The organism is Methylotenera sp., from assembly GCF_030684185.1.
GTDB lineage: Bacteria > Pseudomonadota > Gammaproteobacteria > Burkholderiales > Methylophilaceae > Methylotenera.
This window is the reverse complement of record NZ_JAUXOY010000022.1, coordinates 1-51,268: the sequence shown is the minus strand read 5'-3', so window position 1 is coordinate 51,268 and position 51,268 is coordinate 1. Positions and strand designations below refer to the sequence as shown.

Below are 51,268 nucleotides of genomic sequence, written 5' to 3'. Positions count from 1 at the left end.
TGGCCAAAAAACAGGTGCTGATGCTGCCAGGTTATTTCAGGTACATCCGTCAACGGTTGTGCGTTTGTTAGCAAAAACCCGATAAAGTGTGATGAATTTAGCTTAACGTACAATTTTTTCCGTTTTCTGCGTTCACCCCTAATAGATCATTGGGGTTGTCAGCTAATGCCTGATTTGTAGCTGTGAGTTCTTGTTTTTGCGCTTCAACTGGTAAGTTAGAATATAAATCAGCGAAATTTAAGAACTCATTGGCATCATTACTTCTTGTAAAGGTTTTTATTACTTCGCCTATATTTCCAGTTGAATTTCTACTTGCAGTTTGTTTTACCGCAGAGTTCACACATGCAACAGAAGTTAAGCAAAGAAAAAAAGTGATAAATAAGTTAAATGTTTTCATATAGACCAAAGCAATAGGGTTATGCGGCAGGATGCTGTAATGGTAAGCGTAAAATAAAATGTGCACCAATTTGCGATGGTGCTAGCTTAATTTCACCTTTAAGTGCATCAACTGCTTCTTTTGCTATAAATAAGCCCAAACCACTACCTGCTACCAGGCTGCTATTAGGTTGTTCACCGCGATAAAAAGGTTCGAAAATTCCGATTAAATTGGCCTGGCTAATACCTTGTCCCGTATCTTTAACCTCAATGATAAGCATAGATTTCGATTGACTGGCATCAATCATAATTTCGCCATTATTAGGCGTAAATTTAACAGCATTTGAAATTAAGTTATCTAATATTGTGCGTAATTTTTCAATATCCACATGCATGATAATGTCATCAGTTGAGTTAATTACAGTAATATTTTTTTGTGAAATTGTCAGCTCGTAGGCATGTAAGATTTCGCTTACTAGCGCACTTAGTGATTGTTGTATTAGTTTTGGTTCTGATGAGCTAGATTGGTATTCTGAAGAATTAAACTGAATTTCTGTATAGTACAGCAGGTTCTCAATCATTTTTTGAAGTCGTAAGCTGTTTTCCCGTAATATGTGTACAACTTCACTTTGTGTTTGATTGAGCTTTCCGGCGATGCCATCATTCAGCAGCTCGCTAGCTTCGCGAATGGCGGTTAGCGGTGTTTTAAGTTCATGTGAGGCTTGTTGCAAGAATCGCTGCTTTTGCTGATGCAAGTCTTTTAACGCGAGACGTAACCAGTTGAGTCTTGCACCAAGCTGGCGCAAATCACCAGGCCCGTTAATTTCTATTTCATGTTCATAGTCACCCCTGCCAAGCTGGTGTATGGCTGCGTCCATGCGGCGTATGGGTCTTGCAATCATCCATGTAATCAAGCCAGCTATTAGCACCGCTAACGGTATTAGTGTAAGTGTCTGCCAAAACAGTAATTGTTGAGTGTGTACAACTTTGGTTTTAAACAGGGCCGATTCTTGGTCAATCAAGCGGTTATTTTGTTCGGTTATTTTATAACCTTGGTTGGTTAAATTGGTGAAAGCATTAACCATACTTTGGTCGAAGCTTGAATTTTTATCATCATTTATTGAATTGAATAGATTATTTTCTTGCTTAGCTAACGCAAGCAATTGAGGCTGCAGTGATTTTGAGATTGGAAGCGATAATAACGTGTTGATGGCGTAACTGAATCTATCATGTGCATTTACATAATTTTCAAATAATAACTTATCATGCAGCACAAAATACTGGCGCGCACTGCGTTCCATCACCGCAAGTTCTTCAAGCAGAATTCGGCTTGAACGTGTTGTTTCAACTGCTTGTGACATGTTAAACAAACTTTGCTTGGTCAGCTTGCCAAAGTAAATGTTTGCATTCACAAAGACTACCAATAATGGCAACATTGCCAGCGCAAAGCCAATCAGCAGCAGTTTTAAAAATGATTTTGGATAAGTGATTTGCAAGTGGATATAGTGATGTTTTTAAGTAAATACAATTAGCTAAGTTACCAGAGGTTAAAATATTTGGCTGTTAAAACTATTGGACAAGCCTAGTATAATACTCCAATGAAAGCACTTTCACTTATTGTAGCGATTGCTAAAAACAACGTGATTGGTATTAACAATACCCTACCTTGGCACCTGCCAGAAGACCTCAAGCGCTTCCGTGCGCTTACTATGGGTCATCATATTATTATGGGGCGTAAAACCTATGAGTCGCTGGGGCGTTTGTTGCCTGGGCGCACCACCGTTATTGTGACACGTAATAAACATTACAAGCTTGAAGGTGCGCTGATAGCGCATTCGCTGGAAGACGCTTTAGTATTATGCCAAAACGATGATGAAGCTTTTGTGATTGGTGGTGCTGAGTTGTATCAAGATGGGTTAAAACTTGCGGATAAACTATATGTTACTGAGGTAGATTTGACCGTTGATGGGGATGCATTTTTCCCTGTAGTTGATTTAAAGCATTGGCAAGAAACCTCGCGCGAAACACATATTTCAGCGCAAGGGTTGCCATTTAGTTATATTACTTATACCCACATATAAGTATTATTTAACCTGTGCAAAACTTAGTGAGACCTTTGCAAAAGTATTTATTGCGGCAAATTACTGCGTTGCGCGGTACTCGCAACCTCGCTGTACACAGCGTACTATCTCGGCTTCTGTGTTCCGTGCGCCTTGTACTTTATCCACACTAAACACTTTTGCAAAGGTCTCATAGTGATTTACTTTGTTACTGCTCAACACAATCTACATAATAAATAGCTTTGCCATCCACTATCTGCTTCACTAAACCGTGGTTGTCAGTCTCAAATCCAGGGAATTTTTCATTAAATTCACGCGCAAATTTTAAATAATTCACAATGACTTTGTTGAACTGTTCCCCGGGAATAAGAAGCGGAATACCTGGTGGGTAGGGCGTTAACAGCACGGCAGTAATGCGGCCTTCTAATTCATCGATGGGCACACGATCTATTTTTCGATGCGCCATTTTAGCAAAAGCATCGGTTGGCTTCATGGCGGGCACCATGTTAGATAAATACATTTCAGTGGTTAAGCGTGCAACGTCATTTGCTTTATATACTGCGTGAATTTGTTCACATAAATCACGCAAGCCGACTTTTTCATACCTGGGTTGTTTTTGGATGAAGTCAGGCAAGACTTTCCATAGCGGCTGGTTCTTGTCGTAGTCATCTTTAAATTGCTGTAATGCCGCTACCATTGTGTTCCAGCGGCCTTTGGTTATGCCGATAGTGAACATGATGAAGAATGAATATAGGCCTGTTTTTTCAACAATCACGCCATGTTCAGCCAAGTATTTGGTGACGATTGCGGCAGGAATCCCAAATTTATCCGAGAAATTGCCTTTAATATCCAAGCCCGGCGTGATGATGGTGGCTTTAATTGGGTCTAGCATATTAAAACCAGGTGCTAGGTCGCCAAAATCGTGCCAATCATCGTTGGCATGCAGCATCCACGCCTCGCGTGCTTCTAAACCTTCTTCACTTAAGTCATTTGGCCCCCAAACTTTAAACCACCAGTCTGCGCCCCATTCCTCGTCTACTTTGCGCATGGCACGGCGGAAGTCTAAAGCTTCCATCAAGCTCTCTTCAACTAAAGCCGTGCCGCCAGGCGCTTCCATCATGGCGGCGGCTACGTCAATACTTGCCACAATCGAATATTGCGGGCTAGTTGAGGTGTGCATTAAGTATGCTTCGTTGAAAATATCGCGGTCCAACTTATTATTTTCTGCATCCTGCACCAAAATTTGGCTCGCTTGGCTTAAGCCTGCTAATAATTTATGAGTTGATTGCGTTGAGAACACCATACTTTCTTTACAGCGCGGGCGGCCTTCGCCAATGGCGTGATAATCTCCATAAAAATCATGAAATGTGGCATGTGGTAACCAAGCTTCGTCAAAATGCAAGGTATCGATTTTACCGTCCAGCATGTCTTTAATTTCTTCTACGTTATACAGTACGCCATCATAAGTGGATTGCGTAATTGTCAGCACGCGAGGTTTGGCGGTTTTGTCGGAAATAAACGGGTTGCGGTCAATTTTCTTTTGAATGTTTTCCCACTCAAATTCACTTTTTGGAATCGGTCCGATAATGCCAAAATGATTGCGCGTTGGCATTAAAAATACAGGAATCGCACCTGTCATAATAATGGCGTGCAAAATGGATTTATGGCAGTTACGGTCTACTACCACTACATCTCCTGGCGCAACAGTTGAATTCCACACCATTTTATTGCTGGTAGAAGTGCCATTGGTTACAAAATATAAATGGTCACAATTATAAATGCGCGCCGCATTGCGCTCAGAAGCCGCTACAGGCCCTGTGTGGTCTAGCAATTGACCTAGTTCTTCCACCGCGTTGCACACGTCAGCACGTAACATATTCTCGCCAAAAAACTGGTGAAACATTTGCCCAACGGGTGATTTCAAAAATGCCACGCCACCAGAATGACCAGGGCAATGCCATGAGTAAGAGCCATCCGCCGCATAATGTGTAAGCGCTTTAAAGAAAGGTGGAGGCAGGCTTTCCAGATAGGCTTTAGCCTCGCGTATAATCAGGCGCGCGATAAATTCTGGTGTATCTTCATTCATATGAATAAAGCCGTGCAGTTCGCGCAAAACATCATTAGGAATATGGCGCGAGGTGCGCGTTTCACCGTATAAGAAAATGGGAATTTCCTCGTTCCGGTGACGAATTTCTTCAACAAAACTACGCAAACCTCTTAGGGCATCAGGGTTTTCTTCAATAAATTCATTATCGTCTATTGATAGAATAAATGCCGAGGCGCGGCTTTGCTGTTGAGCAAAAGAAGTCAGGTCGCCATAACTGGTTGCACCTAGCACCTCAAAGCCCTCGTCTTCTATAGCTTTGGCAAGTACGCGAATGCCTAAACCTGAGGAGTTTTCTGAGCGAAAATCTTCGTCAATAATGACAACGGGGAAACGAAACTTCATTAAATGGATTTCCTCAATTAAATCTTAGGTAAGGTGACGCCAACTTGGCCTTGATACTTGCCGCCACGGTCTTTATAGCTGGTTTCACAAACATCATCTGCATCTGCTTCAAAAAACAGCACTTGCGCGCAGCCTTCATTGGCGTAGATTTTGGCAGGTAACGGTGTGGTATTGCTGAACTCTAGCGTCACATAACCTTCCCATTCCGGCTCGAATGGCGTGACATTGACAATGATGCCGCAACGCGCGTAAGTGGATTTACCCAAGCATATCGTCAACACATTGCGTGGAATGCGGAAGTACTCAACTGTACGCGCTAAGGCAAATGAATTAGGGGGAATGATGCAGTAATCTGCATTGACCTCTACAAATGAATTCGGGTCAAAGTTTTTTGGGTCAACAATGGTGCTGTTAATGTTAGTAAACAGCTTGAATTCTTTACTACAGCGAATATCATAGCCGTAGCTTGATGTGCCGTAAGATACCATGCGCTCGCCATTGGCATTCTGCTTGACTTGATTAGGCTCAAACGGCTCTATCATGCCGTGTTGCTCTGCCATTTTACGTATCCACTTGTCTGATTTTATGCTCATAATCTTGCTCAAAAAAATAAAAAATGCCCAACAGTTTCAGTTGGGCATTATAAAGTGCAAAGATGAATTATGTATTAAAAAATTACAGAATTCATCAGTGTTTATCGCCACCCAATTCAATAGAGTAACGCCAAAACTGGTCACTGGTTTCAAAAATGACGCTGGATTCTTCAGGGTCACGGTTACCTGCGCGATATTGATGTAGCGGCGTTTTGTCTGCGGCCCATGCTTTCACAATAGGATCAACCAAGCGCCATTGTGCCTCAACTTCGCTAATGTGTAAGTATTGAGATGGGTCGCCTTCCATTAGATTGAGCATTAAGGTTTCATAAGAGTCTATGGTTTCATCCTCTTTTTGACGTTGTGGAGCGTCGATGCTCAAGGTGCGTGTAGCAATGTCTAACCCTGGGATTTTTGATTCAATTTCCAGTTTGATGCACTCACGCGGTTGAATGTTAATGGTGAGCCAGTTTTGATGCTGACCATCCACCAATTCCATAGGTGCTTTTTTAAAGCGGATAGAAATTGCCGTGTTGCCTTCATGCATGCGTTTTGCAGTGCGCACGTAGAATGGCACGCCTTGCCAACGCGGATTATCAATAAAGAGTTTTACGGCGGCATAAGTTTCAGTTTGGCTTGATTCTACACCTTCACGTTTAAGCTCTTCCAAATAGCCATGTACGTTTTCGCCGTGTCCATCGCCTACACAAACTCGGCCAGCAGCATATTGCGCGCGGAAGACTTGTTTGTTGATGTTTTTTACATCTACAGGGCGAATGGATTGAAGTAACTTGATTTTCTCTGCACGGATGCTTTCCGGTTGCAAATCTTTTGGTTTCTCCATCGCTGTAACTGCCAGTGTTTGCAGTAGATGGCTTTGGAACATATCGCGTAATGCACCTGTTGCATCGTAGAAAGTAGTGCGATCACCTACGCCTAAAGTCTCGTTATTGGTGATTTGCACATGGTCAATGTGTTCTTTATTCCAAAGTGGCTCAAATATTGCATTGGCAAAACGTGTAAGCATAATGCCTTGTACAGCCGACTTACCTAAATAATGGTCTATACGGTAGATTTGACTTTCTTTTAAGTGCTTGGTGAGTCTTGCTTGTAGGTCTTGCGCACTTGGCAAGTCTGTACCAAATGGTTTTTCAATCAACACACGGCGCCAGTAATTGCTTTCGTCCAACAAACCAACTTCAGAAAGTTGTTCTACAACAGGTGCGAAATCGGTAGGGCGAACTGACAAGAAGTAGGCGAAGTTTTGTGGAAATATTTTCGTATCACTTAAAGTTACGCTCATTTTTTTGTATGCATCAGGGTCATCAGATGCATTCGCAAAGTAATGATTACGTGCGATAAAACGGTCAAAAACTTTTTGGTCGTAGCCGTTTTTGAATTTAGCATCGAGCATGCCTTTAATGTCAGCCAGCCACGCCTCACGTGCCACTGCACTGCGGCCGACCGACAAAATTGCCATGTTATCCGGTAGGCGACCTGCTGCATCCAGGCGAAATAAGCCTGGCATCAGTTTAACGCGAGATAAGTTACCGCTTGCGCCAAATAGCACAAGGGTGCAAGGATCGATTGTTTTTGCCATGATGTGATTAAACCTTAAGTTGATAAGTTTTAGTGGTAACGATTAGTGCAAATGCTGCTATAAAGTTATTTTATCGTCCGCCCTGAGTCTGTAGAAATATCTAGCACGAACGTATGTAAGCTTTTAGTGACGTGCTTCAGCTGTGCCACTGTCTTCCATATCCAAATCACCCCAGCCTAAACGGCGATTGAATAATTCTAACAATAAATCCCAGCTTAAGCGTGATAAGGCAGGGTCATAGCGATGACCTTCATCACGCATAAATGCATGTTGACCATTGAATTCATGCCAGGTGAAGCGTGTTCCCACTTCTTCCAAACGGGCTTTCACCATATTGCGGCCTTCTAAAGGCACGTGCGGGTCCTGGCGACCCCAAATGTGTAAAAGTTCACCTTTGATTTCGCTGGCGCGTTCTAATGAATTATCGTTTTTGCCTAAACCTAATGATTTTTTGTGTATATCTGTTGCATAGAAACATACCGCAGCAAGTACGTCAGGGTTCATAGCGGCACGGAAAGCAAGGTGACCACCCACACAGATGCCCATGGCGCCTAAGCGGCCCGTGCAATCATCACGTGATTTTAAATAATCTAACACAGCGCGTGCGTCGTTATCGTAATCTTCTACAGGTTTGGTGGTTTTAAGTTCATTGCCGCGCGAAGTGCCAGCTTCATTGTAAGATAGCACAGTGCCTAGCGGTTCAAATTCATGATAAATTTCTGGGCAAGCGACAATAAAACCATGTCCAGCTAGCATTGCTGCTGTACGGCGTATTGGCGCAGTGACTTGAAAAATCTCAGAAAACATCAAAATAGCAGGATATTTACCAGGAGCAGCAGGACGAAAAATATGAGCGCGCATTTTGCCTGTTGGGGTATTGAGGTCAACAATTTCACTGTCTTTTATTAGCATGCTGTATTCCTGTTAATTAAATGGGAGTCCTGTTAGGACGCATTTAGAATAGCCGTATATGATAAAGCAAGCAGACAAATTCATACAGTGGTTTGATACAAAAAGTATAAATAGCATGACAATTCTCTCGATTTCGTGTCCAATTCGGTCTAACTGATTTTTGATGTTGGATAGATAATGATGCAAGAAAATAAGGCGAGTCAAAGTACTAGGTGGAAACGTTTTGAAAGTATGGAGGCACTAAGGCATGGCGTTTGTGATGCAATAGTACAAAGTGCAAATGATGCGATTGCTAAACGTGGAAAATTTTCAATCGTGTTAGCAGGCGGTAATACACCCCGCACCGTTTATCGATTATTGCGTGATTTGCCTATGGATTGGGCAAAATGGCACATATACCACGGAGATGAGCGCTGCCTGCCACCCGACCATGAAGACCGCAATAGCTTGATGGCAGAGCAGGTCTGGCTCGATTATGTCAATATCCCTGCTAATCAGATTCATGATATTCCTGCGGAATTAGGCCCTGTAGCAGGAGCCAAAGCGTATGCTGAAGTCTTAAAGGATGTAGCTGCATTCGATCTGGTGCTTTTAGGTTTAGGAGAAGATGGTCACACAGCTTCGCTATTTCCTGATCATACAGTCGACAATAGCGCGGATGCTGTGCCAGTATTTAACGCCCCTAAGCCGCCGTCAGAACGTGTGACGATTAGTCAAAGTCGCTTAAATAACACGCACGAAGTGATATTTTTAGTGACAGGAGCAGGCAAACAAGAAGCTGTCGATAATTGGCGCAGTGGAGTGGATATTCCAGCGACTTTGATTAAGCCTGAAAATGGTGTGGATGTTTATTGTTATGAAGTGGAATTAAAATAGCTTTGTGTTTGAATGGACTAATGTCTCAAAAATAACCTTTTGCAAAATTATTGATAATTGCGAGTAGTTCTCGTAACACCCTTTAAGATAACATGCCCCACCAAACCCAGCGCTGGCTTGCGCTGCGGTGATTGGACAAAGTTATTTGTCTTGCCTTAATCCGCCAAGTAATGCAGCCACTGGTGTTTTGTTTGTATGGTTGGGCTTTGCACTAACATTTGTATTTTGTTGTGAAACCATAGCTTCGTAGGGTTTATCAAACCAAGGGTCACTACTTTTCTTTTTAGCAGGCATGCGTTTAGTAGCTGTAGCATCATGGATTGTAACGCGGCTAGATTTATGGCTGGATTCTTTACTGGAGATTGAGCGCGCTCTTGTGCTGGTTTTTTCAAGTGCGATTGTTTCTTTTGGAATTTGGCGCTTAATCAGCTTTTCAATTTCAACGATGTATTTATCTTCTTCAGGGCTGACGAAAGAAATCGCAATACCTGAAGCGCCTGCACGGCCAGTACGACCGATACGATGGACGTAGTCTTCCGGTGCGCTTGGAATTTCATAGTTAATCACCATGGGTAATTCGCTAATATCCAAGCCGCGGGCAGCAACGTCGGTTGCTACCAATACGGTGCAAGTACCGGCTTTAAATGCATCTAATGCTTTAATGCGTTCTTGCTGGGTTTTGTCGCCGTGAATTGCATCGGCGGCAATGCCTTCACGCTCTAAGCTACGACTTAGGCGGCTGGCGGTAATTTTGGTTTTGGTGAACACTATCACCTGTGTTGCATCAGCAGCTTTTAATAGCTGTGTCAGCAATGTTTCTTTGTCGCTTTGTGCAACTTCATACACTTTTTGCGTCACATTATCGTTAGTCGCGTTACTGCGCGCTACTTCGATTAACTTTGGTTTAGTTAAAAACTCATCTGCGAGTTTTTTAATCTCATTTGAAAATGTGGCTGAAAACATCAAAGTTTGGCGCTGCTTTGGTAGCAACGCCAAAATTCTTTTCAAATCAGGCATAAAGCCCATGTCTAACATGCGGTCGGCTTCATCTAGCACTAACATTTGTACTTGATTCAGCTGTAGCGTTTTTTGTTCAATATGATCCAACAAACGGCCAGGTGTTGCCACCAGGATTTCCACACCGGATTTAAGGTGCGGTGTCTGGGTTTTAATGTCGACACCGCCATACACAACCAGTGAGCGCAGCGGCGTATTTTTTGCATACGCTTTTACACTTTCTTCAACCTGTATCGCCAGTTCACGCGTGGGCGTTAAAATCAAAGCACGAATAGGATGTTTGGCTGGAGATGCACCATTGTTAGCCAGCGGTAGTAATTTTTGTAGCATTGGCAACGCAAATGCCGCAGTTTTACCTGTGCCAGTTTGTGCGCCAGCCATTAAATCACCCCCAGCCAATGCCACAGGAATAGCCTGTGCTTGTATTGGCGTGGGAGTGGTGTAACCAGACTCTGTTAATGCTTTAAGTAATTCAGGTGCTAGACCTAAATCTGTAAAAGCGAGACTGTCTAAAATTACTGTTTCTGTCATTTGTTGGGTACTATTCAATTAAAGTTTACGTCAAATAACTTAAGCAAAACTACGTGGGCGACGCGGTGCACCGCTACCACCTGCGTTTGCATTACCGAAGCTGCGTGAATCGCTACCGCTGCGTGCTGGGCGGCCGTCACGTGAAGGAGCTGCTGAACGGTCACCACGTGGTGCGTCTGCACGGCCTTCGTAACGTGCGCCTAATACACGGTTATCACCGCGATTTGCATCAGGGCGGTTACCACGACTGTCACGGTCACCACGATTACCTTCGCTACGTGGTGCACTTGCGCCATCACGTGAGAAAGGCTTTTTGCCGAAAGCAGCTGCATCACCGAAGCTACGGTTAGGCGCGCCAGCATTTGCACGATCGCCACTAGGACGCTCAGAACGGCTACGATCACCACTTGAATTACGGTCACCAAAACTACGTGGGCGGTCGCCAGACGGTCTTTCTGTGCGGGCTGCATAACCTGCTGAATTGCCATTGGCTTCACGCGGAGCTGAATCACGGTTGCCACGATTTTCATCACGGCTGCTACTGTCACGGCTGAAGCTAGCGCCGTCGCGCGGTTGAAAGCTATTGTTACGGTCGCCACGTGGCTCGCTGTTACGGTTATTAAAGCCACCACGGTCGCTAGAACCACGGTCATCACGTGGTTTAAAACCACCGCGACCACCTGGTTTGTGTGCGTCACGGCGAATATCACCACGATCACCGCGACCATTACCTGGACCGTCCATTTTCATGGCACGTTTTGGTTCAAAACCTTCAATAACGCCTGGTTCCATACGGTTGCCAGTGAATTGTTCGATTTTACGTAAAATATGGCGATCCATATTAGATGCGAAAGAAATTGCGATACCAGTGTTACCAGCACGGCCAGTACGGCCAATACGGTGCACATAGTCTTCTGCAAATTTTGGTAAATCGTAATTAATGACATGGCTAATACCTTGTACATCAATACCGCGAGCAGCTACATCAGTTGCCACTAACACTTTTACATCACCCTGACGTAATTTAGTTAGCGTGCGGTTACGCGCACCTTGTGTCATGTCGCCATGTAAAGCGGCAGTTTTGTGACCAGCAGCATATAAATCTTCAGCCAAAACATCTGCATGGCGTTTAGTGCTAGTGAAAATAATCACTTGATTCACTTCAGGTGCAATCAACAAATGCTCTAGCAATTTGTTTTTATGTGTCATGTCATCTACGTAGTGCAAGCGTTGCTCAATGTTGGCATGTTTTTCTTTTTGCGTAGCCACTTGGATTGTTTTTGGGTTTTTAAGAATTTGTTTAGCAATACGTGCGATGTCGCCATCAAGTGTTGCAGAGAACAATAGTGTTTGACGTTCAGCAGACAGTTGCTCACAAATACGCTCAACATCAGGTAAAAAGCCCATGTCCAACATACGGTCAGCTTCATCCAACACTAACATTTGCAAACGACTTAAATCAATACGGCCACGTTCCATGTGGTCTAATAAGCGACCAGGTGTTGCCACCAGAATATCTAGCGGTTGTGATAATAATTTGTTTTGTAACGGGTAAGGCATACCGCCCACAATACTGACAGTACGTGCTCGGATGAACTTGCCGTATTTACGCGCAGCTTCGTTAACTTGAGTTGCAAGTTCACGTGTAGGTACCAATACCAAAATGCGTGGGCCACGGCTTTTTAATTCGTGTGGCGTTGCGAGTAAGTTTAATGCTGGCAACATAAAGGCTGCAGTTTTACCTGTGCCGGTTTGGGCCGAAGCCATCAGGTCGTGGCCTGCAGTTACAACTGGAATAGCTTGTGACTGGATAGCGGTTGGTGTTGTGTAGCCAGATTCTTCAATAGCACGAAGGATGGCAGAGTCAAGATTTAATGATTCAAAAGACAAAGTAGTCCCTTTCTAGGTTACCGCTAATAAGTGATAACCAATAGTAAGTCAAACAAAAAGGGCGCTAAGTAAAAACGGACATATCATTTGAACATAAGCAATTAGTTAAGCTTATGAGCAAGGGCAATATAAACGCAGAAAATATTTGGTTTAGGTTGAGTTGAATTAAAAGAATAAGCTGAATTAACAACTTAAGTTTTTCAAACTCTATTTAAACTAGCTAATATAATCTTTACCAGCGCACGGGCACAGCCGCTAACCAGTAAAAATCAATAGTTCGATTTCTTGATAGTTGCTTCAAAATTTCACGAGCAACAGAAGGGTCAGGGCAATGATTCAAGCAACTTAAAATATGTATTTAAACATATCGCAAAAACGTTAAGTTGCGAATGAAGCGCGCAGTATAACCATTTAATTCAGAATGTCAAATTAATAATTGAACTTGTAAAATTAAATAGTCAATTAGTGTGTTAAAATCGCCGCCTTTCAATACTGGCTACACAATTATGTCACGCACCCCTGGTACTAGAAACCTCAGAAATGTCGCAATTATCGCCCACGTTGACCATGGTAAAACCACCATGGTGGATAAACTTTTACAGCAAGCTGGTACTTTTTCATCACACCACGCGGTGGTTGAGCGTGTGATGGATAGTGGCGATATTGAAAAAGAACGTGGTATTACCATTTTGGCTAAAAATACCGCTTTGGTTTATGAAGGTACGCACATTAACATCGTCGATACACCGGGCCATGCGGACTTTGGTGGCGAGGTTGAGCGCGTATTAGGTATGGTAGATGGCGTGGTATTGCTGGTAGATGCCGTTGAAGGCCCAATGCCTCAAACGCGTTTTGTGACTAAAAAAGCGTTGGCACTTGGCTTAAAGCCAATCGTAGTGATTAACAAGGTTGACCGTCCAGGTGCACGTACTGATTGGGTGATTAACCAAACGTTTGATCTTTTCGCCAATTTAGGCGCAACAGATGAGCAGTTAGATTTTCCTATCGTTTACGCGTCAGCGATTAACGGTTATGCAATGTTAGATATGAACGCACCTACCGATAATATGCGTGCTTTATTTGATACCATTTTGAGCCATGTTACCCCGCCAACTGGCGACAGCAACGCGCCCCTGCAATTGCAAATTTCAGCGTTAGATTATTCTACTTATACAGGCCGTTTAGGCATTGGTCGTATTACCAACGGTAAAATCAAACCTGGTCAAGCGGTTACCGTGATGAACGAAGATAAACAAATTGCCGTGGGTAAAATCAACCAAGTACTTGGTTTCCGTGGTCTAGAGCGTGTGCCAGTTGAAGAAGCTGAAGCCGGCGATATTGTGATTATTTCTGGTTTAGATGATATTGGTATCGGCTTTACCGTGTGTGACCGTGAAAACGCAAAAGGCTTGCCGCATTTAGGCGTGGATGAACCAACGCTGACGATGGACTTTATGGTAAACACTTCACCGTTAGCAGGAACTGAAGGTAAATTTGTGACTAGTCGCCAAATCCGTGACCGTTTAACAAAAGAACTTTTAGTGAACGTGGCGCTGCGTGTAGAAGATACTGAAGATAATGATGTTTTCCGTGTGTCTGGCCGTGGCGAGTTACACCTGACCATTTTGCTTGAAAACATGCGCCGTGAAGGCTTTGAAATGGCGGTTGGTAAGCCAAAAGTAGTGTTCCGTGAAATTAACGGTGAAAAATGTGAGCCGTATGAAATTTTAACGGTGGATTTAGAAGATGAGCACCAAGGTGCCGCAATGGAAGAATTAGGCCGCCGCCGTGGTGAAATGCAAAATATGGAATCAGACGGTAACGGCCGCACACGTTTAGAGTACAAAATTCCGGCGCGTGGATTGATTGGTTTTCAAGGTGAGTTTTTAACCATGACACGCGGTACAGGCTTAATGGGTCACGTGTTTGATGAATACGCACCAGTAAAAGCAGATATGCCTGGCCGTCGTAATGGCGTGTTAATTTCAGCTGAAAAGGGTGAGGCTGTAGCCTACGCGCTTTGGAAATTGCAAGACCGCGGTAAAATGTTTTCAGTACCGGGAGATAAATTGTACGAAGGTATGATTATCGGCATTCATAGCCGTGATAACGATTTAGTGGTAAACCCGATTAAAGGTAAGCAACTCACCAACGTGCGTTCATCAGGCACGGATGAAGCGGTGCGCCTGATTACACCGATTGCATTATCTTTAGAGTCAGCTGTTGAGTTTATTGATGATGATGAATTGGTGGAAATTACCCCTAAAACGATACGTATCCGTAAACGCTATTTAACAGAAAATGAGCGTAAACGTTCTGGTACAAATAAATCTTAGCGTTAAATATTTTTTTTGGTTTGATTTAAACCACGTCTTGATTTGAACCACGTATTGATTTGAACCCAGCTCTTGAGCTGGGTTTTTTGTTGGGTGTGATATTTGCAAGGCGGTTTCGTTATCACGCTAACCATTACCTTGCTCGCGGTTTATCTCTGGTTATTTATTGGTAGCGGAGTGCTTCAATCGGATTCATGCGGGCGGCCTTGCGCGCAGGGTAGAACCCGAAAAATATACCAACGCTGGCCGCAACAGCAAAGGCAATCATCACTGAGTTGCTTGAAATAACAACGGCGGCTTGTGTTATTTTATTGACCAGCATAGCGCCAGTGATGCCTAAAATCAGGCCTATCAAGCAACCGATGATTGAAATCACAATGGCTTCAAGTAAAAACTGTAAGAGAATATCGCGCTCGCGTGCACCAATTGCCATGCGAATGCCAATTTCACGCGTACGTTCCGTGACAGAAACCAGCATGATGTTCATAATACCGATGCCTCCGACTAACAATGAAACTGACGCGATAGCGCCTAATAACAATGACATCGTTCTTGTGGTTTCTGCCGCCGAGTTAGCTACGGCTGTGAGGTTGCGTACAAAAAAATCACTATCAGAACCTTCTCGAATATTGTGGCGTTGATTAAGTAGGCCATTAATGTTTTGTTCCACCATCGGCATGAGTTCTTGCGTATTGGCCTGCACCATAATTTGTCTAACACTGCCTGCAAATTGATTACCTAGAATCTTACGTTGTGCAGTTGTTAAGGGAATAATGATGGTGTCATCCTGATCGCGGCCATCCAAGCTTTGACCTTTACTTTTCAATACACCTAATACCACAAAAGGATTTTGTTTGATGCGGATGGTTTTACCAATAGGATTAGTATCACCAAATATATTCTCTACGACAGTTTTACCAACTAAAGCAACGCGTGTGGCGGAGCGTATGTCAGATTCTGAAAAGACATAACCATCTTCAAGTTCCCAAACACGAATATCTAAATAGGCTGGGGTAGTGCCGATAATGCTGGTACTCCAGTTATTATTACCATATACGACTTGTGCGTTGCCCATACTAATTGGAGCTACGTTGTTAACACCATCCAACTCACCTATCGCATTCGCATCGTTTACATTAAGTGAGCTGGAGTTACCGCTACCAGAGCGTGCACCACTTGCGGTGAAAGACCCAGAAAGTACAATAAATAGATTACTCCCCATGGCATTGATAGATTGCTTGACTGACTCTTGCGCACCTTGTCCAACGGCCATCATAAGTACCACTGAGCCCACGCCTATCATCATGCCTAACATCGTGAGAAATGTACGCAGGCGATTAGCTCCCATGGCGCGCCAAGCTTCCCCTAGCATTGCTGAAAACATCGGGGTGCCTCCATTAGCTAGTTTCCTCTGCTTGAGTCACAGGTGTCGTTGATTGGGTGCGTTCATCATGCACAATTCGACCATCCAAAAAGCGTATTTGCCGGCTGGCATGTGCGGCGATGTCGGATTCGTGCGTTACCAGAATAATTGAAATATCTTCAGCATTTAATTCTGAAAACAGCGCCATTATTTCTTCACTGGTAACACTATCCAAGTTACCCGTTGGTTCATCGGCAAGTATCAGCCTTGGACGATTCACCAATGCACGAGCAATGGCGACACGCTGTTGTTGTCCGCCAGAAATTTGGTTGGGGAGGGCGTGTATATGTTTGCCTAAACCTACTTTTTCCAGCAAGGTCTTAGCACGTGACTGGCGTTCGCTCTTACTCACCCCTGAATACACCAGCGGTAATGCAACGTTATCCAAAAGGGTAGTGCGTGATAGTAGATTGAAACCCTGAAATACAAATCCGATGGTCTGATTGCGAATTTGAGCCAGCTCGTTTCCATTCAACGCTGCAACGTGATGACGATCAAGTGTATATTGCCCGCTGGTAGGCTTGTCGAGGCAACCTAAAATATTCATGAAGGTTGATTTACCTGAACCAGAAGGTCCCATAATGGCGACAAAGTCACCTGCATCCATTGTGAAGTTAACTTGCTTTAGAACTGTGATTGCGCCTGCAGCAGTTTCATAATCTTTGTTCAAGTCTTGCACTAAAACTAGGCTCATTAGAACATCCTGAAGCGCATAGTGCTGGTCGAAGATGATATAGCGTCATTAGTTTGATTTTCTCCAACAATTACTTTGTCGTTTACTTTAAGTTCAGCGCTGCTTATCTCGGTAAATTTTCCATCAGAAATGCCTACATTAATGCGTAGTGGGGTTAGCTTTCCATTCTGAATCACATAAAGTTTGCCGCTAGAAGTATCTTCTTTTCCTGATTTTTTTCTGCCTGAATTTTGGCCGCGATTAGATGTGGTTTTGTCAGCTGAGTTGTCGTCTAATTTTGGTTTAAAACGAAGTGCCGCGTTGGGTGCGAGTAGAACATTTTCGTGTTTTGCGACCATAATATTCACATATGCAGTCATACCAGGCAACAGTACTTGTTCTGGATTATCTACTGACACCACAACATTATAAGTGACGACATTAGATGTAACAGTAGGATTTAGTCGAAGTTGCTTAACAACACCTTCAAAATTCCGGTTTGGAAATGCATCCACACTAAATTTAGCTTTTTGCCCAACTTTTATATTGCCAATATCTGCTTCAGCAAAGCTAGAGTCAATCTGCATTTTGGATAAATCCTGAGCGATTTTAATCAGCGTAGGCGTTTGAAAACTCGCGGCGACAGTTTGGCCAACATCCACGACTCTATCTATCACAACACCCGAAACTGGGGAGCGAATCACAGAATAGCTTTGGTTAGTTTGATCTCGCAGTAATTGCCCACGGGCAGTATCCAACTGGGCACGGGCAGATTTTAATGCTTGTACAGATTGGTCTAGCTCTTGTTTTGAAACGTATTCCTGAGCGTAGAGTGTACGCATTCTTGCTTCGTTGGCTTGTGCCAGTTCAACCGAGGCTTGCACATTTCGCACATTACCTTGCGATTGCGCAATCTGCGAAGCAAATAACGCATCGTCTAGCTCTAATAATATTTGGCCTTTTTCTACATGGTCGTTGAAGTCAACATATAGCTTGCTTACGCGCCCAGAAACCTGTGTACCAACGCTAATTAAAGTCACAGGATTGAGCGTGCCGTTGGCTGAAACGCTTTGCGCAACGTCACCTTGGGTAATTTCCTGTAATCGGTAGAGTTGGTCAGGCTGAATAGTGTTGTGCTTGGTATAGTAATAATAAGCACCAGCAACCACTGCCAAAAATATGAATGCGATGATTGCTTTTTTGATAAGTTTATTCATTGTTGCAATTCCAAATCAGTTTACTTTATTAGTTTGCATATTTCCACCGCCTAAAGGCAACGATTGAATCATGGCATTATCAAGGCCGCCTATTGACTGGGCAAGGGTTGCACGTGCAATGTTCCAGTTAAGATGTGCCTGAATTTGTTGTTGTCTGGCGTTCGCTAATGCGCTTTGTGCATTGATTGAATCGATTATATTGCCAACGCCTGCTTTGTAACGCCCCAGTGCTACGCGTGACGACTCTAAAGCACTGCTAACCAGAATAGATGCAGCGCGTATAGATTCGTTGGCTGTACGCAAACTTTGGTAGGCGCGCCAAACATCTAAAGAAATTTGTAAACGCAATTGGTCTCGTTGAGCTGTGCGTAAGTCTGCATTGGCTTCTGCTGAACGGATTTTATAACTTGGGCCATAGCCGCTAAAAATAGGGATAGAAACCGTGACACCTAAAGCTGAGTTGCTATTAAAAGCCGTACTGTTGCCATCCTGAATGTTATTTGAAACAGCAACTGATACGGAAGGCTTTGTTGCAGCGCGGCTTGCATCTACGCTTGCTTGGGCAGCTTTTAATTGCGCATCACTGGCAACTAAGTCAGGGCGACGAGTACGCGCTTGTTCAATTAAGGCATCGATATCCTGCTCAACATTTTGCAATGGTTGAATTGAATCGTTTGTTACCAATTTTAGGGGTTGATTCGCCGCTAGCCCCATTACATTAGCCAACGTGCCATAAGCTGTTTTTAGTGAACCTTCAGCGGTAATCCTAGAAAGGGTATTTTGTGCGAATAAAGTCTGAGCTTGCAACTTATCTGCCGGGGTTGATACGCCAGCTTTGTATCGGGCATCAGCTGCTTTGAAATTTTCTTCACTTGCACGCTCTGATTCTGCCGCTGCATCTAGTGCTGCAATGCCTGCTTGCACTTGATAAAATGCTTGAATCGCATTAAGTAATAGATTTTGCACAACACTGCTTTGTGTCGCACTGGCAGCTTGTAATAATTGGCGCGCATTTTCAAGGTGTGCATCGCGGTTGCCAAAATCATACAAAAGGTAAGAAGCAACGATATTGTTACTAAGATTACTGTAAGGGTTATTGCGTGATTGTTGTTCTGGCAAGGTTACATTCAAATTACCAGTAATGTTGTCATTGACTATAGGAAAGTAAGCGGACTTTGCGATACCAAGCTGTGCAGCTTGAACTCTTGCACTGGCATAGGCACCACGAGTTTGAGGATTATTGCATAGAGCTGCCTCGGCCACTTCAGCTAATGTCAGTGCATAATCATAGGTATTTGCCGCGCAAGCCGTACTTTCTAAATAACCTTCTGGAATTGCTGGAGGGGTTAGCGCCTCTATTTTTAGCGGGTCGTCAGTGCGATACCAAATTGAATCAGCTGAAATTGCTATATTCGACTGCCATAAAAATAAGCCACCCAGTAAAAATGTGAACACATTCGTCTTGGGTGTAAAGTAATTTCTATAGTTAGGCATGTGATATTTTTTTTGGCAAAACTGTTTATTAAGAGACATTATGCCTGATTGTTAGTTCGGAGTTTTAATCTTTACGTAGCGTTGCTTCTAGCGAATATTGGTAAGGACGTAGCTTGCTTGGTATTTTTAAGCTTTGCTATTTAGTGTATATGCGGGTATGTGAAATATTGATATCTCACTGAAATAGGCTGTGGGAATTGGAAGATTGATATAATGCAAAGCAAGCCACGCTTACCTAATAACAGGGAATTTTGAGCCAAACAAAACCCTTTAAGTTCGATACTTAAAGGGAATAGTAAGCTTAAAGTCCTGCTTTTTTGGCATCTTCAGCTATATGACGTTTGAAATAAACATAAAACCAAGCACTCATGAATATAACAAAGGCAATTACAGCTAAACTCATTAAACCATAGTCAGAAGAAAACAAATCAGTAAGCAATTTCATAATAAAAATCCTTTAGGCTAGAATTAACAGGGCAGTATCTTTGCGCCTGCATCGTTAATATGCGCCTTTCATCTTGCCGGCGTGTTGACGTAAATCAAACGGGCAACAGAATTTTCTTATACAGGGTATTGAGTATACTCATACCCCTAGTTCTTACTTAAATCGTATTTACATACGAATTATTTTTCGTCATCAATATATTAAATATATCACCCAATAAGCTCCTGATAAGTAGGTAATGACTATTAAATCACCGGTTTATGTGAGATCTACTGAAAAATGCGAAAAATAAAATGAAAACGTAGCAAATGTCTTAGAGTATTTGGTACGTTTTTAATGGTTCGTCTTATCTACTCAACACCCTGACTGGCTAAGTAATCTTCATAGTTACCAGTAAAGTCTACAATACCATCGGCCTTAATTTCAATAATACGCGTAGCGATGGAGCTCACAAATTCACGGTCATGGCTGACAAAGAATAAGGTACCTTTGTATTTATCCAAGGCGGTATTTAAGGCTTCAATAGACTCCATGTCCATGTGGTTGGTGGGTTCATCCATCAGCATGACATTGGTTCTGGCCAGCATCATTTTTCCATAGAGCATGCGGCCTTTTTCACCACCCGACAAAACCTTGACGGATTTTTTAATATCGTCACCACCAAATAGCAAACGACCTAGCATACTGCGTACGACTTGGTCGTCGTCGCCAGCCTGTCTAAAGCGTGACATCCATTCAAACAGATCTTCGCCTTGCTCAAACTCGTATTCATGATCTTGTGCAAAGTAACCGATATTGGCTTTTTCTGCCCATTTCACTTCGCCATGTTTAGGCTGTAAATCTCCGGCCAAACAGCGTAAGAATGTAGTTTTACCGATACCATTTTCACCAATAATCGCGACTTTTTCACCGGCTTCAAACATCATATCTACGTCGTTAAACAGGATTTTATCAAAGCCGTGGCTGAGTTTTTTCAGCTCAACGGCGTTGCGGTAAAGCTTATCGCGCTCATCATATTCAAAGCGAATAAACGGGTATTGGCGACTTGAAGGTTTGAATTCTTCAATTTTAATTTTATCTATTTTCTTAGCGCGGCTGGTGGCTTGCTTGGCTTTTGAGGCATTAGCAGAGAAACGGCGCACAAAGTCTTGCAACTCTGCTACCATCTGTTTGGCCTTGTCGTTATCTTTGGTAGCTTGCGCACGAGCGGCAGTACTGGCTTCCATGTAATCATCATAATTACCTGGGTACATGGCAATTTTGCCATAATCCATATCGCAGGTATGTGTACATACCTGGTTTAAAAAGTGGCGATCATGCGAAATAATAATCATCGTACAGTCACGGTTATTCAACACATCTTCTAACCAGCGGATGGTATTAATGTCCAGGTTATTGGTTGGTTCATCCAGCAACAAAATATCCGGATTAGAAAATAGCGCCTGTACTAATAGTACGCGTAGCTTCCAACCTGGTGCGACAGCGCTCATTAAACCATTGTGCTGTTCAATTGGTATGCCAACACCTAGGAGCAACTCGCCAGCACGGGCCTCGGCAGTGTAGCCGTCATATTCAGCAAATACGCCTTCTAACTCCGCTGCTCGCATGTAGTCATCTTCAGTCGCTTCCAGATTAGCGTAGATGGCATTTTTTTCGACATTGGCATTCCACATTTGCTCATGCCCCATCATCACCACATCCAACACGCGTTGGTCTTCATAAGCAAATTGGTCCTGTCGCAGAAACGCCATGCGTTCATGGCTATCTATTGAAATATTGCCAGCGCTTGGGGTTAATACGCCAGCCAGTACTTTCATGTAGGTTGATTTTCCGCAGCCATTTGCACCAATCAAACCATAGCGATTATTATCACCAAATTTAACGGAAACATTTTCAAAAAGCGGCTTTGCGCCAAATTGCACGGTAATATTGTTGCTAATTAACACAGTTACATCCTTAAGTTTATTGCTTTAAAATTACTACGGTTTTAATTTTATTTATTAATTTTTGATGAATTAAAATTTATCGTTGATAACGACTTCACTCATCGTTAATTGGCCGCCACGTGGCTGCGCATCTTTTAGGGCTTTGCCAACCACGACAAACATCGTAGGAGTATGGTCTGCGGGCAGGTTAAGCAGTTTTGCTACCGCATCAAAGTCAAAGCCATCCATTGGGCAGGTGTCATAGCCCATTTCCTTGGCAGCCAGCATAATTGTCATGGCAGCCATACCACAAGAACGCATCGCTTCATCGCGTTGCACTTGCTCATTATTTTCATAATAATGCCCAATAGCTGGCACTAGAATATCCGCCACGGCTTTAGGCACATTCTGCCAATAACGTTCGGGTTTTTTTGCCCATGCTTTTAAATCTGCAGTGAGCACAATGAGTAAAGAAGCTTCTTGGACTTGTGCTTGATTCCAGCTTACGGCGCGAATCTGGTGCCGCAACACTGGGTCTGTCACTAATACAAAACGCCAGTTTTGAATGTTAAACGCGGTTGGTGAAAGCATCGCCAATGACATGAGTGTAGATATTTCTTGCTCAGTCATTTTGTGCTGAGGATCGAACGCCTTAATTGAACGGCGTTCTTTTATGGCTTGGCTAACGTTCATGATGCGTAGTGAATATCCAGAATTTCTAAAGCTATGTCGCCAACAGGGCGATGCCAAGTAACAGTGTCACCTACTTTTTGGCCAATTAAGGATTTTGCTAACGGTGAGACCCAGCTAACTTTGTTAATACTCGCGTCCGCTTCATCTTCACCTACTATGTGGAATGCATGCTGCGCACCTTCACTGTCTTTTACTTCAACAGTGGCGCCAAATAATACTGTTCCATGACCTTGTGTTTTAGGGTCTACCAATATAGCGGAATCTAGCCGTGCGCGAACATAGCGTAAGTCGCGTTCAAGCTCAGCGATTTTGTCTTTTCCAAAGGTATCGTCAGTTGAGTTTTTTAACGCGTCAAGTTCCGCTAAAACTGATTCCTCTAGCGTTTGTAGCTCAAGCGCGCCTGTGGGTGTCACATAATTAGGATGTTGGCTAACCGGCCGTTCAACAAGCTCTTCACCACCGGCTTGCTCAAATCTTTCTTCATTTACAAATGCACGACTCATAGCGATGTTCCTCCATTTATTCCCATTCAATCGTTGCCGGCGGTTTGCCAGAAACGTCGTATACCACTCGGTTGATACCACGGACTTCATTGATAATGCGATTAGAAACGCGACCCAAAAGTGCGTATGGCAATTCTGCCCAATGTGCAGTCATAAAGTCACTGGTCACTACGGCACGCAACGCTACTACGTAGTCATAGGTTCGACCGTCACCCATTACGCCGACTGATTTCACTGGCAAGAATACAGTAAATGCTTGCGATGTTTTTTCGTACCAACCGCTGGCATGTAGTTCTTCAATAAAAATTGCATCTGCCCGGCGTAATAAATCAGCATATTCTTTTTTCACTTCACCCAAAATCCGTACGCCTAGGCCTGGCCCTGGAAAAGGATGACGATAGACCATACTATGCGGCAAGCCTAGCGCTACGCCTAGTTCGCGTACTTCATCTTTAAATAATTCACGAAGTGGCTCCAGTAATTTCAGTTTTAAGGTATCTGGCAATCCGCCTACGTTATGGTGACTCTTAATATTGTGCGCATTTTTGGTTTTAGCACCGGCTGATTCAATCACATCCGGGTAAATAGTGCCTTGTGCCAGCCATTTTGCCTGGGGTAATTTGGCGGATTCCTGCTGGAATACTTCAACAAATTCACGGCCAATGATTTTACGTTTGGCTTCAGGGTCAGTGACGCCCACCAAGTCTCCTAAGAACTTGGCGCTGGCATCCACGTGAATCACTTTAACGCCTAAATTTTTAGCAAAGGTTTCCATCACTTGCTCTGCTTCATTCAAGCGCAACAAGCCGTTGTCAACAAATACACAAGTAAGCTGATCTCCAATTGCGCGATGAATCAGCGCGGCAGCTACAGATGAATCCACGCCACCTGATAAACCTAGAATGACTTGGTCTGCACCCACTTCTGTGCGAATATGGTTGACTGCAGTCTCTACGTAATCTGGCATGTTCCAACTACGGTCACACCCACATATTTCGTGAACAAAGCGACTTAAAATGACCTTGCCTTGTATGGTATGTGTTACTTCCGGGTGAAACTGTACTGCATAAAATTTCCGTGACTCATCTGCCATGGCTGCAATCGGCGTTGATTCGTTACTGGCAATGATGCTGAAGCCAGTTGGCAGTTCAGTGACCTTGTCGCCGTGGCTCATCCAAACGTCCAGCAAGCCATGTCCTTGTTCATTGACGGTATCTTGAATATCTCTAAATAGAGCAGAGTGCCCGCGGGCGCGGATTTCAGCATAGCCGAATTCATGTTTAGCCGCATTTTCAACTTTGCCACCCAATTGCGATGCCATGGTCTGCATGCCATAGCAAATGCCCAATACTGGTATACCTAATTCAAAAACAGCTTGCGGCGCACGAGGTGTTTCTTCCTCATACACGGAGTTTGGTCCGCCAGAAAGTATGATTCCGGCAGGATTAAATTCACGAACAAACTCATCGCTTACTTCCCAAGTGTGAAGTTCGCAGTAAACATTGGCTTCGCGCACGCGGCGAGCAATCAACTGCGTATATTGAGAGCCGAAATCAAGAATAAGGATTTTTTGCATAGGTCTGAAAGCTATATTAAATGGATCAAAAAGTAAAAAACAAAACGTCTAAATGCCACATTTAGACGTTTTGTTAAATAATGAGTCAATGCTTATGAAATACGGTAATTTGGTGCTTCTTTGGTTATTTGCACATCATGCACGTGCGACTCACGCATACCTGCTGAGGTGATTTGTACAAATTCAGCACGCTCTCGCATTTCTGTAATATTGCTTGCGCCAACATAACCCATGGAGGCGCGCAGGCCACCCATCAGCTGATGAATCACAGCAAGCACACTACCTTTATATGGTACGCGACCCTCAATACCTTCTGGCACTAATTTATCTGAATTCCCATCTACATTATCTTGGAAGTAACGATCACTAGATCCTTTTTCCATAGCGCCAATAGAACCCATGCCGCGATAAGACTTATATGAACGGCCTTGGAATAATTCTATTTCACCAGGTGCTTCTTCAGTACCGGCAAACATACCGCCTAACATCACGCTGTAAGCGCCTGCGGCAATTGCCTTTGAAATGTCGCCTGAGAAACGAATGCCACCATCTGCAATAAACGGTATGCCAGTGCCTCTTAATGCTTCTTCAACATTGGCGATTGCACTGATTTGCGGTACACCTACTCCTGCCACAATTCGAGTTGTACAGATAGAGCCAGGCCCAATACCAATTTTTACACCATCAGCACCGGCATCGACTAACGCCAACGCAGCACTCGCTGTGGCAATATTGCCGCCAATCACTTCAATATGCGGGAAATGTTTCTTCACCCATGTGACACGATCCAACACGCCTTGAGAATGACCGTGTGCGGTATCAACGACAATTACATCGACACCTGCCTCAGACAAAGCGGCTACGCGCTCTTCAGTACCTTCGCCCACGCCAACCGCAGCGCCCACACGAAGTCTGCCCTGAGCATCTTTACATGCAAGCGGATGGTCCGTTGATTTTTGAATATCTTTGACAGTAATCAAGCCTTTAAGTGTATCTTCGGCATCAATGACCAATACCCGCTCTAAGCGATATTGATGTAATAAACGAATGACATCATCTTTTGCCGCACCTTCACGCACCGTAACTAATCTGTCACGCGGCGTCATGATGTTTTTAATTGGCTGGTCTAAATTGGTTTCAAAACGTAAATCCCGGTTGGTCACAATACCAACGATTTTGCCGTTATCCACCACAGGAATGCCAGAGATTTTATGCATGCGTGTGAGTTCAAGCACATCACGCACTTTCATGTGGCTCTGAATGGTAATAGGGTCATTCACTACACCAGACTCAAAGCGTTTAACACGTGCAACGTGAGCAGCTTGTTTCATTGCAGTCATGTTCTTGTGAATAAAGCCTAAACCACCTTCTTGCGCGAGCACAATGGCAAGTGGCGCTTCAGTCACGGTATCCATTGCCGCTGATAAAAGAGGAATATTTAATTGAATGTTTCGAGTGAGTTGTGTTGCGAGTGAAACCTCGCGTGGCAGCACGTTAGAGTAGGCTGGCACTAATAAAACATCATCAAAGGTGAGAGCTTGTTGCAATAAACGCATGCGAAAATCCTTGTACCCAAAACGAAATTATACAGAATTCAGCTTAAAGGCGCGAGTATTAGCTGTAAAAAACCCCTTACTGTAATAAATGTTAAATACTGTTAGCAGCATGCTGCTCAAGGTTGAATACTTGTATGATGATTTTTAACTATATTTAACGCGGTATTAAAGAAGCTAAGCCATGCAAGATCGCAGACAAAAGTTAACAGTCAGGCAAATGATAGATAAGCTAGCTGTTGATGATAAAACATCAGAGCCTTACTATAAGCAATTGATTCGGCATATTGAGCAAATGATAGAATTAGGTGAAATTGCGCACGGCTTAGGCTTGCCATCAGAACGTGACTTGGCGGAGGCGCTTAATCTAAGCAGAACTACTATTAAACGCTGCTATGATGAGCTAAGGCGATCTGGCCTTTTAAGTGTGCATGGCAGAGGCGGCACATCTGTTAATAAGCCAGCATTGGCAAGCGTGCCTTTGGATAGGCTAAAAACCTTTGCAGAAGAGATGCAAGCAATTGGTCGATTGGCTTCTACTCGGCTTGAAGGTCTCGAAATTTGCACGGACAGGACAATCGCTTCAGTTTTTCAGTTGCCATCTAACGCTTCATTTTTACGAATAGTACGTGTGCAGTTGGCTGATAGAATGCCTATAACTAGAGAAATTGCCTGGTATGACTTAAGTGCTGCGCCAAAACTAGAGGCTTGGAATGCCAGTGGTTCAATCTATGCTTTTTTACAAGAGTTTTGTCACGTAACATTAAGCTGGACAGAGCAATCAATAGAAGCCATGTTAAGTTCAGATGCCGAAACCAAAATATTTGGTTTTAATCAAAGTTCACCGTGTTTATTGATTAAGCGCCGCACATATTCAACTGAAAGTAAGCTGATTGAATATACTGAAAGTACCTGTAGAGGCGATGCTTATGCATATCAATCTAAATTGGGTATTTAAGTTGGATGCACAGTTTCATTATTAGCCATGTGCCTAGTAGGTCATAGCAGCATATAGCGGTTCGGTTTTTTAATTTAGTAGTTTAAAATTTAAAACCACTTTTGTATTATCGACTCTGACCAATTTAGCAATAATCTCTATAATAAAGCTTGCTTGAATATTTATCTGGCAATATGATTAATTCAATATTGTTTACATGTATTCTGATGTGTATTTAAGTGGTTAAGTAAACTTGTTAAAGGGCTATATATGTTGCGTATTTTATTGGTGAGTACAATTTTATTACCTACCTTATTATTATCTACTGCGGTCTTGGCTGAGATATACAAATGGAAAGATAAAAATGGTGTAGTGCGCTACAGTGATGTGCCGCCGCCATCAAATGTTAAGCTGGAAGACATGCATGGTAAAAAGTCACCTAAACCTACTGGCTTGGCGCCCTTAACTGCGGTAGAGGGTGATGGTACGGTCGAGATGAATAAAGCGAAGGCATCTGCGGCTAAATCTAAAGCGGATGCTGATAAAACGCCTTTGAGTAAAGATGAGGCTGCGGCCAAGCGAGCTAAAGATGCAGAGCAGCAAAAAAAAGCCGATGAAGCAAAGCAAGCTGAATTGAAAATCAAACAAGAAAACTGCACTGTAGCAAAGCAAAATTTGGCTACATTTACTAACGGCGGAAGAATCGCAAAAACCAACGAAAAAGGCGAGAAGCAGTATTTAGGCGACGCTGATATCAGTCAGGGTAAAGCGGATGCGCAAAGAGATGTCGAAAAATATTGCGATTAACTTTGGCTAAATTTGATTAAAGTCGGCGATTAAAAGTCAAATTAAATTCAAGCTTCAGGCGGTGCATCTCCACCGCCTTTTTTCATTACTTTTCCGTCTGCGGCACGTTGTTTTCGCACTTCCTTCGGGTCGGCAATCAATGGGCGGTATATCTCTACGCGGTCAAGGCGCCGCAAGGGAGCGTCTAATTTTGAGAGCTTGCCAAAAATACCAATTTTATTAACGGCCAAATCAATTTCCGGATATTTGCTCATTATTCCAGATGATTTAATCGCCTGCTCTGCAGTAACGCCATCCGTTACCTTAACGGGTATGATCAGTTGTTCATTAGGTAGCGCGTAGGCAACCTCTACAATAATCTCACTGGCAGTCATTTGATTCCTATAGTTTAATTTTCAGTTCGTTTTATACACAACATCTGCACGCGCTACAAACCCGTCAACAAAAGTGTTGGCAATGTGACTAAATACAGGCGAGATGATTTTTTCTAAAAAGCTATTTGCAAATTCATAATTGAGCATGAATTCAATTTTACAGGCATCTTCATTCAGTTCTATAAATCGCCAAATACCATCAAGTTGCTTAAAAGGGCCATCTTTTAATTTTATTTCCATTAAGCTCGGGTAATTTTTATGATTTTCAGTAGTAAATTTTTGATGTAAGCCGTGATATGCAATGTGTAAAGTGGCTATAGTCGATTGTTCATCTTGTTTGATTAAATCCACGCCGCCGCACCAAGGCAAAAATTCAGGATACCTGGTCACATCGTCCACTAGCGCATACATGCGACTTGCAGAATGGTTGATGAGTACTGATTTTTGAACTTGTGCCATGCTTCCCTTTAATGACAAACTAAACCTGTACGAGTCTTGTAAGCGAGCTGGCACAGAAAGTAGAGTAAAATGTTATTTTAAGTCATTCGCCAAGAAATATTTAGTTTTATGAGCATTGCACAAAATAAAAAAGCCTTTTTTGATTACTTTATTGAAGATAAGTACGAAGCTGGTATTGTTTTAGAGGGCTGGGAAGTCAAAGCCATCCGAGATAACCGCGTGAATATTAAAGAAGCCTACGTCATTATACAACGCGGTGAAATTTATTTAATCGGTTGCCATGTCACGCCATTGGGCGCAGCCTGTACGCACATTCGCCCTGATGCAATACGTACACGTAAGTTATTGCTGCATAATGAAGAAATTATAAAGTTGATAGCCAAAGTTGAACGTGCTGGCTATACCATTGTGCCGCTGGATTTACACTTTTCAAAAGGGCGCGTAAAAGTGCTAATTGGTTTAGCTAAAGGTAAAAAGCAACACGATAAACGCGATACCGAAAAAGAGCGCGATTGGAATCGTGAAAAAGGCAGGATTATGCGGGCGCATAATAAATAGCAAGCCCAACAGTTAATTACAAATCAAAGCCTGGTCAGAAATGATCAGGCTTTTTTGTTGCCATTGGTATTAGCGCAAAAATAAACTGAAATGAAGCTGAAGAAATAAATCTTTATGTTGCCTGCCGCACAGAGTGATTTAAGTTGCAAACGTAATATGTATCTGACAGGGCGTTAAGTTCGACGCAAACGTTATTTAAACATTTAACAATCAAGGCAAAAAATATGAAAAAAAATCTTATTCAAATCGCAGTAGCTGCAACATTGGGTTTAACTGTACTTTCCGCTTCTGCAGATGACATGTATCGCGGTGCTTGGTATGCACTACCTGGCATCAGTTATATGGATACAGATAGCGACTTAAATGCAGGTAACGGTGGTGGTGCATTTATCAAGTTTGGTAAAGAGATAAGTCCAAGCTGGGATATTCAAGGCGGTCTTGGCTATAACACTTCAAATGAGAACGATATTCCAGGCGCAAGTGGCAGATATAAGCAAACTACGTTAGGGTTAGATGCACTATATATGCTTAGTCGTGATAAATTCCGCCCATTTCTATTAGCAGGTGCTGGCGTAGCTCGCAATAAGCTTGCTTACACTATACCTGCACCAAACAATGGATTAAGTGATAGTAAGACTGGATGGATGGCTAACGTAGGTTTAGGTGCGCAGTATCTAGTGAGCGACACTTTTGGCTTGCAAGCTGATGTTCGTCAACAATGGAGCCGTGCTAAAGGCGGTTTAGATAACAACTTAGATGGCACCAATATTAGCCATAGTGAAACAATCAGCAATACCTTGTTAAGTTTAGGCGGAATTTTCAGATTTGGCGCGCCAGCACCAATGCCAGAGGTAGCAGTTGCAGCCGAGCCAGCTCCTGCAGCATATGTAGCGCCTGAACCGGTCGCAGAGGTAGCTCCAACCCCGGCGCCAATACCAGTTGCAGAGCCATGCAAACCTAAATTTGAAACTGTGACTATTTCAGCTGAAAAATTATTTGGCTTTGATACGTCTAAATTGCAAGAAGGTTCTAAGCCTATCCTTGATGAAGTGGTTGCTCAATTAAAAGCACATCCGGAATTTAAATTGGTCATGGTTAATGGTCATACGGATCGTATCGGAACTGAAGCTTATAACCAAAAACTTTCAGAGCGCCGCGCTAACGAAGTGAAAAATTACATAGTTTCACAAGGTATCGATGCTAGTCGCTTACAAGCGGTTGGCAAAGGTGAATCAGAACCGGTAGCTGTATGTAAAGGTGTTAAAGGTAAAAAATTGATTGAATGTTTAGCACCTAACCGTCGTGTTGTTATTTCTGATCAAGAGCAGCATAAAGTTGAGTCTCAGACAGGTTGCAACTAAGTCATTAAATTTCACATAGATAAATATAAGATGTATTAATAGTGATGACAATTTGGTGCGAATTAATGAGGTCGCACCAATATTGGGACTGTCATTCATCATTGAATTGGAAAATTAAATGGATATTAAATCAATTATCGAAACAGCAAACCTGGCATGGAACAAGGCGCTAAATAGCGGAAGCGTAAAGACGCTTGCTGCCCTCTATACTGATAATTCAATTATCTCAGCTGGAAATGGAATAATACATACAGGGCGCGACGAAATTGAAAAGTTGTTTATGGAGTTTGTCAAAAATGGCGTTCATAATCATACCTTAGAGATTATCGAAGTTGGTGGGTCAGATAAAGTGATTTACCAAGTATCGAAATGGAACGCCAATGCTGCAGAATCGTCATCTTTCGGCGGTATTGCCATGAGTGTGCTGGAGCAGTATTCAGACGGGAAATGGCTCATAAACTCTCATGTTTGGAATGTGAAAAGTTAATTTCATATTTGGGCGGTCTATTTTCACAAATGAATGAAAATAACTGATTGTAGGTATTCTGAAAATAGCCGTATTACTTCATACATTGGGTTAGTATTATAGAGTTTATCTGACTCACCAAGACCTGAGTGAAGAGTTAGCTTGCGGTGTACAATACCGCCCATGTCAAATTCCCCCGCTTTACAAACCCTGTACGAAGTTTTTGGTTATTCAACTTTTCGTGGCGAACAACAAGCTGTTGTAGAGCATGTTGTCTCTGGTGGTGATGCGCTGGTATTGATGCCGACAGGTGGAGGCAAGTCGCTGTGCTACCAATTGCCAGCGTTGCTGCGTGAGGGCGTTGGTATTGTAGTTTCGCCACTTATTGCACTGATGCAAGACCAAGTAGATGCTTTAAAACAATTGGGAGTGCGGGCCGCATTTTTGAACTCCAGCCAAGATGCAGATGAGGCGCGTGAAATCACCGCACAATTGATGCGTGGGCATTTACAGATAGTTTATGTTGCGCCTGAGCGACTTTTAATGTCAGGATTTTTGTCACTGTTAGATGAAATTGAGCAAGGTGCCGGTATTGCGCTTTTTGCCATTGATGAAGCGCATTGTGTGTCGCAATGGGGGCATGATTTTCGACCGGAATATCGCAAGCTGACGGTGTTGCATGAGCGTTTTCCACAAGTGCCGCGAATAGCACTCACCGCCACCGCAGATGCACCTACCCGCGCTGAAATTGTAGAAAGGCTCAAGCTGGAAGATGCGCGCCAGTTTGTTTCCAGCTTTGACCGCCCAAATATTCGTTACCGCGTGACGCAAAAAGCTAACGCGCGCCAACAATTAGAATCTTTTTTAGAAGCTGAACACGCCAATGACGCAGGCATTATCTATTGCTTGTCGCGTCGCAAGGTGGAAGAAACCGCCGAGTGGTTAAAGTCGCGCGGCTGGGATGCCTTGCCTTACCATGCGGGCCTAGACGCCAGCGTGCGCAACCAAAGTCAGCGACGATTTTTACGTGAAGAAGGCGTAATTATGGTGGCGACAGTTGCTTTTGGCATGGGCATAGATAAGCCCAATGTGCGCTTTGTGGTGCATTTGGATTTACCAAAAAGCATGGAAGGTTATTACCAAGAAACCGGTCGTGCAGGTCGTGATGGTTTGCCAGCCAACGCTTGGATGACGTATGGTTTAGGTGATGTAGTGAGCATGCGAAAAATGCTGGATTCTGGCGATGCACCCGAAGAACGCAAGCAAGTCGAGCGACAAAAGTTGGATGCTCTGTTAGGATTTTGCGAATCAACCAGCTGTCGCCACCAAACTTTATTGCGCTATTTTGGCGAGCAGCATCCTGGTAATTGCGAACAATGTGACAACTGTTTAAGTCCAGTTGATACCTGGAATGCCACACAAGCCGTGCAGATGGCGCTTTCATGCGTGTATCGCACAGGGCAGCGCTTTGGTGTGGTGCATTTGATTGACGTGTTGCTAGGTAAAAATACGCCAAAAATACAGCAATTTAATCACCAAACATTAAGCACATTCGGTATCGGTAAAGGCTTAACTCAGCAACAATGGAGTAGCGTGTATCGGCAATTAGTTGCAGGTGGTTATTTAGAAAGCGACATAGAAGCTTACGGCGGCTTGAAGTTAGCCGAATCTGCAAAACCTGTACTAAAAGGCGAAGCAGAAGTTTGGCTACGCCAAGATATAGAGCTAGCCGCCACCCGTAAAGTAAGCAAGGCAGAACGCGGCAGTCGCGCTAAAGAAGGATATAAAGAAGTGGCGGACGATCCTATATGGCATGCGCTAAAAGCCAAACGTATGGAACTCGCGAAAGAGCAAGGCGTCCCCCCTTATGTGATATTCCATGACAGTACGCTTTTAGAGATTTTGAACCAAAAACCTGCAAGTCTAACCGAAATGAGCCATATTGCAGGCGTGGGCCAGGCAAAACTCATACGTTACGGCGATGAATTTTTGCAGGTGTTAGAAGATGAGATGAATGGTGCTGCTTAGGAGAAATCAGCGTATAATTCACGGACTTACAGAAGTCTAATTGAACTAAATTTCACTTTTGTAAGTCGTAACAGGACTGATTTGGGGCTGACCAGGTTTCGACGTGGGTTACAAAGCAGTGCAGGGCATACCGAGGCTCAGATTACCTCGTAAATACAGCTGAAACAAGTATAGTCGCAAACGACGAAACTTACTCTCTAGCAGCTTAGTTCTGCTGGACGCTACACCAGCTCTCCCGTGGGTTGGATTGGGGTAACCCATACGTAGTGTCATATACACGGGATACGTGTTGTGTTGGGTTACTTAGCACTTCATTAACCTTAAGGTAACTCGTCTGTAAACCGCTTGTCTGTTGGTGTGGTGCAGATTAAATTAAACAACAAGGCTAAGTATGTAGAACTGTCTGTGGAGGATTTGCGGACGCGGGTTCGATTCCCGCCAGCTCCACCATTTAAGTGTTTCACCAAGTGTCAATCGGTATCTAAAGCCTAGTAAATTCAACCTTCTAGGCTTTTTTTACGCCTATTGCAATCGCATGGTGTATCTTTACATATTATTGTTTTGAGGGTACGCGGTGTTTTTTATAAAACGTACCCGCAAAACTTGATAGAGGGTTGTTGAGTATGCCTAAGCTAGCCGAACGCTTAACCGATGTTAAGATTAAAAATACCAAGGCAAAAGAAAAGCCATGTAAATTAGCGGCTGGGCGTGGTTTACATTTACTTGTTAAAACCGATGGCTCAAAACATTGGCAATTTAGATTTAGGTTTGATGGTAAAGAAAACACAATTGCTATTGGGCGTTATCCTGAAGTATCACTAGCTAATGCAGAAAAGCAAGCCACTAGCGCACTGGAGTTATTAGCTAATGGTATTAACCCTAGTGAAAACAAAAAGGCTGCCATTGCATCTAAAACAGGTGCGCTTGCTAATAGCTTTGAAGTTGTAACGCGTGAGTGGCAATTAGTTATTTCACCAATAAAACAGCATCACATCAAGATCGCACTATAAGGCGATTAGAAAACTATATATTCCCATGGTTAGGTAGCAAGCCAATATCAGATATAACCGCACCACAAATTTTAGAGGTGGTGAAGCGTATCGAGAACTTGAATAAACTTGAAACCGCACACCGTACCTTGCAAGCCGCTAGCCAAGTGTTTCGCCATGCAGTGCAAACAGGCAGGGCATTACGTGACCCATGCGTGGATTTAAGAGGCGCGTTACCTGCTACAGTCGTTAAGCACATGGCAGCGTTTACCGAACCTAAACAGATTGCCGAACTATTACGCGCAATAGACGGCTTCACAGGCTCATTTACCGTTCAATGCGCCCTTAGGTTGTCACCATTAGTGTTTACGCGCCCTAGCGAGCTTAGAGCGGCTAAATGGGCAGATATAGACTTAGAGGCTAATGAATGGCGATACAAAATTAGCAAAACTAAAACGATGCACCTTGTACCGTTATCAACACAGGCAGCTAAATTGTTTACTGATATGAAAGCATTATCAGGGCATGGTGAATTTGTTTTTCAAGGTGGGCATGATCCTAAAAATCCCATGAGTGCGGCGGCTATCAATGCGGCATTAAAGCGCATGGGTTATGACACACAAAAAGACATAACAGCCCACGGATTTAGAGCAATGGCGCGCACTATTCTGCATGAACGCCTAAACATTGACCCCTATATTATTGAGCATCAATTAGCACACAAAGTCCCTGATGCACTAGGCGCGGCTTATAACCGCACCAAGTTTATTGAGCAACGTACAGCCATGATGCAAGCGTGGGCAGATTATTTAGACGAGCTAAAAGCGGGTGCAAAGGTGTTGCCGTTTCAGGGTAAAAGCGCTTAATAATTGATAGCTTGCGCTACGGTATGATGTTGTATTATACTTGTACAATATATTGAACAATTAGGAGAATATCATGCAAGTTATTAGTTACTCAGAAGCCCGCAACGCATTAAAAAGCGTGTTAGATAGCGTAAACGATAATGCGGACGTGACCATTATTAACCGCCGCGATGCAGGTAATGCGGTGGTGATGTCGCTAGACCATTACAACAGTATTATGGAAACGCTATACCTCATGCAAAGCCCCGCTAATGCAGCACACTTAATGGAATCAATCGCGCAGTTTAAAGCAGGTAAAACAGAACAACACGCATTGATACGCGACTAATGGCACGCTTACTCTTTTTTTCGCCAAATGCATGGGCGGATTATGTGTATTGGCAGACGCAAGATAAAAAAACGCTCAAACGTATTAACGCCATTATTGATGCAACAGCGCGTGACCCTTTTACAGGTATAGGCAAACCCGAGCCATTGCGCGGTGATTTAACAGGGTTTTGGAGTAAGCGTATTGATGATGTGAATAGGTTTGTATATCAAGCCACCGATACAGAACTCAAGATTTTTGCTTGTCGCTTTCATCACAGTGAACATTAAATACAAACAACAGTGAGCATGACTGATGCAAGGGTATTGCTATGCAATCGATTTATTTAGCATGATGCAATTAGCACAATTTTTTTTAATGGTTGTGTCACGGAGTGATTTACATGATTCAATCACACTTGCGTGATAATCAGCGTATTCTTTTTTAAACATCTCATTATTTTTGTATAGATATTCAGTAATTTTATACTGTAAGCAGTTATCCGAATCAGCGTCATTGTCTTGAAGAAACGTTGTTTCTTTAACAAAATCACTTTTACTATCAAGCGCTTTGGGGGATATGTTTGGATAGCCTACTTCTCTAGAAAAACTCATGAAGTGCTCAATGTGATGTATTACTTTGCCATCCATAGAAATACACCATGAAAAGTGTTTTGCAGGATCAGCAAGGTGTAAAGTGAAACTAGGCTTCTTATCTGGACTTTTCATATAGTACCTTTTAGTCACAATTTTAAGTTGTTAACTAAAACTATACGCCTAATAACATTATAAATTTTATGGTTATTTATTAAAATGAATTGAATAAGGGTAATCACTTATATCTAAGCAAATAAATAGGCTGCGATACTTTTGGCTTGTATAGGTTTGCAGGATTGAGGTCAGTGTTTAGGTATTTCACAAGCTGTCAAAACGAGTTTCTTGAAATCTATGGTTGTTCAATCTAAAGTTGCTTTAGATTGGCAGTTTATTAATAGTTACTGTGTTGCATTGTAGGTGCTTCGAGTTTCGCCACTTTTTCTTGGTGTTTTTCTGCGTTCCTGAATAGCGGGTCTTATAAACTCTTCGTAGCTTATTTCTGCGACCTCGTAGTCGCATTTCATTGGACCGTTTTCAGAGATGGAAAAATGAGGAATCTCTTCATTATCTTGATTTTGATGACCTTGGTTTTGATATTTATGATTTTGAAAAGTTGGTTTAGCATTTTTAGAAAAAATGGAGTTGAAAATAGATTTCATCATGCACCTTTCACTTTCTTTAAAATAATTACGGGCTAAATAATTCGAATAATATATAAAGCATTCTAAGCAAAAAATATGCCTATAAAGTTAACTGTTGTTAACTCGGCAACTTAACTTAATTAACTATATGAATTAGTTGTGACTTTTTGAAATTTTTATTTTGTGGCAGGGAAAAATCTAGCGAAAATTATTAGGATATAGGATAATTGTTGGCGGTTTTTCATCAATATTGTTGTGTTTAATAAGAAAATTATTGAACAGTAATTCAAGCTTATAGTGTTTGTGATTATGTTTGGGTTAGTATGTGAAAGTAATGTTAAAAAAGAAAAGTGTGTCAAATGAAGTTGCTTAAAATTCTTCTTCTAGGTAAAGACGGTCAAGTGGGTTGGGAGTTGCAGCGAAGCCTGGCACCATTGGGTGAGCTGATTGCGCTAGATTTTCAAAACACAGATTTTTGTGGGGATTTTACGAATTTGGAAGGGATTGCCCAAACCATAAGGGCCATTGCTCCAGATATAATCGTCAATGCCGCGGCGCACACTGCCGTTGATAAAGCCGAGAGCGAAACTGAATTGGCTCGCACTATCAATGCGCTAGCTCCTGCTATTTTAGCGAATGAAGCTAAAAAAATTGGCGCATGGCTTGTGCATTATTCAACTGACTACGTGTTTGATGGCAGTGGCGACAAGCCTTGGCAGGAAACCGATGCGACTGCGCCGTTAAGTGTTTACGGTAATACAAAGCTGGAAGCTGAAAATGCAATTGTTGCTTCAGGTTGTAAGCATCTTATATTTCGTACTAGCTGGGTGTATGCTGCGCGTGGCGGTAACTTTGCCAAAACCATGCTGAAACTAGCGCAAGAGCGAGATGCTTTAAAAGTTATAAGCGATCAGATAGGTGCTCCAACTGGTGCTGATTTGCTTGCAGATGTGACTGCCCTCACCATTCGTTCTGCATTGTTGCATCCTGAAGTGAGCGGACTTTATCACCTTGTGGCGAGTGGACACACCTCTTGGCATGGATATGCTAATTTTGTGATTGATTTTGCACGGCAAGCAGGTGTTGATATTAAAGTGGCTGCGGGAGCGATTCAGCCTGTACCAACTGCAGCGTTTCCTACGGCGGCAAAGCGTCCACTGAATTCGCGGTTAGATACTAATAAATTACAAAATACCTTTGACTTAAAGTTACCACATTGGCAAAGTGGTGTTATTCGTATGCTTACCGAAATTTTAGAAAAAAACAGATAAAAATAGAGAGAAATGATGACTCAACGTAAAGGCATTATCCTAGCAGGAGGATCTGGCACTCGGCTCCACCCTGTAACCAAGGTGGTTTCAAAACAATTGTTACCTATTTATGATAAGCCAATGATTTATTACCCGCTCAGTACGCTGATGCTGGCAGGTATGCGTGACATTTTAATTATTTCCACGCCTCAAGATACGCCGCGTTTTCAGCAACTACTAGGTGACGGCAGCGACTGGGGTCTAAATCTGCAATATGCCGTGCAGCCAAGTCCAGATGGGTTGGCACAGGCTTTTATCATCGGCAAAGACTTTATCGGTAACGATCCAAGTGCCTTAGTATTGGGCGATAATATTTTTTATGGTCACGATCTGCATACTCAGCTTCAGCAAGCGATGCTGCGTGAAAAAGGCGCAACAGTTTTCGCCTACCATGTGCAAGACCCGGAGCGCTACGGTGTAGTGGACTTTGATAAGCAAGGTCGTGCCACTAGCCTTGAAGAAAAGCCAGCAAATCCAAAAAGTAATTATGCGGTCACGGGGTTATATTTTTATGATAATCAAGTAACCGATATTGCCGCCAATCTCAAACCTTCAGCTCGAGGTGAGTTGGAGATTACTGACGTGAACCGCATTTATCTTGAGCGAGAGCAACTCAATGTGGAAATCATGGGGCGAGGCTATGCTTGGCTAGATACTGGTACACATGAGAGCTTAATTGAAGCGAGTAATTTTATTCAGACCATAGAGAATAGGCAGGGTTTAAAGGTATGTTGTCCGGAAGAAATTGCTTACCGCAAAGGCCTTATTAATGCTGAACAATTAGAAAGATTAGCTCAGCCGCTTGCCAAAAACGGCTACGGACAATATTTGCTAAACTTGTTAAAAGATAGGATTCAGTTTTGAAAGTAATACCAACTGCGATTCCAGATGTACTTATCATCGAACCTAAAGTATTTGGTGATGAGCGGGGCTTCTTTTTTGAAAGCTTTAACCGCCGCCAATTTACTGAATGTATCGGCCGTGAAGTTTATTTTTGTCAAGATAATCACAGTCGCTCCGCAAAAAATGTGTTGCGTGGTTTGCACTACCAAATTCAGCAGCCTCAAGGTAAATTGGTGCGTGTGGTGCAAGGCGCAGTTTTTGATGTGGCCGTTGATATTCGCAAAAGCTCGCCAACTTTTGGGCAATATGTTGGGATGGAGTTGTCAGCGGATAACAAGCGTATGTTATGGATACCTGAAGGGTTTGCGCATGGTTTTATGGTGCTGACCGATAGCGCGGAGTTTCTCTACAAAACAACTGATTACTATGCACCTGAGTTCGAACGCAGTATCGCTTGGAATGATCCTGCTATTGGTATCCAGTGGCCTAGTGTTGCTGAGTCACCTATCTTGTCTGTAAAAGATCAGCAAGCAAAACTATTGGCAGAGGCCGAGCTTTTCGCTTAACTATGTGCGCATAAGTAAAACTTTAGCCCATTCAATGATGTAACCCATCAGGTATAAATTTAAAAAGCTTAATGCTTAATCCCATATCGCTGTCTTGGATAGACAGCGCTTTTCTGCGATAATGTCGATTTGATTATTACTGAGAGTTCAAGCAAATGGCACAATTTGACAATGTTAGCGTGAAAAAGAAAGCCAACATCTATTTTGATGGCAAGTGCGTCAGTCACACTGTGATGTTTCCAAATGGCACTCGTAGCACTATAGGCGTTATTTTTCCTAGTACACTTACTTTTAATACTGTAGCGCCTGAGTTGATGGAAGTTAATTTAGGTCAATGTAAAGTACGCCTCAAAGGTGAGGAGGATTGGAAAACATATGGCGCGGGTGATAAGTTTACAGTACCTGCCAACTCGTCATTCGACATCGAAACAATCGAAACATTGGATTATGTCTGCCACTTTGAGTAGGCCAGCTATTTTTAGGAAATAAGTATGCCGTCATTTGATATTAGTTCAGAAGTCGATATGGTTGCTTTGAAAAATGCGATTGATACTGCAGGTAAGCAAATTACAAATCGCTATGACTTTAAGGGTACTTCAGCCAAGGTTGAGTTGAACGAGAAGGATAGCATTATCACTTTGTTTGGTGATAATGATTTTCAGCTTGATCAGATTAAAGATATTTTATTACCAGGTATGGAAAAAAAAGAGCCTGATTCAACTAAGCGGCTTGAACATAAGGATGTGCAAAAGGTAGGCGGCAATAAAGTAAAGCAAGAGCTTAAAATTAAAGACGGTATTGATAGTGATTTAGCCAAGCGCATTAGTAAACTGATTAAAGACTCTGGCTTAAAAGTGCAGGCAAGTATTCAAGGCGACACTGTACGCGTTAATGGTGCCAAGCGTGATTTGCTACAAGATGCGATTGCGTTTGTAAAAAAGAGCGTGACAGATTTTCCATTACAGTTTGGGAATTTTAGAGATTAAGTGATAACCCAAAACTGTTTATCTGACTTGAACAGCATGGTTTAAAAAGAAATTTATGGCAAAAACGTTATACGACAAATTATTCGATTCTCACGTAGTGCATGAAGAAAACGGTACGGCGCTGATTTACATTGACCGTCATTTGGTGCATGAAGTGACTAGTCCGCAGGCTTTTGAAGGTTTGCGCCTGGCTGGACGTAAGCCATGGCGTATATCCTCTATTGTAGCAACTGCTGACCATAACACACCTACTAACGGCTGGGATAAAGGGTTGGCAGGTATTGCTGACCCAGTGGCACGATTGCAGATTGAAACTTTAAGTGACAATATTCGTGAATTTGGCGCGAAAGCATACTTTCCATTCATGGATGCGCGTCAAGGTATTGTGCATGTGGTTGGGCCTGAACAGGGCGCAACTTTGCCTGGAATGACGGTGGTTTGCGGTGACTCTCACACCAGTACGCATGGTGCGTTTGGGGCATTGGCGCATGGTATTGGTACTTCTGAAGTTGAACATGTAATGGCGACGCAATGCTTGGTGCAAAAAAAATCTAAAACCATGCAGATACTTGTTGATGGCGAGTTGGGTAACGGCGTCACAGCTAAAGACGTAGCGCTTGCTATTATCGGCAAAACTGGCACAGCAGGTGGTAACGGTTACGCAATTGAGTTCGCTGGTTCTGCGATTCGTAGTTTGAGCATGGAAGGCCGTATGACTTTGTGTAATATGGCGATTGAAGCTGGCGCGCGTGCCGGCATGATTGCCGTTGATGACACAACAATTGATTACGTGAAAGGCCGTCCTTTCTCACCTAAAGCAGAGCAATGGGATGCTGCTGTGACTTACTGGAGAACGTTGCACTCTGATGCCGGAGCAGAATTTGATGCAGTGGTTACTTTAAATGCTGAAGATATTCAGCCGCAGGTTACATGGGGTACTTCACCTGAAATGGTGGTGGCTATTGATGGACGTGTACCAAGTTTAGACTTGGCTAAAAATGAGGTGCAACGCGGCGACTGGGAGCGTGCATACGCTTATATGGGTTTGACCCCTAACACTCCTATCAGTGAAATCAATATTGACAAAGTCTTTATTGGTTCTTGTACCAATTCACGTATTGAAGACTTGCGTGCGGCCGCTGCTGTAGCTAAAGGTAAACATATTGCCCCTAATATTAAATTAGCTTTAGTAGTGCCTGGTTCTGGCTTAGTGAAAGCGCAGGCAGAGCAAGAAGGTTTAGACAAGATTTTTATTGAAGCGGGCTTTGAATGGCGCGAACCTGGTTGTTCTATGTGCTTGGCGATGAATGCAGATAGATTAGAACCGGGTGAGCGTTGCGCATCAACAAGTAACCGTAATTTCGAAGGCCGCCAAGGGCAGGGAGGGCGCACCCATTTAGTAAGCCCTGAAATGGCTGCTGCTGCTGCGGTTGCTGGGCATTTCGTTGATGTCAGGCAGTTTGTTTGATTTTTTATAAACAATTAATAGGAGTGATAAATGAATAAGTTATTTGTATTGATGGCACTTGGTTTTGCATTGGTGTTGACTGGATGCAACACATGGCACGGCTTTGGTAAAGATTTGGAAAAAGCTGGTGATAAAATTCAGAAATCACCGAATAACTGATGAATCCGTTTACTAAATTAGATGGGTTAGTGGCGCCACTTGATCGTGCCAATGTCGATACAGACGCTATTATTCCTAAACAGTTTTTAAAATCCATCAAACGTTCAGGCTTTGGGCCAAACGCTTTTGATGAATGGCGTTATCTCGATCATGGCGAACCTGGAATGGATAATTCCAAGCGTAAAATCAATCCTGATTTTGTATTGAATCAATCGCGCTATCAAGGGGCAAGTATCTTGCTCACACGGGAGAATTTTGGTTGCGGCTCTTCAAGAGAGCATGCGCCATGGGCTTTAGAAGACTTCGGTTTTAAGGTGATTATTGCTTCTAGTTTCGCCGATATCTTTTTCAATAACTGTTTTAAAAATGGCATGTTGCCTATCGTTCTTTCGGCTGAAATCGTAGATACCTTATTTAATCAAGTTACTGCCGTAGAAGGTTATAAGATTAATGTTGATTTAAGTGCACAAACAGTAACAACACCGAGTGGTGAAGTATATAAGTTTGAAGTAGATGCTTTCCGTAGGCATTGCCTTTTAAATGGCTTGGATGACATTGGCTTAACCATGCAGCAGCAGGACAAAATCAAGGTATTTGAAGCAAAACATAAGCAAGCGCAACCTTGGCTTTTCGCATAACCTCCTTTTAGCTTAGTTACAGAATTAAATTCAGAAAGTAAATTCATGAAAATAGCAGTATTGCCAGGTGACGGCATCGGACCAGAAATTGTCGCCCAAGCCGTTAAAGTATTAAACGCATTAAAACTGAATATTGAAATGACTGAAGCGCCTATCGGTGGTGCAGGGTATGAAGTTGCTGGTGACCCGCTGCCAGAAGCCACTTTGCAGCTAGCTAAAGATTCAGATGCTGTTTTATTGGGCGCGGTAGGAGATTGGAAGTACGATAAATTAGAGCGTCATTTACGTCCAGAGCGTGGCTTATTGCGTATTCGCAAAGAGCTAAATTTATTTGCCAATCTTCGTCCAGCTTTGCTTTATCCTGAGTTGGCTGGAGCATCAACGCTTAAGCCAGAAGTGGTTTCTGGTTTAGATATTATGATTGTGCGTGAATTGACGGGTGACATTTATTTCGGTCAGCCTCGTGGCATTTCAACTCTGGAAAATGGCGAGCGTGAAGGTATGAATACGATGCGTTATTGCGAATCTGAGATTCGCCGCATTGGTCGTGTAGCATTTGATATTGCAATGAAACGTAATAAAAAAGTATGTTCAGTGGATAAAGCAAATGTGCTTGAAACGACGGAATTATGGCGTCAGGTTATGATTGAATTGTCTGCAGAATATCCTGAAGTTGAACTGAGCCATATGTATGTTGATAATGCTGCGATGCAATTGATTCGTGCACCTAAACAATTTGATGTGATGGTAACGGGCAATATCTTCGGCGATATATTGTCGGATGAAGCGTCTATGCTCACGGGTTCTATCGGCATGTTACCTTCTGCCTCATTAGACGCGAATAACAAGGGTATGTATGAGCCGAGTCATGGCTCTGCACCAGACATTGCGGGTAAGAATATTGCCAATCCTTTAGCAACTATTTTGTCTGTTGCTATGATGTTGCGCTATACATTTAATGATGAGGCGAATGCGCTAAAAGTTGAAAACGCCGTGAAAGCAGCCTTGTCGCAAGGTTATAGAACCGCAGACATCGCAACTGAAGGTTGCAAAAAAGTGGGTTGTAGTGAAATGGGTGACGCAGTTGTCGCTGCATTAAATTAGTTAAGGTTAATAAAATGCTTAAAGTTGGGTTTGTAGGTTGGCGTGGTATGGTGGGGTCAGTGCTCATGCAGCGCATGATGGAAGAAAATGACTTTGCGCTCATAGAACCACAATTTTTTACCACATCGCAAGTTGGCGGCAATGCGCCAAGTGTGGGTAAAGAGTCCCCGCCTTTAAAAGATGCAATGAGTATTGCAGACTTGAAAACTATGGATGCCATCGTTTCATGCCAAGGTGGTGATTACACTAGTGAAATATTCCCTAAGCTTAGGGCAGAAGGCTGGAAAGGTCATTGGGTAGACGCGGCTTCAACACTGCGTATGGAAAAAGACGCAGTGATTATTTTGGATCCAGTCAATATGCATGTGATTCAAGATGCTTATGCGCACGGTAATAAAAACTGGGTGGGCGGAAACTGCACAGTATCGTTAATGCTAATGGCTTTAAATGGCTTGTTTAAAGAAAATTTGGTGCAATGGGCAACCTCTATGACCTATCAGGCGGCATCAGGCGCTGGTGCACAAAATATGCGTGAATTACTCAAGCAGATGGGCGAAGCACATTTCGCAGCAAGTGAGTTGCTTGCTGACCCTGCATCAGCCATTCTGGACATAGATCGCACAGTAGCTGGTACATTGCGAGAGGACAAATTTCCTACGGCGCATTTTGGCGTGCCACTAGCAGGCAGTTTGATTCCTTGGATTGATAAAGATTTAGGCAATGGTCAAAGCAAAGAAGAGTGGAAGGGCGGCGCCGAGACTAATAAAATTTTAGGTCGTGAAGCTAACCCTATCATAATTGATGGTCTTTGTGTGCGAATAGGTGCGATGCGCTGCCATAGTCAGGCGCTCACTATCAAACTAAGCAAAGACGTGCCTTTAGATGAAATCAACCAAATGTTGGCAGAAGCTAATCGGTGGGCAAAAGTGGTGCCAAATGAACGCGAAGCTAGCATGAAAGAGCTAACGCCAGCCGCAGTGACGGGTACATTAAATACACCTGTAGGACGTTTACGTAAACTAAATATGGGTAACGATTATTTATCAGCTTTTACCGTAGGTGACCAATTGCTCTGGGGAGCGGCTGAACCGTTACGTCGTATGTTACGGATTTTAATAGAGAAATAATTGGACTTATCTATTAGCTGTTGTGAAAAGCAACAGCTATCAAAAGTAGCATATACATGGCATCTGAATATAATGTGTATTATCAGCTTGCATAGCTAACTATTTGATGTTATTTTAATATTTAGGATTAAAGTTTGATCAAGGGCTAAATGTGCGTAAATCTAAATTAAAGCAAATTTCTCTGGCCGTATGCTTAGCGCTCATGCCGCTATCTATCTACGCCGCAGGTTTAGGTAAGTTGAATGTCAGTTCTGGAATAGGTGAGCCACTAAGAGCAGAAATTGAGCTTTTATCTGTAACGCCTGAAGAGCTTTCAACTTTAGCAGCCTCAATTGGCTCTGAGGATGCTTATGCACAGCAAGGGATTCCTCGCCTAGGTATTCATAATAATATCAAAATTGAGTTGGCTAAAAATGCAAATGGCTCACCAATATTAAAGCTGCATTCCAATCAACCTGTGAATGATCCTTATCTGGATATGCTTGTTCAAGTGGACTGGGCTTCTGGGCGCTTACAACGTGAGTACACTGTACTGTTGGATCCGCCTGGATACAAGCCGTCTGAGCCTAGCTTAGCAATGCCGATTACACAACCAGCACTTAATAACTCAAGCATTATCAATAAATCTAAAGGCGTTAGTCAGAGTAGTGATCTTACAACTGGAAGCATAGATACAGCTCCACCAGTGGCAAAACGAACAAAGAAATTTAAAAAAGCAACTGTTCAACCTCCTGTAGAGCAAGACGTAGTTTCAAATTCAACTGCTAGCGTAGAACAAGAGTTAACAACTAAGCGTGGTGACACTTTAAGTTCAATCGCCAGAGCGACGCAGGTTGAAGGGGTTAGCTTAGACCAAATGTTGGCTGGCTTATACGAGAATAATAAAGACGCGTTCTCAAGCGGCAATATGAATCGGTTAAAAGTTGGACAAATCATTAAAGTGCCGAGTAAAGAAGTCCTCACGGCAATTGATAGCCAACAAGCAAAAAAAGAAATCAAGGTTCATTCTGTTAATTGGAATGCGTATCGTAATGCTTTGGCTGGTAATGTAGCCGCGCAGCCAGCAGTGGCAGAATCTGAAGAAAAACAATCTGCATCTGGGAAGATTGCTACGGCTGAAGATAAAGCCGCGCCAGCTAAAGCTGGTCCGCAAGATGTTGTTAAGCTTTCTGCAGGTGATAAAGTGGGTGGCAAAAGTGCAAACGATACCGCCAAGTCAGTTGAAGCTAAGATGTTAGCTTTACAAGAAGAAACGACAGCACGTGAAAAGTCTTTAAAAGAGGCAATGGATCGCACAGCGGCGTTAGAAAAGCAAATTGAAGATATGCAGAAGCTGATTGCTCTTAAAAGCCAGTCAATGTCAGAGTTGCAAAAGAATGCTGAAACTGCAGCTAAAGTGCCAGAAACAAAATTAGAAGCGACAGAAGAGCATAAGGTAGAAGAAACACCTAAAGCTGAGGTCGCTACGCCGGTTGAAGAAAAGCAGGCGGAAGTTACAAAATCAGTTCCAGCTCCAGCAGTTCAACCACAAGCTACAACACAAGAGGAGCCTAGTTTCTTTGCTGGGTTAATGGATTCTGTCAACTTAGCTCTTCTAGGTGGAGTTGCAGGAGTGACATTACTAGGCGCTGGCTGGATGTTTTTGCGTAATAAGCGTAGAAAAGATTTAGATAGCTTCGAGCGCGGGATATTGACCTCTGGCGGTTTGCGTGCAAACACTGTATTTGGCAACACTACTGGTAATGCAAGTATGTCTGATACTTCATTCTTAACTGATTTTGCACAAAGTGCTGATGGCAGCATGATAGACACAAATGACGTTGACCCAATTGCTGAAGCTGAAGTTTACATGGCTTATGGCCGTGATGCGCAGGCCGAAGAAATATTGAAAGATGCGATTTCTAAAGAACCTAAGCGTTATGAGTTGCATTTAAAACTGTTGGAAATGTATGCTGCTCGTAAAGATACCTCTGCTTTTGAGGCGATTGCTGGTGAGTTATATACAACGTTAGGCGCTGATGACCCAACTTGGGAAAAAGTTGCCGCTATTGGCGCCGAAATGGAGCCTGGTAATCCCTTATACAACGTTAGTAAATCCGCTGCATTGGTTACAGGTAAACCTGAAGATATTGCAGCTACTCCTGAAGATGCTACTGCTAAGGACAATGCACTAGATTTCTCATTTAATAACGATGATGTCATAACAGCCAGTCAGCCAGTGTCTGAAGATGCAAATTCAGTGGTGTTGCAAAGTTTTGCCGCCGCTGAAGATGTAGGGCAAGATTTATCATTCGATTTAGGTTTGTTAGATGATGGCGCCAAAGTGGTGGTCGGATATGAAGGTGCTGAAACTACTCAAAGTGTAGAGAAAGATTTATCCGACAATTCAATGGATTTTGATCTGGGTGATTTCAAATCTGAAAATATACTGATGTCTGCGGCTACGGAATCAGTAAGTGATGAGTTACCGCTCAATGCCGATGATATTTCTGCTTTGCAGGAAATCACTGATACGCCATCAACTGATTTTGATATGGATTTTAATCTACCCGATGAAACGGTCGCAAGTCAATTAGCATCACAAAAAGAAACCTCTGCAAACATGATTGAAGATATTTCGTTTGACTTGGATTTTGCTAATGATGCTGTTACTTCAACCCCTGATGCACAAGTTGCGATGGATGCAACGGAGATTTCATTTGATTTGCCACATATTGAAGAGCCTGTGACCAGCGTTGCAGAGACTTCATCAAAGCCTGATGCTTTAGAAGCGAATACTTTCGATTTATCCTCGATAGATTTAGACTTAGCCGATACTGAGCCTGAGTTACCTGTTGAGAAGTCTGCTGCTAAAACTGTCAGTCCAGCTGTCGATAATTCAGAATCACAAGATGTTAATATTAAGTTGGACTTAGTTGCCGCTTATATTGATATGGACGATAAAGAGGGTGCGCGTGAGCTGTTGGAAGAGGTGCTGAAAGAAGGTGGTATTCAGCAGCAGGTACGCGCACAGCAGTTGTTAGATAGTTTGGCCTAATTTCAAACCATGAAAATAAAAAAGCCGAGCATGTTGCCAAGCCGTTAGGAAGTTGTGTTGATAAATACAGCTTAGTATGATTTAATCCCTTATACCTACTCGGTGTAAGGGATTTTTACATGGCTGTTATATCTTCTCCAGATCAAAGCAAGCTTCGTTACCCCTCCGAGGTTAACTCTATACAGGTGAACTTCTGCCGCAATCCGTTATGCGCCAATTTTGGGCATACTCCTGCCGTAAAGGTTTCAAGGGGTAGGCCTCAGAAGTTTGGTGTGCGGATTACAGACACTTACATTATCTCGGGAGGTCGTAAAAAAATAGGACGTAACATACCCAGCCTTATCTGCAAGCTATGTCGTCAAAGTCCCACTATTAAAAGTAATCAAGCTATTTCAGAGGAACACCGCAGAATTAGTGCCTATTTAAGAAAATCTGCAGGACCTCGTTGCCCTAATATTTGGTGCTGCAACCACTTCCAAAGTGTATCTGATGCACCTGATGCCTATCAGGCCTTCGGCAAGACCGCTGCAGGAGCTCAGCGATATCGCTGTAAAGATTGTGGTACAACCTTATCTGTTCAAACTAAATCTACATCAGGTCAGCAACAGTCTCATAAAAACAGAACAATATTCTCTCTACTGATGAATAAATCCCCGTTCCGTCGCATATGTGAAGTAGCCGACATCAGCCCCTCAACTCTATACAATCGCATCGACTTTCTGCATCGTCAGTGTCTGGCGTTTGCCGGTGAGCGTGAAAGAGAGAAGCTACTTGGAATTGATATTCAACGATTACATGTCAGCATCGACCGACAAGATTACGTAGTGAATTGGAGTAACCGAATAGACAAACGCAATGTAACTCTAACAGCTATGGGCAGTGCCGATAACTTGACTGGTTTCGTTTTCGGAATGAATCTGAACTTTGACGGTAATTTAAATCCAGAGGTTACGGAAATAGACGCGATTAACAACGGAGATTACGATGTTGATTTACCTTACAGGAAGTACGCCAGGGTATGGCTAAAAAGTGATTATTTAGATGCACTTTCTCAAATAAAGTCAAAAGCAAAGCCTTTAGTGCCATCCTCTCTCAGTGAGAGAATCGAAACCAAATATGCAAACTCTGCCGTTAGAGAGGATTATGAGTCTACTGATGAGCACAGTGAAGAAACTCAGCTACCCCGTAACGGGATGCAAACGCACTTTGAATATACTGTCTATGGCCACTTCTTCTATTTGCGCGAGTTATTTAAAAATGTTGGAAAGGTACGCTTTTATATTGATCAAGATTCAGCAATTCGCGCTGCATGCCTGTCCTCATTCTGGGATCGTATCCGTGCACGCACAGTCGATGCCTATTATGTGCAGATCAATAAAGATCTCACTAATGAAGCTAAATTAAAACGACAGTCTAGAATACGGGAAGCCTTGAAACGAGCCATGGCTGCGCACCCAACTTATACCGAAGAAGAAATTCAGTTGATGTTCATTAGAGCGCGTATGGCCAAGATGAAGCCGATCGGCAAATGGGGTGATATGTGGTTACGTCACCCGTTTCCACGCATGGATGAGCCAAAGAAAGCGGTGTGTCATCTGACTAACTACGATGACTATAACGGAGAGCATGCTGCAAGACTCTATTACCGAGCCACCTTGGCGGGGATAGACCGATTCTTCATGCAGGTCAGGTGTCGAATTTGCATGCTTGAGCGTCCATTCAAAAGTCCAGCTCGAGCAGGTCGCACATATTTCGCCTACAACGCTTACAATCCAGAGATCATTGTGAAACTGTTAGGTATTTTCAGGGTGTTCTACAACTACGTGGCTGTGGGTGAGGATAAGATGACCCCAGCAATGAGGTTAGGCCTAGCCAAAGGACCCATCAAGCTAGAGGATATTATCTACTTTATACCTGAAGTGTAATATCAGAGGTTCATCAAATCAGCGAATTCATCGTCCAAGTCAACATCGTTGGCTCGGAGTTTTCCGACGATTCGTTTAATAATAGCCGCTAATTTATCTGGCGGAAATTCCCGTTCGATATGTTGAATGAAATGCCACAAGGCCCGAGCATCCCCTAATGCCCTGTGACGATTTTGAATGGGTAGCGAATAGCGATCAATCAGAGCAGAGAGACTATGCTTCCTATGCTGAGGATATAGAGCCCTAGATAGCTTTACGGTGCAGAGTGCCTCGGATTCAAACGGCAATCCTGCTCGTTGAAATTCCGCACGCAAAAATCCAAGATCAAATGAAGCATTGTGAGCCAGTATAATCTTGCCGTTTAGTCTGCTTATCAGATTAGCTGCGAGTGAGGTGAAGGTTGGGGCTCCTGCCAACATTGTATTGCTAATGCCCGTAATCATCCGAATGTTGTCGGGGATTGGTACATCAGAATTGACTAAAGTGGACCACTCAGAGATTGAGCCTAATGAGTCAACCTCAATAAGTCCAATCTCTGTGATTCGATCATACTGCGGACTGAGACCAGTTGTCTCTAGGTCTAGTATCGTAACCGGGTTATTGAGTAAAGTAATCATAACTTATCTGACATATTAAATACGCAAGTTGATGCTACCAATGTTAATCTAGAACATTCAGTTAGGCACGAATTAAATCACTTTGTAATAATAGACGGTTAGATGTTAATAATCTTAGGTTTTAATTATCGGAGTAAGTCCTCCGTGCCTTATTTGTAGCTATATTAAAAATACTCAACTTTCTATAACAATAAACTTGAAAAGAATTATGATGGCAAAGTCACCAGACTCATACAAGATAGCCTTGCTCGCGTCTCAACTAGACATATATACACCAATTGATATAAATGATACTGACCTCTGGATACCTATGCATGATTTAGAGGTTCTAATATCGAACGAACTATGTAACGTATCAGTTGCTAATATGGCATTACGATCACGATCCAAGTTCATTAACTTAGCAGTTTGTAGAGCTTTAGGGTATCCGGAGCCAACCTCATTCACAAGAACATACCCTAAATTTCCAGGTCAAAAATTAGACACCTATGCTCAGAAGGCGTTGAATCTTCAGATTTGGAATGAAGCTGTATCACCAGATAGGCGGTACGCTATACTTGAAATATCTCCTGATGACATAATCACCAGAGTAAAGGTCGTTAATGGCTTGGTTTTAGCTGCGCTTGATAAAACCGGCACAATTACCAAAAAATACCAAGCTAGATTCGACTTGGGGGATGATGCTCTAGAATTGATTTCCAAGGTTGACGTAGGGAGTCTACTTCCCCACATATCCACTGATGTCGAAATAGATAAGAGTCTAAGCCCAACGGCAGACCCACAGAGCAGAGGGTTGCTTCCAATATTTGAAATATATTTATTGAGCGACAATTATCTTGTCTGGTCTAGCGACAATTAACTTGTCTAGTTGATCTGATAGAGTTCTGCACAGCAAACCATAAGGAGGCGCTGTGTCAGGTAATCACATTTCAGATAAACAGGTTAATTTATATATGAC

49 protein-coding genes and 1 other RNA gene are annotated in these 51,268 nt (G+C 42.9%); 27 read left to right on the top strand and 23 right to left on the bottom strand.

What is annotated here, in order from left to right; genetic code table 11:
- Positions 1 to 97: 97 nt before the first annotated feature.
- Together Q8J82_RS09225 and Q8J82_RS09220 are read right to left on the bottom strand one after the other, a co-directional pair.
- Positions 98 to 397: a hypothetical protein gene (locus tag Q8J82_RS09225; RefSeq protein WP_305328169.1), complete on the bottom strand. Its 300-nt coding sequence runs from the start codon at positions 395 to 397 to the stop codon at positions 98 to 100.
- A 19-nt stretch (positions 398 to 416) separates the two neighbouring features.
- Complete coding sequence (locus Q8J82_RS09220) at positions 417 to 1,871, bottom strand: HAMP domain-containing sensor histidine kinase (RefSeq protein ID WP_305328168.1); 1,455 nt, start codon at positions 1,869 to 1,871, stop codon at positions 417 to 419.
- 102 nt (positions 1,872 to 1,973) lie between these two features.
- Between Q8J82_RS09220 and Q8J82_RS09215 the strand changes: the two genes are divergently transcribed.
- On the top strand, positions 1,974 to 2,456 hold the full coding sequence (locus tag Q8J82_RS09215; protein ID WP_304892264.1) for a dihydrofolate reductase: 483 nt from the start codon (positions 1,974 to 1,976) through the stop codon (positions 2,454 to 2,456).
- 187 nt (positions 2,457 to 2,643) lie between these two features.
- Here the strand turns inward: Q8J82_RS09215 and Q8J82_RS09210 are convergent, their stop codons facing one another.
- The 4 genes from Q8J82_RS09210 to Q8J82_RS09195 all read right to left on the bottom strand — a co-directional run bounded on the left by Q8J82_RS09210 (position 2,644) and on the right by Q8J82_RS09195 (position 7,989).
- Positions 2,644 to 4,884 carry an arginine/lysine/ornithine decarboxylase gene (locus Q8J82_RS09210; protein WP_305328167.1) on the bottom strand — a complete coding sequence of 747 codons (2,241 nt, stop codon included), beginning with the start codon at positions 4,882 to 4,884 and terminating at the stop codon, positions 2,644 to 2,646.
- Between the two features lie 17 nt (positions 4,885 to 4,901).
- Positions 4,902 to 5,477, bottom strand: a complete 576-nt coding sequence (dcd, locus tag Q8J82_RS09205) for a dCTP deaminase (protein WP_304909166.1) — start codon at positions 5,475 to 5,477, stop codon at positions 4,902 to 4,904.
- A 94-nt stretch (positions 5,478 to 5,571) separates the two neighbouring features.
- Positions 5,572 to 7,077, bottom strand: coding sequence for a glucose-6-phosphate dehydrogenase (zwf, locus tag Q8J82_RS09200; RefSeq protein WP_304909167.1), 1,506 nt, complete (start codon positions 7,075 to 7,077; stop codon positions 5,572 to 5,574).
- 123 nt (positions 7,078 to 7,200) lie between these two features.
- Entirely contained in the window at positions 7,201 to 7,989 is a 789-nt protein-coding gene (locus Q8J82_RS09195; protein ID WP_304890787.1) for a dienelactone hydrolase family protein, read from the bottom strand.
- A gap of 177 nt (positions 7,990 to 8,166) precedes the next feature.
- On the opposite strand from Q8J82_RS09195, the gene pgl reads away from it, so the two are divergent.
- Positions 8,167 to 8,865, top strand: coding sequence for a 6-phosphogluconolactonase (gene pgl / locus Q8J82_RS09190; RefSeq protein ID WP_370653539.1), 699 nt, complete (start codon positions 8,167 to 8,169; stop codon positions 8,863 to 8,865).
- Positions 8,866 to 9,006: 141 nt separating this feature from the next.
- On the opposite strand, the gene Q8J82_RS09185 is transcribed toward pgl, so the two are convergent.
- A complete protein-coding gene (locus tag Q8J82_RS09185) occupies positions 9,007 to 10,413 on the bottom strand; it encodes a DEAD/DEAH box helicase (RefSeq protein ID WP_304909168.1) in 1,407 nt (468 codons plus the stop codon).
- Between the two features lie 39 nt (positions 10,414 to 10,452).
- Positions 10,453 to 12,303 (bottom strand): DEAD/DEAH box helicase, encoded by a 1,851-nt coding sequence (locus Q8J82_RS09180; protein WP_305252471.1) that lies wholly within the window; start codon positions 12,301 to 12,303, stop codon positions 10,453 to 10,455.
- 506 nt (positions 12,304 to 12,809) lie between these two features.
- Between Q8J82_RS09180 and typA the strand changes: the two genes are divergently transcribed.
- Positions 12,810 to 14,639 (top strand): translational GTPase TypA, encoded by a 1,830-nt coding sequence (typA, locus tag Q8J82_RS09175; RefSeq protein WP_304909170.1) that lies wholly within the window; start codon positions 12,810 to 12,812, stop codon positions 14,637 to 14,639.
- Between the two features lie 163 nt (positions 14,640 to 14,802).
- Here the strand turns inward: typA and Q8J82_RS09170 are convergent, their stop codons facing one another.
- The 10 genes from Q8J82_RS09170 to guaB form a co-directional block, all read right to left on the bottom strand.
- On the bottom strand, positions 14,803 to 16,023 hold the full coding sequence (locus Q8J82_RS09170; RefSeq protein ID WP_305328166.1) for an ABC transporter permease: 1,221 nt from the start codon (positions 16,021 to 16,023) through the stop codon (positions 14,803 to 14,805).
- 13 nt (positions 16,024 to 16,036) lie between these two features.
- The gene (locus Q8J82_RS09165; protein WP_304892316.1) at positions 16,037 to 16,756 is read right to left on the bottom strand and encodes an ABC transporter ATP-binding protein; all 720 of its coding nucleotides are present in this window, start codon (positions 16,754 to 16,756) and stop codon (positions 16,037 to 16,039) included.
- The gene (locus Q8J82_RS09160; protein WP_304892315.1) at positions 16,756 to 17,952 is read right to left on the bottom strand and encodes an efflux RND transporter periplasmic adaptor subunit; all 1,197 of its coding nucleotides are present in this window, start codon (positions 17,950 to 17,952) and stop codon (positions 16,756 to 16,758) included. The genes Q8J82_RS09165 and Q8J82_RS09160 overlap by 1 nt, the downstream gene beginning before the upstream one ends.
- Before the next feature lie 15 nt (positions 17,953 to 17,967).
- Positions 17,968 to 19,446 (bottom strand): TolC family protein, encoded by a 1,479-nt coding sequence (locus tag Q8J82_RS09155; protein WP_305328165.1) that lies wholly within the window; start codon positions 19,444 to 19,446, stop codon positions 17,968 to 17,970.
- A gap of 301 nt (positions 19,447 to 19,747) precedes the next feature.
- Positions 19,748 to 19,891, bottom strand: a complete 144-nt coding sequence (locus Q8J82_RS09150) for a DUF3149 domain-containing protein (protein ID WP_304892313.1) — start codon at positions 19,889 to 19,891, stop codon at positions 19,748 to 19,750.
- 350 nt (positions 19,892 to 20,241) lie between these two features.
- On the bottom strand, positions 20,242 to 21,837 hold the full coding sequence (locus Q8J82_RS09145) for an ABC-F family ATPase (RefSeq protein WP_304892312.1): 1,596 nt from the start codon (positions 21,835 to 21,837) through the stop codon (positions 20,242 to 20,244).
- Positions 21,838 to 21,906: 69 nt separating this feature from the next.
- Positions 21,907 to 22,509, bottom strand: coding sequence for a nitroreductase family protein (locus tag Q8J82_RS09140; protein ID WP_304908839.1), 603 nt, complete (start codon positions 22,507 to 22,509; stop codon positions 21,907 to 21,909).
- Positions 22,506 to 23,012 carry a GreA/GreB family elongation factor gene (locus Q8J82_RS09135; RefSeq protein ID WP_304892310.1) on the bottom strand — a complete coding sequence of 169 codons (507 nt, stop codon included), beginning with the start codon at positions 23,010 to 23,012 and terminating at the stop codon, positions 22,506 to 22,508. Before Q8J82_RS09135 ends, Q8J82_RS09140 begins: the two co-directional genes overlap by 4 nt.
- 16 nt (positions 23,013 to 23,028) lie before the next feature.
- Entirely contained in the window at positions 23,029 to 24,588 is a 1,560-nt protein-coding gene (gene guaA / locus Q8J82_RS09130) for a glutamine-hydrolyzing GMP synthase (RefSeq protein WP_305328164.1), read from the bottom strand.
- A 92-nt stretch (positions 24,589 to 24,680) separates the two neighbouring features.
- The gene (guaB, locus tag Q8J82_RS09125) at positions 24,681 to 26,144 is read right to left on the bottom strand and encodes an IMP dehydrogenase (RefSeq protein ID WP_305328163.1); all 1,464 of its coding nucleotides are present in this window, start codon (positions 26,142 to 26,144) and stop codon (positions 24,681 to 24,683) included.
- Positions 26,145 to 26,325: 181 nt separating this feature from the next.
- Between guaB and Q8J82_RS09120 the strand changes: the two genes are divergently transcribed.
- Complete coding sequence (locus tag Q8J82_RS09120) at positions 26,326 to 27,099, top strand: GntR family transcriptional regulator (protein ID WP_305328162.1); 774 nt, start codon at positions 26,326 to 26,328, stop codon at positions 27,097 to 27,099.
- Between the two features lie 249 nt (positions 27,100 to 27,348).
- Positions 27,349 to 27,885, top strand: a complete 537-nt coding sequence (locus Q8J82_RS09115; RefSeq protein WP_305328161.1) for a DUF4124 domain-containing protein — start codon at positions 27,349 to 27,351, stop codon at positions 27,883 to 27,885.
- Positions 27,886 to 27,932: 47 nt separating this feature from the next.
- On the opposite strand, the gene Q8J82_RS09110 is transcribed toward Q8J82_RS09115, so the two are convergent.
- Together Q8J82_RS09110 and Q8J82_RS09105 are read right to left on the bottom strand one after the other, a co-directional pair.
- Positions 27,933 to 28,259, bottom strand: coding sequence for an RnfH family protein (locus Q8J82_RS09110; protein ID WP_305328160.1), 327 nt, complete (start codon positions 28,257 to 28,259; stop codon positions 27,933 to 27,935).
- A 21-nt stretch (positions 28,260 to 28,280) separates the two neighbouring features.
- Positions 28,281 to 28,718, bottom strand: coding sequence for a type II toxin-antitoxin system RatA family toxin (locus tag Q8J82_RS09105; protein ID WP_305328159.1), 438 nt, complete (start codon positions 28,716 to 28,718; stop codon positions 28,281 to 28,283).
- A gap of 108 nt (positions 28,719 to 28,826) precedes the next feature.
- On the opposite strand from Q8J82_RS09105, the gene smpB reads away from it, so the two are divergent.
- The 9 genes from smpB (at position 28,827) to Q8J82_RS09060 (ending at position 35,583) form a co-directional block, all read left to right on the top strand.
- On the top strand, positions 28,827 to 29,276 hold the full coding sequence (gene smpB / locus Q8J82_RS09100; protein WP_305328158.1) for an SsrA-binding protein SmpB: 450 nt from the start codon (positions 28,827 to 28,829) through the stop codon (positions 29,274 to 29,276).
- Between the two features lie 224 nt (positions 29,277 to 29,500).
- Positions 29,501 to 30,637: an OmpA family protein gene (locus Q8J82_RS09095; RefSeq protein WP_305327044.1), complete on the top strand. Its 1,137-nt coding sequence runs from the start codon at positions 29,501 to 29,503 to the stop codon at positions 30,635 to 30,637.
- Between the two features lie 118 nt (positions 30,638 to 30,755).
- Complete coding sequence (locus Q8J82_RS09090; RefSeq protein ID WP_304908841.1) at positions 30,756 to 31,124, top strand: DUF4440 domain-containing protein; 369 nt, start codon at positions 30,756 to 30,758, stop codon at positions 31,122 to 31,124.
- 162 nt (positions 31,125 to 31,286) lie between these two features.
- Complete coding sequence (recQ, locus tag Q8J82_RS09085) at positions 31,287 to 33,131, top strand: DNA helicase RecQ (RefSeq protein ID WP_305328157.1); 1,845 nt, start codon at positions 31,287 to 31,289, stop codon at positions 33,129 to 33,131.
- An 83-nt stretch (positions 33,132 to 33,214) separates the two neighbouring features.
- Positions 33,215 to 33,581: a transfer-messenger RNA gene (gene ssrA, locus Q8J82_RS09080) on the top strand.
- Between the two features lie 173 nt (positions 33,582 to 33,754).
- Complete coding sequence (locus Q8J82_RS09075; RefSeq protein WP_304909256.1) at positions 33,755 to 34,141, top strand: Arm DNA-binding domain-containing protein; 387 nt, start codon at positions 33,755 to 33,757, stop codon at positions 34,139 to 34,141.
- Positions 34,087 to 34,986, top strand: a complete 900-nt coding sequence (locus Q8J82_RS09070; RefSeq protein WP_304909255.1) for a site-specific integrase — start codon at positions 34,087 to 34,089, stop codon at positions 34,984 to 34,986. Before Q8J82_RS09075 ends, Q8J82_RS09070 begins: the two co-directional genes overlap by 55 nt.
- A 73-nt stretch (positions 34,987 to 35,059) precedes the next feature.
- The gene (locus Q8J82_RS09065; protein WP_304890730.1) at positions 35,060 to 35,314 is read left to right on the top strand and encodes a type II toxin-antitoxin system Phd/YefM family antitoxin; all 255 of its coding nucleotides are present in this window, start codon (positions 35,060 to 35,062) and stop codon (positions 35,312 to 35,314) included.
- Positions 35,314 to 35,583, top strand: coding sequence for a Txe/YoeB family addiction module toxin (locus tag Q8J82_RS09060; protein WP_304909254.1), 270 nt, complete (start codon positions 35,314 to 35,316; stop codon positions 35,581 to 35,583). Before Q8J82_RS09065 ends, Q8J82_RS09060 begins: the two co-directional genes overlap by 1 nt.
- Before the next feature lie 39 nt (positions 35,584 to 35,622).
- On the opposite strand, the gene Q8J82_RS09055 is transcribed toward Q8J82_RS09060, so the two are convergent.
- Positions 35,623 to 36,021 carry a hypothetical protein gene (locus Q8J82_RS09055; protein ID WP_304890728.1) on the bottom strand — a complete coding sequence of 133 codons (399 nt, stop codon included), beginning with the start codon at positions 36,019 to 36,021 and terminating at the stop codon, positions 35,623 to 35,625.
- Positions 36,022 to 36,287: 266 nt separating this feature from the next.
- Positions 36,288 to 36,551, bottom strand: a complete 264-nt coding sequence (locus tag Q8J82_RS09050) for a hypothetical protein (RefSeq protein WP_304909252.1) — start codon at positions 36,549 to 36,551, stop codon at positions 36,288 to 36,290.
- A 329-nt stretch (positions 36,552 to 36,880) separates the two neighbouring features.
- Here Q8J82_RS09050 and rfbD point away from each other — a divergent pair, with 329 nt between their 5' ends.
- The 12 genes from rfbD to Q8J82_RS08990 all read left to right on the top strand — a co-directional run bounded on the left by rfbD (position 36,881) and on the right by Q8J82_RS08990 (position 49,693).
- On the top strand, positions 36,881 to 37,801 hold the full coding sequence (gene rfbD, locus Q8J82_RS09045; RefSeq protein WP_305328156.1) for a dTDP-4-dehydrorhamnose reductase: 921 nt from the start codon (positions 36,881 to 36,883) through the stop codon (positions 37,799 to 37,801).
- Between the two features lie 15 nt (positions 37,802 to 37,816).
- A complete protein-coding gene (gene rfbA / locus Q8J82_RS09040) occupies positions 37,817 to 38,704 on the top strand; it encodes a glucose-1-phosphate thymidylyltransferase RfbA (RefSeq protein WP_305328170.1) in 888 nt (295 codons plus the stop codon).
- On the top strand, positions 38,701 to 39,249 hold the full coding sequence (gene rfbC, locus Q8J82_RS09035; protein ID WP_304909250.1) for a dTDP-4-dehydrorhamnose 3,5-epimerase: 549 nt from the start codon (positions 38,701 to 38,703) through the stop codon (positions 39,247 to 39,249). The genes rfbA and rfbC overlap by 4 nt, the downstream gene beginning before the upstream one ends.
- A gap of 155 nt (positions 39,250 to 39,404) precedes the next feature.
- Entirely contained in the window at positions 39,405 to 39,716 is a 312-nt protein-coding gene (locus tag Q8J82_RS09030; RefSeq protein WP_304892306.1) for a pyrimidine/purine nucleoside phosphorylase, read from the top strand.
- Positions 39,717 to 39,740: 24 nt separating this feature from the next.
- The gene (locus tag Q8J82_RS09025; protein ID WP_013147868.1) at positions 39,741 to 40,235 is read left to right on the top strand and encodes a YajQ family cyclic di-GMP-binding protein; all 495 of its coding nucleotides are present in this window, start codon (positions 39,741 to 39,743) and stop codon (positions 40,233 to 40,235) included.
- 55 nt (positions 40,236 to 40,290) lie between these two features.
- Positions 40,291 to 41,703 (top strand): 3-isopropylmalate dehydratase large subunit, encoded by a 1,413-nt coding sequence (gene leuC / locus Q8J82_RS09020; RefSeq protein ID WP_305328155.1) that lies wholly within the window; start codon positions 40,291 to 40,293, stop codon positions 41,701 to 41,703.
- A gap of 30 nt (positions 41,704 to 41,733) precedes the next feature.
- The gene (locus Q8J82_RS09015) at positions 41,734 to 41,862 is read left to right on the top strand and encodes an entericidin A/B family lipoprotein (RefSeq protein ID WP_304890918.1); all 129 of its coding nucleotides are present in this window, start codon (positions 41,734 to 41,736) and stop codon (positions 41,860 to 41,862) included.
- Entirely contained in the window at positions 41,862 to 42,500 is a 639-nt protein-coding gene (leuD, locus tag Q8J82_RS09010) for a 3-isopropylmalate dehydratase small subunit (RefSeq protein WP_304909247.1), read from the top strand. Before Q8J82_RS09015 ends, leuD begins: the two co-directional genes overlap by 1 nt.
- Before the next feature lie 45 nt (positions 42,501 to 42,545).
- Positions 42,546 to 43,604: a 3-isopropylmalate dehydrogenase gene (gene leuB / locus Q8J82_RS09005; RefSeq protein WP_304909246.1), complete on the top strand. Its 1,059-nt coding sequence runs from the start codon at positions 42,546 to 42,548 to the stop codon at positions 43,602 to 43,604.
- 14 nt (positions 43,605 to 43,618) lie between these two features.
- On the top strand, positions 43,619 to 44,731 hold the full coding sequence (asd, locus tag Q8J82_RS09000) for an aspartate-semialdehyde dehydrogenase (protein WP_304890921.1): 1,113 nt from the start codon (positions 43,619 to 43,621) through the stop codon (positions 44,729 to 44,731).
- 151 nt (positions 44,732 to 44,882) lie between these two features.
- The gene (locus tag Q8J82_RS08995) at positions 44,883 to 47,768 is read left to right on the top strand and encodes a FimV/HubP family polar landmark protein (protein WP_305328154.1); all 2,886 of its coding nucleotides are present in this window, start codon (positions 44,883 to 44,885) and stop codon (positions 47,766 to 47,768) included.
- Positions 47,769 to 47,887: 119 nt separating this feature from the next.
- Entirely contained in the window at positions 47,888 to 49,693 is a 1,806-nt protein-coding gene (locus Q8J82_RS08990; RefSeq protein ID WP_305328153.1) for a hypothetical protein, read from the top strand.
- A gap of 2 nt (positions 49,694 to 49,695) precedes the next feature.
- Here the strand turns inward: Q8J82_RS08990 and Q8J82_RS08985 are convergent, their stop codons facing one another.
- Positions 49,696 to 50,310, bottom strand: coding sequence for a PolC-type DNA polymerase III (locus Q8J82_RS08985; RefSeq protein ID WP_305328152.1), 615 nt, complete (start codon positions 50,308 to 50,310; stop codon positions 49,696 to 49,698).
- Between the two features lie 208 nt (positions 50,311 to 50,518).
- Between Q8J82_RS08985 and Q8J82_RS08980 the strand changes: the two genes are divergently transcribed.
- Entirely contained in the window at positions 50,519 to 51,169 is a 651-nt protein-coding gene (locus Q8J82_RS08980; RefSeq protein ID WP_305328151.1) for a hypothetical protein, read from the top strand.
- Positions 51,170 to 51,268 lie beyond the last annotated feature (99 nt).

Coding starts and splice junctions, on each gene's coding strand:
- zwf (WP_304909167.1), bottom strand. CDS start 7,077: ATGGCAAAAACAATCGATCCTTGCACCCTTGTGCTATTTGGCGCAAGC.
- smpB (WP_305328158.1), top strand. CDS start 28,827: ATGAGCATTGCACAAAATAAAAAAGCCTTTTTTGATTACTTTATTGAA.
- Q8J82_RS09155 (WP_305328165.1), bottom strand. CDS start 19,446: ATGCCTAACTATAGAAATTACTTTACACCCAAGACGAATGTGTTCACA.
- Q8J82_RS09075 (WP_304909256.1), top strand. CDS start 33,755: ATGCCTAAGCTAGCCGAACGCTTAACCGATGTTAAGATTAAAAATACC.
- Q8J82_RS08985 (WP_305328152.1), bottom strand. CDS start 50,310: ATGATTACTTTACTCAATAACCCGGTTACGATACTAGACCTAGAGACA.
- Q8J82_RS09015 (WP_304890918.1), top strand. CDS start 41,734: ATGAATAAGTTATTTGTATTGATGGCACTTGGTTTTGCATTGGTGTTG.
- Q8J82_RS09025 (WP_013147868.1), top strand. CDS start 39,741: ATGCCGTCATTTGATATTAGTTCAGAAGTCGATATGGTTGCTTTGAAA.
- Q8J82_RS09105 (WP_305328159.1), bottom strand. CDS start 28,718: ATGGCACAAGTTCAAAAATCAGTACTCATCAACCATTCTGCAAGTCGC.
- Q8J82_RS09225 (WP_305328169.1), bottom strand. CDS start 397: ATGAAAACATTTAACTTATTTATCACTTTTTTTCTTTGCTTAACTTCT.
- Q8J82_RS09185 (WP_304909168.1), bottom strand. CDS start 10,413: ATGACAGAAACAGTAATTTTAGACAGTCTCGCTTTTACAGATTTAGGT.
- Q8J82_RS08980 (WP_305328151.1), top strand. CDS start 50,519: ATGATGGCAAAGTCACCAGACTCATACAAGATAGCCTTGCTCGCGTCT.
- Q8J82_RS09095 (WP_305327044.1), top strand. CDS start 29,501: ATGAAAAAAAATCTTATTCAAATCGCAGTAGCTGCAACATTGGGTTTA.
- guaB (WP_305328163.1), bottom strand. CDS start 26,144: ATGCGTTTATTGCAACAAGCTCTCACCTTTGATGATGTTTTATTAGTG.
- guaA (WP_305328164.1), bottom strand. CDS start 24,588: ATGCAAAAAATCCTTATTCTTGATTTCGGCTCTCAATATACGCAGTTG.
- recQ (WP_305328157.1), top strand. CDS start 31,287: ATGTCAAATTCCCCCGCTTTACAAACCCTGTACGAAGTTTTTGGTTAT.
- Q8J82_RS08990 (WP_305328153.1), top strand. CDS start 47,888: ATGGCTGTTATATCTTCTCCAGATCAAAGCAAGCTTCGTTACCCCTCC.
- Q8J82_RS09065 (WP_304890730.1), top strand. CDS start 35,060: ATGCAAGTTATTAGTTACTCAGAAGCCCGCAACGCATTAAAAAGCGTG.
- Q8J82_RS09215 (WP_304892264.1), top strand. CDS start 1,974: ATGAAAGCACTTTCACTTATTGTAGCGATTGCTAAAAACAACGTGATT.
- Q8J82_RS09090 (WP_304908841.1), top strand. CDS start 30,756: ATGGATATTAAATCAATTATCGAAACAGCAAACCTGGCATGGAACAAG.
- Q8J82_RS09135 (WP_304892310.1), bottom strand. CDS start 23,012: ATGAGTCGTGCATTTGTAAATGAAGAAAGATTTGAGCAAGCCGGTGGT.
- rfbA (WP_305328170.1), top strand. CDS start 37,817: ATGACTCAACGTAAAGGCATTATCCTAGCAGGAGGATCTGGCACTCGG.
- Q8J82_RS09160 (WP_304892315.1), bottom strand. CDS start 17,952: ATGAATAAACTTATCAAAAAAGCAATCATCGCATTCATATTTTTGGCA.
- leuB (WP_304909246.1), top strand. CDS start 42,546: ATGAAAATAGCAGTATTGCCAGGTGACGGCATCGGACCAGAAATTGTC.
- dcd (WP_304909166.1), bottom strand. CDS start 5,477: ATGAGCATAAAATCAGACAAGTGGATACGTAAAATGGCAGAGCAACAC.
- Q8J82_RS09170 (WP_305328166.1), bottom strand. CDS start 16,023: ATGTTTTCAGCAATGCTAGGGGAAGCTTGGCGCGCCATGGGAGCTAAT.
- Q8J82_RS09055 (WP_304890728.1), bottom strand. CDS start 36,021: ATGAAAAGTCCAGATAAGAAGCCTAGTTTCACTTTACACCTTGCTGAT.
- Q8J82_RS09210 (WP_305328167.1), bottom strand. CDS start 4,884: ATGAAGTTTCGTTTCCCCGTTGTCATTATTGACGAAGATTTTCGCTCA.
- Q8J82_RS09150 (WP_304892313.1), bottom strand. CDS start 19,891: ATGAAATTGCTTACTGATTTGTTTTCTTCTGACTATGGTTTAATGAGT.
- asd (WP_304890921.1), top strand. CDS start 43,619: ATGCTTAAAGTTGGGTTTGTAGGTTGGCGTGGTATGGTGGGGTCAGTG.
- leuC (WP_305328155.1), top strand. CDS start 40,291: ATGGCAAAAACGTTATACGACAAATTATTCGATTCTCACGTAGTGCAT.
- leuD (WP_304909247.1), top strand. CDS start 41,862: ATGAATCCGTTTACTAAATTAGATGGGTTAGTGGCGCCACTTGATCGT.
- Q8J82_RS09050 (WP_304909252.1), bottom strand. CDS start 36,551: ATGATGAAATCTATTTTCAACTCCATTTTTTCTAAAAATGCTAAACCA.
- Q8J82_RS09115 (WP_305328161.1), top strand. CDS start 27,349: ATGTTGCGTATTTTATTGGTGAGTACAATTTTATTACCTACCTTATTA.
- Q8J82_RS09195 (WP_304890787.1), bottom strand. CDS start 7,989: ATGCTAATAAAAGACAGTGAAATTGTTGACCTCAATACCCCAACAGGC.
- Q8J82_RS09165 (WP_304892316.1), bottom strand. CDS start 16,756: ATGAGCCTAGTTTTAGTGCAAGACTTGAACAAAGATTATGAAACTGCT.
- Q8J82_RS09060 (WP_304909254.1), top strand. CDS start 35,314: ATGGCACGCTTACTCTTTTTTTCGCCAAATGCATGGGCGGATTATGTG.
- Q8J82_RS09110 (WP_305328160.1), bottom strand. CDS start 28,259: ATGACTGCCAGTGAGATTATTGTAGAGGTTGCCTACGCGCTACCTAAT.
- Q8J82_RS09030 (WP_304892306.1), top strand. CDS start 39,405: ATGGCACAATTTGACAATGTTAGCGTGAAAAAGAAAGCCAACATCTAT.
- pgl (WP_370653539.1), top strand. CDS start 8,167: ATGATGCAAGAAAATAAGGCGAGTCAAAGTACTAGGTGGAAACGTTTT.
- Q8J82_RS09120 (WP_305328162.1), top strand. CDS start 26,326: ATGCAAGATCGCAGACAAAAGTTAACAGTCAGGCAAATGATAGATAAG.
- typA (WP_304909170.1), top strand. CDS start 12,810: ATGTCACGCACCCCTGGTACTAGAAACCTCAGAAATGTCGCAATTATC.
- Q8J82_RS09140 (WP_304908839.1), bottom strand. CDS start 22,509: ATGAACGTTAGCCAAGCCATAAAAGAACGCCGTTCAATTAAGGCGTTC.